40 protein-coding genes are annotated in these 40,634 nt (G+C 40.2%); 30 read left to right on the top strand and 10 right to left on the bottom strand.

Annotated features, from left to right (window positions below; genetic code table 11):
- Positions 1–422: 422 nt before the first annotated feature.
- The 13 genes from Q4519_RS22455 (at position 423) to Q4519_RS22450 (ending at position 12,077) form a co-directional block, all read left to right on the top strand.
- Positions 423–599: a GNVR domain-containing protein gene (locus Q4519_RS22455; RefSeq protein ID WP_369293060.1), complete on the top strand. Its 177-nt coding sequence runs from the start codon at positions 423–425 to the stop codon at positions 597–599.
- 1 nt (position 600) lies between these two features.
- Positions 601–1,320, top strand: a complete 720-nt coding sequence (locus Q4519_RS17350; RefSeq protein ID WP_303514442.1) for a hypothetical protein — start codon at positions 601–603, stop codon at positions 1,318–1,320.
- The gene (locus Q4519_RS17345) at positions 1,317–2,210 is read left to right on the top strand and encodes a hypothetical protein (RefSeq protein WP_303514439.1); all 894 of its coding nucleotides are present in this window, start codon (positions 1,317–1,319) and stop codon (positions 2,208–2,210) included. The genes Q4519_RS17350 and Q4519_RS17345 overlap by 4 nt, the downstream gene beginning before the upstream one ends.
- Entirely contained in the window at positions 2,207–2,875 is a 669-nt protein-coding gene (locus Q4519_RS17340; protein WP_303514436.1) for a hypothetical protein, read from the top strand. The genes Q4519_RS17345 and Q4519_RS17340 overlap by 4 nt, the downstream gene beginning before the upstream one ends.
- Entirely contained in the window at positions 2,868–4,091 is a 1,224-nt protein-coding gene (locus Q4519_RS17335) for a hypothetical protein (protein ID WP_303514433.1), read from the top strand. The genes Q4519_RS17340 and Q4519_RS17335 overlap by 8 nt, the downstream gene beginning before the upstream one ends.
- A 3-nt stretch (positions 4,092–4,094) precedes the next feature.
- Positions 4,095–4,883, top strand: a complete 789-nt coding sequence (locus Q4519_RS17330) for a glycosyltransferase family A protein (protein WP_303514430.1) — start codon at positions 4,095–4,097, stop codon at positions 4,881–4,883.
- Entirely contained in the window at positions 4,864–5,991 is a 1,128-nt protein-coding gene (locus Q4519_RS17325) for a glycosyltransferase family 4 protein (protein ID WP_303514427.1), read from the top strand. The genes Q4519_RS17330 and Q4519_RS17325 overlap by 20 nt, the downstream gene beginning before the upstream one ends.
- Positions 5,992–6,516: 525 nt before the next feature.
- Positions 6,517–7,062 (top strand): O-antigen ligase, encoded by a 546-nt coding sequence (locus Q4519_RS17320; RefSeq protein ID WP_303514423.1) that lies wholly within the window; start codon positions 6,517–6,519, stop codon positions 7,060–7,062.
- Positions 7,046–8,011: a glycosyltransferase family 4 protein gene (locus tag Q4519_RS17315; RefSeq protein ID WP_303514420.1), complete on the top strand. Its 966-nt coding sequence runs from the start codon at positions 7,046–7,048 to the stop codon at positions 8,009–8,011. The genes Q4519_RS17320 and Q4519_RS17315 overlap by 17 nt, the downstream gene beginning before the upstream one ends.
- Before the next feature lie 3 nt (positions 8,012–8,014).
- Positions 8,015–9,103 (top strand): glycosyltransferase family 1 protein, encoded by a 1,089-nt coding sequence (locus Q4519_RS17310; RefSeq protein WP_303514417.1) that lies wholly within the window; start codon positions 8,015–8,017, stop codon positions 9,101–9,103.
- Complete coding sequence (locus Q4519_RS17305) at positions 9,096–10,283, top strand: glycosyltransferase family 4 protein (RefSeq protein WP_303514415.1); 1,188 nt, start codon at positions 9,096–9,098, stop codon at positions 10,281–10,283. Before Q4519_RS17310 ends, Q4519_RS17305 begins: the two co-directional genes overlap by 8 nt.
- 1 nt (position 10,284) lies before the next feature.
- A complete protein-coding gene (locus Q4519_RS17300) occupies positions 10,285–11,730 on the top strand; it encodes a mannose-1-phosphate guanylyltransferase/mannose-6-phosphate isomerase (protein WP_303514414.1) in 1,446 nt (481 codons plus the stop codon).
- An 83-nt stretch (positions 11,731–11,813) separates the two neighbouring features.
- Positions 11,814–12,077 (top strand): DUF6444 domain-containing protein, encoded by a 264-nt coding sequence (locus tag Q4519_RS22450; RefSeq protein WP_369293059.1) that lies wholly within the window; start codon positions 11,814–11,816, stop codon positions 12,075–12,077.
- Positions 12,078–12,340: 263 nt separating this feature from the next.
- Here Q4519_RS22450 and Q4519_RS17290 read toward each other — a convergent pair whose 3' ends face one another.
- The 9 genes from Q4519_RS17290 to Q4519_RS17250 all read right to left on the bottom strand — a co-directional run bounded on the left by Q4519_RS17290 (position 12,341) and on the right by Q4519_RS17250 (position 23,063).
- A complete protein-coding gene (locus tag Q4519_RS17290) occupies positions 12,341–12,904 on the bottom strand; it encodes a sugar transferase (RefSeq protein ID WP_303514410.1) in 564 nt (187 codons plus the stop codon).
- Entirely contained in the window at positions 12,904–13,869 is a 966-nt protein-coding gene (locus tag Q4519_RS17285; RefSeq protein ID WP_303514407.1) for an NAD-dependent epimerase/dehydratase family protein, read from the bottom strand. The genes Q4519_RS17290 and Q4519_RS17285 overlap by 1 nt, the downstream gene beginning before the upstream one ends.
- On the bottom strand, positions 13,847–14,635 hold the full coding sequence (locus Q4519_RS17280; protein WP_303514404.1) for a glycosyltransferase family 2 protein: 789 nt from the start codon (positions 14,633–14,635) through the stop codon (positions 13,847–13,849). The genes Q4519_RS17285 and Q4519_RS17280 overlap by 23 nt, the downstream gene beginning before the upstream one ends.
- Positions 14,636–14,683: 48 nt before the next feature.
- Positions 14,684–15,775 carry a glycosyltransferase gene (locus tag Q4519_RS17275; protein ID WP_303514401.1) on the bottom strand — a complete coding sequence of 364 codons (1,092 nt, stop codon included), beginning with the start codon at positions 15,773–15,775 and terminating at the stop codon, positions 14,684–14,686.
- 217 nt (positions 15,776–15,992) lie between these two features.
- Entirely contained in the window at positions 15,993–18,152 is a 2,160-nt protein-coding gene (locus Q4519_RS17270; protein WP_303514398.1) for a glycosyltransferase, read from the bottom strand.
- A complete protein-coding gene (locus Q4519_RS17265) occupies positions 18,152–19,441 on the bottom strand; it encodes a sulfotransferase family protein (protein WP_303514395.1) in 1,290 nt (429 codons plus the stop codon). The genes Q4519_RS17270 and Q4519_RS17265 overlap by 1 nt, the downstream gene beginning before the upstream one ends.
- A gap of 8 nt (positions 19,442–19,449) precedes the next feature.
- The gene (locus Q4519_RS17260; RefSeq protein ID WP_303514392.1) at positions 19,450–20,193 is read right to left on the bottom strand and encodes a sulfotransferase; all 744 of its coding nucleotides are present in this window, start codon (positions 20,191–20,193) and stop codon (positions 19,450–19,452) included.
- Positions 20,183–21,487: an ABC transporter ATP-binding protein gene (locus Q4519_RS17255; protein WP_303514389.1), complete on the bottom strand. Its 1,305-nt coding sequence runs from the start codon at positions 21,485–21,487 to the stop codon at positions 20,183–20,185. Before Q4519_RS17255 ends, Q4519_RS17260 begins: the two co-directional genes overlap by 11 nt.
- A 103-nt stretch (positions 21,488–21,590) precedes the next feature.
- A complete protein-coding gene (locus Q4519_RS17250; protein ID WP_303514387.1) occupies positions 21,591–23,063 on the bottom strand; it encodes a hypothetical protein in 1,473 nt (490 codons plus the stop codon).
- Positions 23,064–23,886: 823 nt separating this feature from the next.
- Here Q4519_RS17250 and rfbA point away from each other — a divergent pair.
- The 16 genes from rfbA (at position 23,887) to Q4519_RS17170 (ending at position 38,467) form a co-directional block, all read left to right on the top strand.
- Positions 23,887–24,777 carry a glucose-1-phosphate thymidylyltransferase RfbA gene (gene rfbA / locus Q4519_RS17245; RefSeq protein ID WP_303514384.1) on the top strand — a complete coding sequence of 297 codons (891 nt, stop codon included), beginning with the start codon at positions 23,887–23,889 and terminating at the stop codon, positions 24,775–24,777.
- Positions 24,764–25,312, top strand: coding sequence for a dTDP-4-dehydrorhamnose 3,5-epimerase (gene rfbC, locus Q4519_RS17240; RefSeq protein ID WP_303514383.1), 549 nt, complete (start codon positions 24,764–24,766; stop codon positions 25,310–25,312). Before rfbA ends, rfbC begins: the two co-directional genes overlap by 14 nt.
- 72 nt (positions 25,313–25,384) lie before the next feature.
- Positions 25,385–26,473, top strand: coding sequence for a dTDP-glucose 4,6-dehydratase (gene rfbB / locus Q4519_RS17235; protein ID WP_303514382.1), 1,089 nt, complete (start codon positions 25,385–25,387; stop codon positions 26,471–26,473).
- Positions 26,474–27,274 carry an ABC transporter permease gene (locus tag Q4519_RS17230; RefSeq protein ID WP_232803350.1) on the top strand — a complete coding sequence of 267 codons (801 nt, stop codon included), beginning with the start codon at positions 26,474–26,476 and terminating at the stop codon, positions 27,272–27,274.
- Between the two features lie 84 nt (positions 27,275–27,358).
- Positions 27,359–29,029 carry a GspE/PulE family protein gene (locus Q4519_RS17225; RefSeq protein WP_232803349.1) on the top strand — a complete coding sequence of 557 codons (1,671 nt, stop codon included), beginning with the start codon at positions 27,359–27,361 and terminating at the stop codon, positions 29,027–29,029.
- Complete coding sequence (locus tag Q4519_RS17220; protein WP_232803348.1) at positions 29,030–30,208, top strand: type II secretion system F family protein; 1,179 nt, start codon at positions 29,030–29,032, stop codon at positions 30,206–30,208.
- Positions 30,209–30,222: 14 nt separating this feature from the next.
- Positions 30,223–30,630 (top strand): type II secretion system major pseudopilin GspG, encoded by a 408-nt coding sequence (gspG, locus tag Q4519_RS17215; protein WP_303514380.1) that lies wholly within the window; start codon positions 30,223–30,225, stop codon positions 30,628–30,630.
- A gap of 9 nt (positions 30,631–30,639) precedes the next feature.
- A complete protein-coding gene (locus Q4519_RS17210; protein WP_303514378.1) occupies positions 30,640–31,065 on the top strand; it encodes a prepilin-type N-terminal cleavage/methylation domain-containing protein in 426 nt (141 codons plus the stop codon).
- Positions 31,062–31,460 carry a prepilin-type N-terminal cleavage/methylation domain-containing protein gene (locus Q4519_RS17205; RefSeq protein WP_303514377.1) on the top strand — a complete coding sequence of 133 codons (399 nt, stop codon included), beginning with the start codon at positions 31,062–31,064 and terminating at the stop codon, positions 31,458–31,460. Before Q4519_RS17210 ends, Q4519_RS17205 begins: the two co-directional genes overlap by 4 nt.
- The gene (locus Q4519_RS17200) at positions 31,457–32,158 is read left to right on the top strand and encodes a type II secretion system protein J (protein WP_303514376.1); all 702 of its coding nucleotides are present in this window, start codon (positions 31,457–31,459) and stop codon (positions 32,156–32,158) included. Before Q4519_RS17205 ends, Q4519_RS17200 begins: the two co-directional genes overlap by 4 nt.
- Positions 32,155–33,027: a hypothetical protein gene (locus tag Q4519_RS17195; protein ID WP_232803343.1), complete on the top strand. Its 873-nt coding sequence runs from the start codon at positions 32,155–32,157 to the stop codon at positions 33,025–33,027. Before Q4519_RS17200 ends, Q4519_RS17195 begins: the two co-directional genes overlap by 4 nt.
- Positions 33,028–33,030: 3 nt before the next feature.
- Complete coding sequence (locus Q4519_RS17190) at positions 33,031–34,131, top strand: PilN domain-containing protein (RefSeq protein ID WP_303514374.1); 1,101 nt, start codon at positions 33,031–33,033, stop codon at positions 34,129–34,131.
- Complete coding sequence (locus Q4519_RS17185) at positions 34,121–34,753, top strand: hypothetical protein (RefSeq protein ID WP_232803341.1); 633 nt, start codon at positions 34,121–34,123, stop codon at positions 34,751–34,753. Before Q4519_RS17190 ends, Q4519_RS17185 begins: the two co-directional genes overlap by 11 nt.
- Positions 34,750–35,226, top strand: a complete 477-nt coding sequence (locus tag Q4519_RS17180; protein WP_232803340.1) for a hypothetical protein — start codon at positions 34,750–34,752, stop codon at positions 35,224–35,226. Before Q4519_RS17185 ends, Q4519_RS17180 begins: the two co-directional genes overlap by 4 nt.
- Before the next feature lie 18 nt (positions 35,227–35,244).
- Complete coding sequence (locus tag Q4519_RS17175; protein ID WP_232803339.1) at positions 35,245–37,335, top strand: secretin N-terminal domain-containing protein; 2,091 nt, start codon at positions 35,245–35,247, stop codon at positions 37,333–37,335.
- A gap of 70 nt (positions 37,336–37,405) precedes the next feature.
- Complete coding sequence (locus Q4519_RS17170; RefSeq protein ID WP_303514373.1) at positions 37,406–38,467, top strand: acyltransferase; 1,062 nt, start codon at positions 37,406–37,408, stop codon at positions 38,465–38,467.
- Positions 38,468–38,863: 396 nt separating this feature from the next.
- Here Q4519_RS17170 and rfbD read toward each other — a convergent pair whose 3' ends face one another.
- Positions 38,864–39,751 carry a dTDP-4-dehydrorhamnose reductase gene (gene rfbD / locus Q4519_RS17160; RefSeq protein WP_303514371.1) on the bottom strand — a complete coding sequence of 296 codons (888 nt, stop codon included), beginning with the start codon at positions 39,749–39,751 and terminating at the stop codon, positions 38,864–38,866.
- Between the two features lie 328 nt (positions 39,752–40,079).
- On the opposite strand from rfbD, the gene Q4519_RS17155 reads away from it, so the two are divergent.
- Complete coding sequence (locus tag Q4519_RS17155) at positions 40,080–40,541, top strand: cytochrome c5 family protein (RefSeq protein ID WP_232803690.1); 462 nt, start codon at positions 40,080–40,082, stop codon at positions 40,539–40,541.
- Positions 40,542–40,634: the final 93 nt, after the last annotated feature.

Below are 40,634 nucleotides of genomic sequence, written 5' to 3'. Positions count from 1 at the left end.
GGGATTGAAGTCGTTTTTTGTGAATGAAAGGGCATTGATTTTGTAGCTGTTGGTGTATGATATTAAGTTCACGCATCGCGTTGTAATCTGGTTTGTTTTTGGCGAAATTAATTAGATCACACAACGAGATTCGTTTCTATGTATTTGATAGCGAAAGATATTTTGTGGGGATTCGCTAGAGATAAGTATAAAATTAAGGTGCCCTTGTTCGCTGGTTTACAGTGGGAGCCGAGTAATGAAGCTTTATTATTAGACAGTTCCATATATGATGAAAAAAACAAACGCTTGGTTAAGGGAAGTACCAGAAGGGAAAGACCCTGAGCCCAGGGCGGGATTCCACTTTGAACAGAAAATAAGCAGCAACTAAAGGTGCAGATAAATGTGTAATCGAAGTACACATATATTGTTCAAGTGTTTTGTAGTTGGCAAGTTTTCAGCAAGAATTTGTATTTAAAATAGTTGATAAAGCAGTTGTTCCAGAAGAAAAAAGCAAACCTAATAGAGCTATTATTTCTATTTTAGGCCTGATACTAGGTGTGATTTTTTCGGTTTTATTTATATTTTTGAAACATTATTTTAAAGCGACGAAGGAGTCGTAGTTTGATTTCTTCAGTTCAAGAAATAGTAAGTATCGATGTAGAGTATGGAAATTCAGAAAGTTTTTATTCCGCATCTCGCAATAATCATAATGTCGATATTGCAAATTTACCAGTAACGGAAAAAAAGTGGAATGGAACGCTTGTTAAAACTTCAATCGAACTTTTTGATTCCTATATTGATATTCAAAGTGGTATAAAAAGGCGGCTAAACTTTACGGCAAAAGATGATTCGCTATTATTTGATATGGTAAGCCGGTTTGTTATTGAAACTGAATGTGATGAGCCTGCAATGATTGCGGGGCAGCTAATTAGCCATAAATCATCTAATATTTATTATCAATTTCCAGAAAATGAAGTTGTTGAAATACCGCTAACAAACAACCGAAAAGTGGTTATATCGACAGAGCCTACCTCCGTTCCTAATGGGTTTGATGCTGTTATTTATTTACGTGATGAAAAACGCATAGGGAACACTGTTCGCTGGATTGTTCATCACCGTCTTATCGCCAACAAAAATAAAGCTAACTTAATTATGCGGTGTTGCAATCCAAGAATGGAAGGCGTTATAAAAGGGCAAAAATTCATTCCGAAATTTATAAAAAGCCTATTTTATAGAATTAGAGAGGCTCACTTTCCTAATTTTCCAGTAATGAGTGTTGGTGAAGTTCTGCTTCCTAAGGGTGGAGCTGTCTCTTTGATTACAAAAGTAGTTATCAAATGACAAGAGCCAAAGAGTACAAAAAACATGGGATTGGGATTTTAAAGAGTTTAGAATCCCAACTTGATGCAAACAAAGGCTATCCTGAAGAGCCCACATGGGGCTATGCATTTTCTTTATTAGCAGCGTTAGAAAACAACAGCGACCTTTCGTCCAATGACTTTGCAAAAATTGCACTAAAGCATTATTGCGAACAGGAAAAAGATATTAAATCTTTTTCTTGGGAGTTTACTACTTATGCTTTGTTTAGGGCCGAAAAGCTTTCAGGCTCAACCGACTTAGCAAAGTTATCGAACCTTAATGAAAAAGGAACGAGAATGGTAAACTGGACATTGTTACGTCAACTAAATAGATTGAACGCTGAGAAAAAGCAGTTTCGGGCAAAATTTATTCTGCGATGTATTAGAAAAATATTTACCTCTGATGAAGGGCAGATATTTGATGAACTAAATACAAAGTCTTTACAGTATCATGCATTTTGCTTGTTTATTCTTGCTGAGTTGGATGCCATGGGTTATCAAACCTTAGTGAGAGATTGGCTTATTAGAGGGTGCCAATTTAGTAAAAAAATGATGTTAAAAAGTGGTATGTCGCTTTATATAGGTCGGGGACAAGAACAAATATTTGGTTACGCATCTTTGATTTATGCACTGGAGTATGCGGAAAAATATTGTGGCCTGGCTAGAACATCGCACTTAGAGACAATTTGGAATTATTTAGCAAAATTCCAGCGATCTGATGGCTCTTATCCGCTAGTGCTGAACTTAAATAGCCCTGAAAAACCTATGGCAAATTATGCTAGGGATAAACCTGCGGGTTGGCTTGGCTATAATACCTTATATGATTACCAGCCTTTTTTAGCATACTGTTTACTTAGGGCTAGTAAGCTATGAAAAAAATAAATTGTATACATGCTCATATTATCGATGAAGCTTATTACTTTTGGGCCACCCCGACAGGTGGCTTTGGTCATATAGCTGATGAACAGCCACTCCCATTTATTTTTGATTCTGAGTGTCAATATACAAGTCGGTATGGTGGTGAGGAAAGTAACGAACAGTCTGGTATAAAAAGTTTACCTCTACCATGGGGGAGATTAAAGCAATCCTTATCCCTTCAGCAATGGTTAAATAATTTTTTAAAAAGAAAGGTGAATATATATTGGCGAAATCTATTCAGTAGTTTTTCAAATAATAACGAGCATTTCTTTTTTTTAACTCAGTTAAACTATAAAACGCTAAATGATGGTTTTGTCGGTAGATCACCTATGGTCGACTTTAAGCGTTCGTTCACTGTTAATGCTGGAGTATTACAGGTTCAAGATGATATTTTTTTTAAATCTAATATGTGTTTTGAGTTTTTTAACTATGCAATCTTACCTCGCCCATTGAATAGCAATATTGAGCAGTTATGTGATGTTTCTCCAAATAAAGAAATGATTATATCATCAGCTTCCGGTTCAACCATGTTAGATTTTAAACAGCTTGCGAATGTCTCTTTTAGTAAAGGAGATAAGTTGTCAGTTAATTACTCTTATCGTGTGTGTCAACATGTTTAAAAAAGCATTAAGCTATAGTGCAATTGAATCTATCGGTTCAAGGGTATTCGATTTTGTTACTTTATGGATAGTGCTTAATGTATTGCCAGTGGAAGATGTTGCAAAGTTTGGTATAGCAACGTCTGCCATATTTGCTTTCAATCTGATTATGTTCGCCCCCGAAACTGCTTTGATGAAACACCAAAAGCAGTGGCAGCAACAAGGTGTGCTAGCTGATTATCTAGGTGCCTTTGTTTCCTTTTCAGTTTTTAAAATATCACTTCATTACTTACTCGCTTTCATTGTCTATATTATTTCCGGTGAATTAAATTGGTTTTTTTATGCTGTTGTTTTTTCCGCTGTCACACAGCAAATACAAGCAGCTGAGATAGCTAGAATTTTTAATAGAATGGAATTGCGACAAAAAAAGGTCGCTATTTTTGAGAATGCTAGTAAGATTTTACTGCTTACTTGCGTATTATGTCTTTATTTTTATCCCTCATTAGATGTGTATTTTAGTATATATTTTACTTGGAGTTTGCTAATAACCACTATATGGTTAGCAAACCTGAAGCATGTTTCAGGCTATGTATTTTCGTTTAGTAAGAGTATGTTAAGTAAAATATATACGGCTATGATGGGGTTTTCTTTGTGGTCTCACCTTTCTGGTGTGATGACCCTTTACATTTACAATGCTAGTTTACTTTATATGGGGCTGTTAGGGGCAGACTTAAACACTGTCGCTGTTTATACAGTCGTAAACAAAGTAGCAAACTTGTTCTTTGTTGTACCTATGTTTTTCCAGTCTTTTATTCCTGTGGTATTAGCAAATGCAGGGCTAGATGCAGAATTGAAGTTTAAAAAAATTCTAGCCATATCAGGTTCTCTTTCCATTGGTCAGTTTTTGTTCTTTTTAGTGTTAGGCAGTTATATAGGCACTTTTTTTGGATTAGATCCTGAATTTTCAGAGATGTTTTACTTATTAGGCCTGACCGTTTCATTTGGTATTTTAGCCTTAAACGTTAGTCGGCCATTAAGCACTTATTTAATGATAAAAAGGTCCCCCTTTATTATCATGAAGTGGGTGTTTATTCCTGCCACTATTGCTGCCACCATTGCTTTCCCTACCGGTATCTATTTTTATAGTTCCTATGGTGCTGCATTTTCCAGTGCATTGATATATTCATTGATGGCTGTCTTACTTTATACTCAGTATAGATTCACTCTAAGGATGTAAACTATGATATCTGTGGTGATCCCTACTTATAAAAGGCCTGATTTATTAAAGCGCCTACTCACTTCTATTTCTCAGCAATCTGTTCAGCCTGAAGAGGTGATTATAGTTGACGACTGCTCGGGTATGACCCTAGAGTATAGTGAGGTAATTAATGAGTTTTCGACTATTTTAGCTAATTTAAAATATTTTAGTTTAGAGTCAAATTCAGGTGCTTCGACTGCTAGAAATAAAGGTATTTACGAGTCTACTCAGCCTTGGATTGCATTGGTTGATGATGATGATGAATGGCTACCTGAAAAATTAGCCGAACAGAAGAAACTTATTACTCAGTCAACAGATGAAAAGTTAGGTTTAGTATACACTTGGACCGAAGCACAGGGAGTCGGTGAGCAAGCCTCTTACACAAGTTGTATTAGTGTCAAAGGGGATGCAAGAAAAGCCTTACTAACCACTAACTTTATTATGTCTGCTTCTGTCATGGTAAAAAGGGAGGCGATTATTGAAGTAAACTGCTTTGATGTGGCGTTACCTAGCTGCCAAGACTGGGATATGTGGATACGTATTTGTTTGGCTGGTTATCATATTGATGTAGTAGAGAAAATATTAACTATTCACCATCGACATGGCGGCGAGTCGATAGGTTTATCACCAAAGGCCAAGTTAGGTTACAAGTTATTGTTAGAATCACACTGGCGTGAAATATATAAACACACAAATATTAAAAATATAGTAAAAAAAGTTATTCTATACATTGAGGTTAAAGTAAAAACAAATGGACTTAGAATTAAGTAATTGCCGAGTAGCTATTCTAACAAACATGGCAACCCCCTATCGAGTACCTTTTTTTATAGAATTAGCAAAGGTAGAAGGTGTGAAGTCATTAGATGTTTTGACTTGTGTTGAAAAAGAAGTTGATCGTGAGTGGGATATTAAAAATGATTCTTCATATAGATTGCTTAAGCTTTTTGGGATTACAGTTAACTTAAATCGAGGCACAGATGAAAAAAGAATTATTCATTTTCGCTTTGGTGTTATTTGGTATTTAATTTTTAGTCGTCCAGATAAGTTGATTATCGGGGATGCTTCTTTTACATCTTACTTAGCAAGTTTTTTCTGTTTGATATTGAATATTGATTACTATGTTTGGAGTGAGATAACTACTGCCTCGCCCGTTTCAAAAGGTTTTGCAGCTACGTTAAGAAAATACATGTATAAGTATTCTAATAAAATTGTTGCCTCATGTGAGTCCGCTAAGCAATTTATTAACTCTAATGGGCCTTTTGATGAGAAGATAGCTATTGTTCATAACTCTGTTGATGATGCTTTTTTTGTTAAAAAAAGGCTGGAGTATGAACCATTAAGGTTAAGTATTCGTGAGGAAATGGGTATTGATGAAAATACATTTTGCTTTATTTTTGTAGGTAGGTTGATAAAGATAAAAAATGTATTAGAAACCATCAGAGTTGTGTCATCTGTTTCGAAAAAGAAGAAGGTACACTTGATTGTTGCTGGGAGTGGCCCTTTAGAATCAGAGGCCAAGCAACTAGCTTCGGAATTAGGTTTTTTCAATATACATTTTTCGGGCTTTACGACAGCAGAGCAGTTAACTAAATTATATACTGCTGCTGACAGTCTTATCCTTTTGTCTGAATACGATGCTTGGGGTATGGTTATAAACGAAGCTTTACATATGGGGATACCATTTTTTGCCTCAGACACGGTTTCTGCAGCTGTTGAACTAAGCAAATTTAGAGATTACTGTAAGGTCCTAGACAGCAAAGATTCAGAAATTATAATAGAGGAGCTATTGAATTTTGTAAGTGCTACTAGACCTAATGTTCAATTTTCCTACACCGCCAAAGATATGGCTATGGGCTTTGCTTCATGTCTTCGAACTTAAAGCTTTGTTATAGTTTACTTGGTGTTTTTTTTATCTGTGGTTCTATAGTAAACGATGCATTTCTTCACCCTAGCTATCCATCATTAACTTATGCAAAGTTGATGTTTTTTGTCGGTGCTACATTCTTGGTTTTAAGAGGGGTTAAAAGAACCGCTCTACGTGTCGAAGAGCTAGCTTTATGCATGTATTCTTTCCTATTGGTAAGCTTTAGTCTTTTATTTTCAGTTAATGGTGTTGATTCTCGAACTATAAGTTTGTCTTTTTCGTTAATGATAGGTTTAACATCATACTACATCGTTGTAAGGAGCAGTATAAATTATAAGTATTATTTGTATTGTTTTATTTTTTGGGTCTTACTTAGTGTTTTTATAGGAGTGTTTCAAACCTTTTTTGGTGCGCCCTTTTTTACTGATAGGTTTTTTTCCTCTGCAATAATTCATTCGATATATAGAGCGTCTGGCTTTATGAGTGATCCCAACTATTTTTCTTTGATTTGTCTCTTAGCTTTGTGCTTTTCATTTTATATTGATTTTATTACTTGGAAGTGTTGCGTTTTTTCTAAAAGAGTTCCTTCCTTCAAGCGTAGCTATGATTTTTAACCCTGAATCGTATGGGAGTGATGCAGAGCGAAATTCCCTTGGGGATAGAATGCTTGCGATTAATGCAGAGCGAAATTCCCTTGGGGATAGAATGCTTGCGATTAATGCAGGTATTGTAGCTTTCCTTGATAGGCCTGTGTTTGGATACGGCCTCGAGTCTTTGGTAAACCACCCTTTAAATCTTCATAATCAAATGTCGCACAATACATTTATAGAGATTTTAGCTGAAACCGGTGTAGTTGGTCTTGTCTTGTATGGAGGTGCATTTATATCTGTTCTTCGTTTATCGTACTTATATCTTAAAAATGTCGATGTGTATTTTTTTGACAAAATTGTAGTTGCTTTTTTTGCATTTAATATCATGTCTCTTACATTAGCTCTCTACTATAGCCGAATTCTATTTTTTGTTTTTGCCTTGATGATTGTTATTTCCAAAGGTATTGAAAGTGAGAGAAATGATGTTAGTTGTTAATCTTGCAACTGTCTTCGGTGGCCAAGAGAGATATGCTGATGATCTATTAACCACTCTAGCTAGTTTGGGACACGATGTCTATTTTATCGGTGGACCTGAAAAATTAACGCGTTACAGTGAGCCGCAGGTAGATGCTGATGTACGTGTTTTAAATGGCAATAGTGCTTTGTACAAGTACGCCCTGAAGCCTTTTAACGGCGAGCTTACTGTATATGTACAACACAGTAATATAAATGATGGCCAGCAAGCTTGTTGGCGTCGTTGGGTTCGAAAATGTTTACTTAAATTACTTTTATATAAAGTGGATTTGGTTGTTCGTGTTTGCGATAACGCCCTGCCTGAATATTATGCACCGGGTAAAGTAGTGACTATTTATAATGGTGTTAGTTTACCTGACTTACCAACAATATGCTCTATTACTCCCTCGGTTCGCTTACTAATGGTCGGTGCTGTTAATGCAAACAAGAATCAGCGACTAGCAATTGATGTGTTAACCTTGTTGCCACAAGCGCACTTGACTCTGTTAGGTGATGGCCCTGAAATGGCTAGCTTGCAAACTTATGCCAAGACATTAGGTGTTGAATCGCGTATAGAGTGGGTGGGTTTTGTTGAAGACCCAAGCCCTTATTATCAGCAAGCAGATCTCCTTTTAATGCTCTCGCATTTTGAAGCATTTCCGTATTCAGTTTTAGAGTCAATGGCCTACGCTACTCCTGTTATTGCTGTTGGGGTGGGGGGGGTTCCTGAAATAATTCAGAACAATAAAAATGGTTGGTTATTGCCTGACTATTGCGTTGAAACCCTTAGTGAGCAGATAATTAGAATCGTTAATAAGCCGAATGAATACGCTCAAGTTGCGAGTGCCGCGAGAGCAACAATTGCGCAAGGGTTCACTAAAGAGAAAATGGTCAACTCGCTGTTAACTGAAATTAAGAATAGGAAAAAATAGACCATGCATGTTGGAGTAGATGTTCGCTGGATGCTGGGAAAGGTGAGAGGCATGGGGCGTTACGCGACACAACTTATTGCGCCTGTTAGAGCGTCATGTACTGGGCTTGCCCCCACTGGTTCAGAGGTTAAAAATATGGCCTCTGTTTGCAAGGGGAATAGTTTTTTTCCTTGGTGGGAACAAGTGGTTTTACCTAAGCTCGCTAAGTCACACTCATTTGATTTTTTGATTTGCCCTTATAACACGGCGCCATTGATTAAGCCTGCTAATACTAAGTTGATTTTGGTGGTGCATGATTTAATTTTTTTGCGCTCCTTTAAAGAGTTACCACTCTCTGTTTCTGTTTATCAGACCTTGGGGCGTCTGTACCGGCGTGCAATTGTCCCGAGAGTGGTAAAAAATGCTGATGTATTGCTAACCGTTTCAGAGTTTACGAAACAAGAACTTGTTGAGCGCTTTAAACTTGACGCACATAAGGTTCAGGTTATTCCCAATGCTATTTCGGATGACTGGCTGAGGTTAGCGCCTTTACCGACTGTTTTGCGCAAACCTTATTTATTTACCGTTACCGGTGAAGCACCGAGCAAAAATGTGATTCGCTTAATTGAAGCTTTCGCATTAGCCAAGCAGTCATTTTCAGATAATTATTCTTTGAAAATTGCGGGAATTAAAAAAGAGCATCACAGCCAGTTTATTGCAAGAGCTGTCAGCTTAAGGGTGGCTAATGATGTTGAGTTTTTAGGCTTTATTTCAAACGAAGAATTACAATGTTTGTACCGTGAAGCCACGGGATTTATTTTTGCTTCTTTATTTGAGGGGTTTGGTATCCCACTTATTGAAGCGATGGCAGCAGGTACACCTGTTTGCTGTAGTAATACTACCTCGTTGCCAGAGGTTGTTGGTAATGCAGCATTATTATTTGATCCTAAAAGCGTAGAAGAGATGGCTATGTCAATTAATACCTTACTTGCATACGAAGAAGGTGAAAGGTTAGAGAACATTCAGCAAGGTCGATTACGCGTGCAATCTTTTGTTGAAAGTTCGGTGAATAAGCAAATGACAGATTTTTGGAGGCGTTTAGGTGTTGAATAAGAAAAAAATAATTGTTTTAACACCTCGATTCCCTTATCCCGTAATTGGTGGTGATCGGTTACGCATTTATTTCCTTTGTAAAGAGCTTGCTAAGCATTACGACTTAACCTTGTTAAGCTTGTGCGAATCGAATGAAGAGATGGAAATGACGGTTCCATCAGATGGTGTATTTAAGCAAGTTGAGCGAGTGTTGTTACCCAAGTGGCGCTCATTCTTAAATTGTTTGTTATCACTACCCACTCAGACGCCTTTACAGGTGGCCTATTATCGTAGTGGCGAATTTAAGAATAAGTTAGCGAGTTTGCTCCCTGATCATGACGGTGCTTTTGCCCATTTAGTTCGTACAGGGGATTATTTACTTAACCTTGACGTTACTAGGGTGCTAGAGATGACCGATGCTATTTCAATGAATTATGAGCGAGTTGGTAGTCTAGCTAAAGCCACCAGTTTGAAAACATTGGTTTATAGTGTTGAACAACAACGTCTTAAAAAGTATGAACAGCGATCTGCTAGCGCTTTTGATGCTTCAATTCTTGTATCACAATATGATAAGGACTATTTGTTTGCTAAAGGCTCGCCTGAGTACGATAAGGTATTAGTTTGCTCAAACGGTGTTGATCTGAGCAATCTTGAATATCGCCCTTGCTTTACGTCTAAGCAAATAGTGTTTATTGGCAATCTGTACTCTGTTCAAAATGTGGATGCTGCTTTCTGGTTTGCTAAAAATGTAATGCCTCTTCTGCGTCAACATGGTGATTATACATTTAAAGTTATTGGCCGTATAAAAGACAATGATCGTTTAAAGTTTGATGATTTCAAAGGTGTTGAGCTTACAGGCCCTGTTGATTCAGTTTCGGATTCTGCTAAAGGCTCTTTAGCTGGTGTATGTAGCGTCCGATTAGGGGCTGGTGTTCAAAATAAAATTCTTGAGTACATGGCCTTGGGGTTACCTACAATAACTTCTTCAACAGGTCTTGAAGGCATTGAGGCGATTCCTGATAAAGAGATTTTGGTGGCAGATGAGCCAAGTGAATATGTAGAAGCTATTTTAAAGCTTGTAAATAATGAGCGTGCTCACCAACAATATGCTGAAGCGGGACTGTTGTACGTAAAGCAATCTCATTCTTGGGAGTCTCGTTTGAGCCCTGTCATTTCTGAATTTAAAAAATTGGTTAATTAATATGTCTAATATACTGCCAGTAATCATGGCTGGCGGCTCAGGCTCGCGTTTATGGCCGCTTTCACGCCAACAGTTTCCTAAGCAATTTTTAACCTTACTTGGTAATGATTCCATGCTGCAAACCACAGCGCAGCGCTTGAAAGGGATTGAGCATGCACCTGCCTTGGTTATTTGTAATGAAGAGCATCGTTTTTCGGTTGCTGAGCAATTTCGTGCTAACGCGATTAAAACCAGCGGTATTATTTTAGAGCCAGTTGGCCGTAATACTGCACCAGCTATTGCTCTGGCTGCTATGCAGGCGTTAAAGAATGGTGATGACCCACTGCTTTTAGTATTGGCAGCTGACCATGTGATTAAAGATGAAGCGGCATTTTGTGCCTCGGTTGAGCAAGCTGTGCCGTTTGCACAGGCTGATAAGCTAGTGACCTTTGGTATCGTGCCAACCGCCCCTGAAACCGGCTATGGCTATATCAAGCGTGGCGAGGTGCAAGGTGACAACGCAGGCTTTAGCGTGGCGCAGTTTGTTGAAAAAACCAATCTATCAACGGCACAAGATTACTTAGCGTCAGGTGAATACTACTGGAACAGTGGTATGTTTTTATTTAAAGCCAGCACTTACTTAGCTGAGCTTAAGGCCCATCATCCCGATATGTTCAGTGCCTGTGAGCAAGCGATGGCAGCGACGCAAGCCGATTTGGACTTTATTCGTGTTGATAAAGCTGCTTTCGAAGCTTGCCCGGACGATTCTGTGGATTACGCGGTGATGGAAAAAACCACCCAAGCCGTAGTGGTGCCAATGGACTGCGGCTGGAGCGATGTAGGTAGTTGGTCTGCTTTATGGGAGGTGTCTGATAAAGACGAACATGGCAACGCTTGCCGCGGCGACGTGATTACTGTTGATACCCGTAATACCTATGTGCATGCTTCTGAAAAACTTGTTACCACCATTGGCTTAGACGATGTGGTTGTCGTTGAAACCAAAGATGCGATTTTGGTAGCGAAACAGTCTGAAGTACAGCAAGTGAAAAAAATCGTCGAGCACCTAAAAGCAGAAGCGCGTAACGAGTGGCAGCATCACCGCGAAGTCTATCGTCCTTGGGGTAAATATGACTCTATTGATAACGGAGACCGCTTCCAAGTGAAGCGCATTACGGTGAAACCAGGTGAGAAGCTATCTATCCAAATACATCATCATCGCGCAGAGCATTGGATTGTGGTAACGGGTACGGCAAAAATCACTAATGGTGATAAAGACATTCTACTAACCGAAAACCAATCGACTTATATTCCTGTTGGTGTGGTGCATGCGTTGGAAAACCCAGGCAAGGTGCCATTAGAGCTAATTGAAGTGCAATCAGGCTCATACTTGGGCGAAGATGACATCGTGCGCTTTGAAGACAGATACGGCAGGTTAGATAAGTGTAACTATTCACCAGGAGCAGCTTGACACCCCAAAATTTTTTTCGTGACCACTGTCACTCGATCTTAAATATCCCTTGAGCGATCCTTTTCTGGTGTCATTCTTATCCTATGCCGATTAAATTTGACCTCACTAACCCACCTGTTGCGACGAATCTTGAGCAAGCAAATGCCTTACTCCAAGAGGCTTGGGCGCACATGGCTGATTTAGAAGGGCGATTGGCTGCCTCATCCAGTAACTCCTCAAACCCCCATCATCTGATGAGCCCGATAAAAAACGTAAAGACAAGTCTTCTCGCAATAAGCCTAACTCAAATAAACAGACAAAAATGCGCGGTGCGCAACCTGGCCATGCGGGCAGTAAACGCACCTTAGAAACATTGCGTGAGGATGACACACAAGTGATTGTCGCGCCTGATGTTTGCTGTCCATGTTGCGCTGGCTTAGTCACCCATTGTTGTTGCCACTGGGGGATAAACACGTTGCAAAAGTCATCGACATCGCAAAACAATTCGACTAATTTATTCATTGCCTGTTCCTTTTTGGTCTGTATGTTTCTTGGTCGAAAGATCAGATCGTGGAACAGGCATTTAGTTCATTTTCTTAAGCAAGATTCAGGTTAATATAAAATAATTCTATTAAGGCCTAGCGGCATCACCTCTTCCAGCGCCAAAAATGGTCACAAAAATATATTTGAAATACTGTTTAATAGAAAAACCCGCTAACATTTTCTTATCCATTTCCGCAAGGTGTATTGGAGTGGACATATCAATATTATTGACCTGAGCCAAACCTGTAATGCCAGGTAAAACTGAATAAATTTCGTATTCTTCGCGGGCTTTAATTACGTCGATCTGATTAAATAAATTAGGTCTTGGTCCGACCAAACTCATATCTCGTTTCAATACATTAATCAACTGAGGCAATTCATCTAACTTAGTCCTTCGTAATACCCGCCCAATGGGTGTAATGGATGAGGTTGCAACGAGGTGGCTTGCGACAGACTCCGTATCTGGTTTCATCGTTCTAAATTTTATTAAAGAAAATGGTTTTTTATTTTTCCCCATTCTAACCTGAATGAAAATAGGCGAGCCATGATCGAAAAAAATAATGATATAAATACAAAAAAGTATCGGAGAAAGCATTACTAAAGAAGTAATAGCAATAAAACAGTCAAAAAGGGTAATTATATTATTTCGCATTAAAATTTCTTTATTTTATTAGCCACACGTTTCAAGATGAAGTCGTCAACAGTATGCTGTACGCCCGATTCAAAAGAGCCAGGAGGTAACCAGCCCAAACGCTTCTTTGCTTTACTTATATTAACTTGTAACGAATCGGTAACTCGTGTAACTACATGTTCTTTTTTCAGTATTCTTGATATAGATAAAATAACACGCTTAGGGACAGGGTAGTTAAGCGAGTACACTTTAAAGCAACTCGCAATTACATCGAACAATCTTTTTGTAGAGACATCATCATCATCAGAGACTAGAAATACTTGGTTTCCCGCCTGCGGGTGGTTTGCGCAAAGCGATATAAAGCTCACAAGGTTGCCGACTGAAATAAAACTTCGTCTATTACCATCAAGACTATAGAATGGTAAAGGCACCCTTTTATAAACACAGTTCAAGATGGAAGAAAAATTGCCTCTTCCTCTAGGGCCATAAACCAAAGGAGGCCTTACAATGACATATTCCATACCGGTTTGGGCGGATATTACTTTTAAGCCTTCTTCAGCATCATATTTACTTTTCGCGTAACTACCTTGAGGGTTTGGTTTATCAGTCTCACAAAAAGCTTCCCTATTCTCGGTGGTTTCACCGTTAACCTTAGCCGTACTGATAAAAATAAACCGCTTGATACCCGCCTTGGCCGCTTGGGTGGCTAAATTCAACGTTCCTTCGACATTGACTTGTCTAAGAAGGTCTAACTTTTCCTCTTCAACATCATGATTAATCGCGGCACAGTGAATGACCACATCAAATTGAAATTTATCTAATTGAAACAGAGTATTGCCATCAAAAGTTGGAACATATATGGCATCAACACATTGCGTGTCAGTTAAACAACGATTGAGTACGGTCAACTTCACATCTAGCTCCATAAGGGCTTGCTTGAGATGGCTACCAACAAAACCAGAACTACCCGTTAATAGTACTTGCATTTCGTCTCCCGATAAAACTTTTTAACATAAAACGAATCATGCTCGACAAATACCAACGAAAATGTGGAGAGAAAAAATTCCTGTTTTGATAGCCCCCTCGGTGTACAACCTTAATGTCTTTCATATAGACAACTTTTTCATTGAATTTTTTTTGTGCTCGGAAGCAAAGATCTACATCCTCGAAATACATAAAGTATCGCTCATCAAACCCTCCTAATTGGCGATATAAGTCAGCATGAATAATCAAGAACGATCCCGCTGCCCAATCGACCTCGGCACCATCAACTAGTTCAGACTTAATGTAAGGAGTGGTTAAGCTTTTCCCGAAAAACAAATTAAAAAAAGAAAATATATTAGGAAATTTTCTTAAAGATTTTTCTTCCATAGAAAGTTTTTCATCTGAGTATAGGTTTGCGGAATAAATACCAGAAGATTTAGATTCAATTTTCTTTATAAGACTACGAAACATCGCTACAGAAACAGTAATATCAGGGTTCAGCAGCAGAAACCAATCTGACGACAACATACCAGCCTCACATGCCTGCTCATAATTTATATTATTATTAGCACCAAAACCGAGTATTTCCGCCGAGGCTGAATAAATAAAACCATTATCTAAACAATAGTCTCGGAGTTTTGAACTATCAACATTATCTCTAACAATCACTATTACATCATTTAGTTTTGATATCTCTCGTAAATCAGCATTAAAAATCAGATCATCATCATTAGCGTGAGACACGATAGATATATATATTTTAGCCATTGTAATGCTCTCAATATGTAAAACTAAATTATTATTTAGTATTGGATGTCATTTTACCATAGCTGAGACTAACGACGGCCATGAGTCGATCACATCAAGACTAGATTGAAACTTAACGCTATGGAATATATTCTTCTCGTGAAATAAGTCAACGATTGCATTTGCCAAGGTAATATAGTCATCAGGGTCGACAAATAACGCAGAATGATAATCTCCCAAAGTTTCATGTGCATAAGGCAGATCAGATAAAATTATTGGTTTTGCAGCGAGTTTAGCTTCCGAAATTGGCAACCCCCACGTTTCTAACTTTGATGGAAACACTACTATGTCACAATTTTCATACCTCTGATTCACTTCTTCAAAGTTAAGTCTACCTAAAAATTTTACATTTTCTAATTCTCGATAACGATTTACCAGTGTACTAGCAAACTTATTTTCATTTTCATCAATAGTTAACTGTAATTCAAAAGAATTATAAACATTGCGGTACTCTTTTTTTAAGTATGCAAAACAATTTAGCAGTAATTCAAAATTTTTGAACGTTCTCGCAAGGGCTGGGTAAAATAGTACAATGGTTTCTCTTCGAGGACTAGAGTCCAACTTTTTAATGCTCCGCGGAGAAAAAGAAACAGGCCTAGCAATAATCGCTTGCTTCGCTCCTAAAACATCAGTTAGATAATGGCCAAACCATTCTTGTTGTGCAATTACTGCAATATTTTTTTTTATATTAATTCGATAAAGCCACTTATAAAAAATAGAAAATAAAAAAACCTTCGGCTCATACCAAAATAGCTTAAATGAAACAGGAAGGAATGGTGATGGGTTATGGCAATAAACATACTGAGGGCACGTCCCTACATTTGGAGTCATATCATGCATAGCCAACCATAAGTCAGGCTTTATACTTTCCGCAATTTTTTTACAACTAACATACTCAAACCAGCACCTTTTCACCCAGCTATTTTTAATGCCAGGAAAAGAGATGAAATGTACACCTTTAATATTAGAGAACAAAGATTTGTCATTAACCAAGCAGGTAACTTCAATTTTTTTGTCTATAGAAAAAGCCGAAATAACATCTTTAAATACTGTTAATGTACCACCTTCAACCAAGTTGACACCAGAAATAACAATCTTCATATTTATCACCCACAATAAAATATTTATCCACTATTTATATAACATATATTCAACATAGTTAAAAAAACAAGCGGACAAAGGTCAAACGTTCGTAATGTTTAAACCATTAAAAGCCGAGAAATAAACATTCAAAACTATTAATGGCTTAATTGTGGTGTCTATCAGACTAATAAAAATAATTAAAACTTTTACCGACGCCTTTATTGTCAAGTAGTCGTTATGATTTAGTCTTTTTTAGTATTCTTTCTTTCACTTTACGTTGAACCGATAGAGGGATCCTTCGAGCTAACCAGGCCAATTTTTTCGATGCTTTTAGCCTAGCTAAACGATGAAGTATTTTCGCTTCTTTTGTTATCTCTGGTATTTTTTGATTTTCAATAAAAATATTAATGTCAAACGACATATCAATTATTGAGTCTCTTTCTCTTAATGGGAAGCTCAAATACTCTTGGCTGTAAAAGTTTGGACTCGAAAGGTTAGAAAACTGCATCACTTCACTATCAGCAGTATAACTTCCCTCGAGGTAAGCCTCCCAAAAATTAGACCATTGTTGCTCGTTGTAGTCCCAAGGCAAAATAATTGAAGATGAACGTTTAGCTAGCCGTTCTTTAAACGCCCCCAAATCAGAAGCGATGATCACTGCATGACTACGCAGTGCCGCACTCAAAGTATAACTATACGTTTCAGGCCATAAGGCTGGGAACCAAATTACATCAGGTTGTAACTCTCGTATCAGTTCATCTAATTTTTCACTATTATACTGACCGTAAGTAGTAACCGACTTTAAAGGCTTAAATGCGTAGCCCAAAAGGTGGAACTCAATTGGTCTATTAGCCAATGCCATTGCCGCTTGCTCTAATACCTCAGCCCCTTTTTCACGACTTAACGCACCAAGGACTAGTACTTTTAACTTAGAATCTTTTCGCGGTACTGGTTTAATATCATCAATAAATAGATTAGCTTCATTATCCGAATGATAAACAACCCGACCTTGGGGCAAGCTAAAGTAGTTATTAAAACGCTGCTGCACATCAAATGAAGGAAAGATAATGCGTTCAGCAGGAGCCAAAAGTACTTTAGCATTCTCTCGCCAGATTTCGCTGCTAACTGGAATCGGATAATGCTGATGACACAGCTCATCCATATTGTCTTTATCACCACAATAGCGACCGTTAATATCGGTTAAGCTCGGGTTGCCATTAATATGGTAATAATCATGAATCGTTACATCATGTTTAATACCTAAATCGGAAGCTATCCCCCAAATGCGCGTAGGTAGCCCCATTGTGTGATGAAAGTGCACGCGACTGATGTTCAAATACTGTAATAGCTTTATCAAGCTGGCATAATCTAAATCCACATCAATAAAAATATTATCTTGTAATAGTGCACCTGAGATGAAAAAAGATAATTTTACATCAGAGCCTGATGTCGGTTGCAACAACACATAGTTTGCTTTACCTCTTGTAAAACTCGCTAATTGATGAATATGGTCAAGCACTCCGCCTCCCAATCCGTGGGAAACAGCGAGAATATTGGCGGTGCTAGAAAGTGCTAAAAGCTTCATCGTGACTGCTAATCGTGCTCTTTTGGCTGGATCTTGAGCAATAAAATCCATCACATCTGGCTGATAATTTGGGTGTAACTCATTCAAAATCTCAAGTGCTTTTTCTTTACGAGGATCTTGCTCATCTGCAAAGCTCACACCACCTTTGTGGTAAGCAAATACGTTAAGAGCATGTACATTACGCCAACCCGATTTAATCGCGCGTTGACACCAATCGTTTTCCTCTCCATAACCCTTACCGAAGGTCTCTTCATCAAAATACCCCACTTTATCTAAGCAGTCTCGGCGTATATACATACAAAAACCAACGCCTGTTGGAACATCCACGAAATCTGTATTATTCAGAGTTTGAGAAAATAAATTATCGATTTCCACTACCGACAAGTCGGCAAATAAAGTGTTGTCTTCACAAAAATTTGGGAAACTGCAAATCGTTGCATTATTTGAGAAGGGCGTAACTGAGCCTATATTTTCAGCTTGATAAGCTACGGCTTGAATCCGTTCCAACCAATCATTTGCAACTTCAACATCACTGTTAAGTAACAACACGTCATGATTAGTATTTAACTTCATGCCCCGATTTACGGTGGCAACAAAACCTAAATTAACATCATTCTCTAAAAGCTGTATTTTACCTTCAGCACTGAGATTTCTTAAATACTCGGTTAATGCAGGCTCTGGAGAACAATCATTAATAACTATTAAATTTGCCAGATTCATATCTAAGGTAGCTAGCGCTGAAATAATACACTCTGACGTTTCTTCTAAACCTCGGTATACCGGGATAATTACATCAATTTTTGTTTTCATTATGCATCCAATTTACGTTTCATTTTTCGCCAAGTAAAATCGACAGCGCTTAAACTATCTAAATCATCATATTTCTGTTGCAGGGCAGCCAACTCCTGTATAACTTTTGTTAATTGTGCATCCCTTTCTTCTATCACACTGATTGCATGGCCATGAGCAGCCCCTTCTTGCTTAAGCTGGGAGTATAAATTTGCTAACTGTTGATCTCGCTCTTTTACCACAGCAACCGCATGAGCTAACTCTTTTGCTAAATCATTTAACTGCTGATCGCGTTCTTCAACCACAGTTACTGCATAAGAGAGCTCTTCACGTTGTTTATTCAAACATAAATTAAACTCATCAAGCTGTTTGTCTCGTTCATCGATCGTCGCTAACGCAAGGGAATGAGACTGTCCAAGTCGAGTAAGCTTTGCTTCACTATGCTGATGAGCAATTATTTCTCTATTCATAGCAATAAAAGCCTCAGTCAGTGCAACAAGATAAGGCATGTTTTGCTGGCTATGTTGCTGGCATTTCTGTTGATACTCTTGTAACACTCGATCCAAGTCAAAATCGGCAGTGTTCAAAGCATTATATAAGTCATTAGCTAAATTTTTCTGTTGTTCATGGCAATGTTGCCGGCGTAAGTTTGGCTCAACAAAGCCAGATGCAGCGTCAATATTAATAGGTATCGCAAGAGAAAACTGTTGCAATACTTTAGTTAGAAAACGACTGGGATCATTAAGAAAGTCTTCAAACGAAATGATCGTCACAACATCAAACTGCAGCTGACATACCCGTAAACAGCCAAGGGTATGCTCCAGCCAGAGTTGCTGAGCAATCAACACTGGGAGCTTATCTCTTTTATATAAAGAAGCTGCCACCTCGTCAGGCATACGGTTCAAAACGATAACCTTAGTTTCAATTTCAAGGGACTGAAATACATCCAACCAAAATTCTGCCAACACGCACATTCGAGGATCTTTCAAAGCAAAAATAGGCGCACCAGAGAACTCTGTTTCAATGAACGTTATGGCTTGCTGTTTGAACTTAGCTAATTCAAAGAGACCGACATTGCTTAACTCAGCTGCGACATCTAACGAAAACCAACTTTTGCCTAGGTGAGCAAGAATCGCTTCATTAATTTCAACTAAACGCTTGTGTTCCCAGAACCCTTTTTTATTAACATCGGCAACGTCATCAATAAACTCCGTTCCTAAAGGGATCCCCGCTTTTCCGAGCATTCCTGTTAAAGCACTGGTACCACTACGATGCATACCGAGAATCAAAATCGCTATTTGATTTGCCATTGGACCCCTTAAGAAGTAGAAAATCTATATTTATTGCTTATCTGAATATCCTTTCGCAGTATAAATCGAGCCAACAACAGCGCTAATTTATCTGTGAACCCCATTTTTTTATCTTGCCCGGCAAAAATTTCTTGATGAGCAATATCATGCTCAGCAATGTCTAAAAATTCAAATACCCGCTGCAGTGTTGCTTGGTGATGGTGGCGTAGGTCATCGTTATGCAGAATCAGCACTTGTTCAGAATCAAAGCTTTGATAAATAGAATATAATTGCTGCGTATAGCGTCCCCTGTCTAAATAAGAGTGAATTCGCCAAGGGGAATGATCGGCTAACTTATCCTCGCATTCCTTTAAACGTGCAGATTCAATTAAAAAAGCCCTCAACATAGAGCGGTGCTCTAAACCTCTGCGAGACTCCATTTTATAATGTGACACGGCACGATCAACGGGGTCTCTCAGTAACATAATGACTTTTGCATTGTTAGAGTAACTGGCTAAACGCGACATAATGCCTGGTAAATAACAATATATTGGCGTCGCATCGCAGACATAACGTTGCTGTGAATAATGCTGAAGCTTTGCCTGATAAGCCTCATTAATGATATTTTTTTCAACATTTTGCAGTCGCGGGGAGTCAAAAACATGGGCTTCTTTGCCCTCAACTAAGCAAATATCAGGGTGTTGCTGTAGAAAACTAGCTAACGCAGTGGTACCACATTTTTGCCCACCGACAATAAAAAGATTAGGCTTCATCTATTACCTCTGCATGTAATTCAATGCCAAAATCAATCACCCCGGTAGCGTCAGGGTTTTCCTCTACCACCGCAAACATCGCAGCATCCACGCCGCGATGTAAAAACCGCCTCTCACCTTGCACTAAGGCAGAACAGCCACAATTTAAAAAATAGGTACCATTACGCAACAAACAGGGGAACCGAAATCGCACTTCAATCACTTGCCCTTTCGCTACAAATGGTAATCTCTTTTCATGATTTCGCGTGGTAGTAGCCCCTGTAAGCTCTGCACCAGCAACCGTCTTAATCAGCATGCCAAAGCCAACTTCAAAGGCGTCATCAGTGAACTCAACGTGAAAGCAATAATCATACTGATGGCCGGATTGTAGCAAGTTTACCTGTTGCCCAGCCGTATTACGTAATAAAGGTTGTGAAATAAACGCGCCATTTGGCTGGTACCACACTGTTGATGTTGGCACTAAATTATCGTCTAGTTGACCACTGTTATCTTGCTCATCATTGATAATAGCAGCGGGCTCATTACTGATATTTCCGGTTAAAATCTGCTGACGAAATTCATCTCTTTCTGCGCCTTGCATATGCAGTAGCTTGTGATAATTGTGCACCACAGATTTAGGGCTCCCCTCCATCAACATTTCGCCTTTGTCGAGCAGGATCGCCCTATCACATAAATCAATGACTTGGCCTGCGGAGTGAGAAACAAAAAGTAAGGTAACACCTTGTGACTGCAGTTGTTTAATACGAGCGTGACATTTACGCTGAAAGGCATCATCACCAACCGCTAATGCCTCATCAACTATCAACACATCCGGATCAGTATTAATTACCACCGAAAAGGCCAAGCGTAACATCATACCGCTGGAATAGGTCTTAACGGGTCGATCAATAAATTCACCGATAGCTGAAAAAGCTAATATATCATCAAGCTTAGCGTTAATTTCAGCTTCAGTTAAACCTAACAGAGAAGCACTGAAAAATACATTTTCACGACCGGTAAACTCAGGGTTAAAGCCTGAACCTAATTCCAGTAAGGCAGCAACACGTCCTTGCACCTCAACGAGCCCTTCATCAGCGCGCATTACCCCAGTAATAATTTGTAATAGGGTTGATTTACCTGAGCCATTATGTCCAACAATGCCTAGGGTTTCACCTTGATTAGCACTAAAGCTAATGTTCTTTAAGGCATGAAAACGCGCAACTTTTTCTTGACCAAACAACTTATCTTTAATTACTTGAACCGGATTATCAAACATTAAAAAAGATTTAGAAATATGACGAACGCGAATAACCACGATGATTCCAAACTAACAAACAGGGCGGGTATTATGACAAAAGCCAAGAAAAAAAAAAGAGGCGCTAAGCGCCTCTTTCTAATGCAGTATGTTTCGCTCTTAATTAAAGAGTGAAATCTACAACTACACCAGCAACACCTTTAGTACCGTTTTGGATGTCAACACCCACGCCAGATACTTGTTTCTTAATCGCAACTTCACCTTGATTAGTCTCAACTTCGAATAGGAAGCGAGCTTGACGACCAGCGGTAACTGTTACACCTAGGTCTTCTTGGATTAGTTTAGGATCAAGTGTTACTGCACCACCGCTTGGTAGCATAGTAGATAGCGCTTTACGTACTACTAAGTCAGTACCTTCGCCGTTACCGTTTACGTCGTGTGGAGCGTATTCAGTTACTGTTACGAAAATCTTACCACCTGCAGCTGGTAACTTCTTAGAGATGTCACGGATGTAAACTAGGTTAGAAGATGTTGTACCAGTAGTGATAGTGTCAAAACGCATACCGTCACGGTTAACGATGAAGATATCAGCTAATTCAGCAGTAAAATCTTCAAACGTTGCGTTGTCGCTACCTAGAATTGTTGCAGTCGCTTTGTACTTAGACGCTTCAATTGCATCAGTACCGTTAAACGCTAGCATGAAGCCAGTTACGTCTGCAGTAGGGATACCAGCTTGACCTTCTAGAGTACCTGAAGTATCAAGAACCTTAGTTGCCTTACCGTTCGCTAGCTGCCAGCCTAGACCAGCACCAGTGTTATCTTGTAGCTCACCAGTTGCACTTACTTTAGCGCCAGTAAAGTCACCTTCAATAGTAACCTTAACTTTATTCTTTTGAATAAGCTGGTTAGTAGTTAAGTTTTCAACTTTTAGTGCATCGTAAGTGATCTTGTTGTCAGCATCATTTTTAAGCTTTAAGAAGCCTTCTGCAACTTGTGCAATATCTTCTGGAGTAGAAGCTTTTGTTAGCTTGAACAATTTAACAGGGCTAAAGATAGCAGAAGTTGTTACTGGGTCAGATGTGTAAGAAGCATTCTTAAGTGCACCAACCATCAGTTTAATATCGCTTGAGAAGCCATATGCAACGTTGAAGATTTGGTTAGCTTCAGCAAACTTGAAACCAAAGCTTACAGCAGTGTTATCTTGTTTAGAATATAGACGTAAACGCTTACCATCTTGGTCAATTGTGTATTTTAACCAAGTAGCAGTACCATCTGTGTCTGTGTCAAATTGTGCTTCAACATCAGCTTGAGCGTAGCTTAGTGCACCAACTGCACCAAGACCAACAGCATAGTTACCACCGGTTAGAGTAAGGAATTTACGCACGTCACCATCGTTAAACGTTGCTTCACCTTTAATTTCAACAGTTAAAGCACCGTCTAGTAGTAGTTCATTGGCAGGGATACCAACAACAAGAAGTTGTTGAGCAGTTGTCAATGCTAGTACTGGAGCTTTAGTTACTGTCGCAAGTAAAGTAGATGTAGCTGGTGTCATAGATTCAACGCTAACGTCAGCCATTGCTGGTGCAGCGCTAAAGCCTGCAAGGATTGCTGCAGCAATCAGTTTCTTTTGAAACATTGTTTATTTCCTTTTAAAAAAAATTTTTTTTTGGATCCTAGCAATAAAGCTTTGCTCTAATTGCTTTATTTTACCTTGATGCAAATTGCATCAAAATCTAGCTAATGATAAAAAAATATCATCAAACTGAATTCGCACCAAAGCGCGCCACGTTATTTTTATGCTAAATAGCCTGACTGTCAAACGAAGAATACAAAAATTCGGTTAAACTTCAATAAAACACAACGCAGATCGCTTAAATCTCGGTGTCAAGGCTTAATTTATCGACAACTTACTCATAAATAGATTATTTTTTAATCAGTCAGTCACTTTCTGGTTTTCAAGGAGCATCAGAGCCCCCATCTGACAACTTTACAAAAACCATATTAAAACAAAATCTTAGAATAAACCGTAAATAAACAGCAAAAGCAAACATGATCATAATAAGTTAATTAATTTATCAAATAGTTACACAAGTACAATGCCCTTCATTTGACAAATAAGTTCTTACTTACTTGGAACGAGGTCAGTAACACTAAGTGATTCAATCGATTACAATTAGCGCTATGCACTTAAAAGCAAGCTATATCACTGTCCAGAGCGTGGGCTAATACAGCGACCTGATGATAATAATGAAGCTCAGTTGTGCCAAGTAAATGATGATAAACAACGCCTGCCCTTTTAATCACAGTAATGACACGCTAAAATCGCCCTTCTTAATTTAACTCGCTCCTCTCTGGACAAATTTAGCACACTATTTACATTCGCTTAGTGACTGCTTTGGGTGTTTATTTGGGTGTCTAATTTTTTAGCCACTTATTTTGTAACTATGTAGTAGGTAACTATGAAAGGTATTATCTTAGCTGGCGGCAGTGGCACACGCCTTCACCCCGTCACCCTTGCATCGAACAAGCAGCTGCTCCCCGTTTACGACAAACCCATGATTTATTATCCACTCACTACCCTAATGCTATCTGGAATTAGGGATGTGTTGATTATTTCTACACCTCATGATCGCCCGTTATATCAGGCATTATTTGGCACGGGGAAACAGTGGGGACTAAATCTATCATTTGCTGAGCAACCCAGCCCAGATGGCTTAGCTCAGGCTTTTATCATTGGTGAACAATTTATTGGTGATGACAGTGTTTGTTTAGTGTTAGGAGATAATATTTTCTATGGTCATGGACTGGCCGACACCTTACAGCGAGCCGCTAAACGCGAGCATGGTGCAACTGTCTTTGGCTATTATGTGCAAGACCCTGAACGCTACGGTGTGGTTGACTTTGACGCCAATGGTAAAGCCTTGAGTATAGAAGAAAAGCCCGCCCAGCCTAAATCTAAGTATGCTGTCACCGGGTTATACTTTTATGACAATAAAGTTGTTGAGTATGCTAAACAAATCACACCATCACATCGTGGTGAGTTAGAAATTACCGATATAAACAACCTTTATTTACAAGCGGGGACTTTAAATGTCGAACAACTCGGCCGCGGTACCGCTTGGCTTGACACTGGTACCCATGACTCGCTACTCGATGCCGCCAATTTTATTCGCGTAATTGAAAAGCGCCAAGGGCTCAAGGTAGCCTGCCCTGAAGAAGCAGCCTACCGCATGGGCTATATTAATGCAGCCCAGCTAACCGAATTAGCGCAACCGCTCATTAAAAGTGGTTATGGCCAATATTTACTTTCAATAATAGAAGGGCAAGGTTTTCGCGATGCAGATTATTAATACCGCAATTAATGATGTAAAAATTCTGGCGCCTACAGTTTACGGCGATGAACGCGGTTTTTTTATGGAAACATTTCAATTAGAGCGATTTCAGAGAGAAGTAGCACCAGTCAACTTCGTGCAAGACAATCATAGTAAGTCCAAACAAGGTATTTTACGGGGCTTGCATTATCAAACCAAGCACACCCAAGGCAAGTTGGTGCGCGCAGTAGCTGGACAGGTGTTCGACGTAGCGGTGGATATGCGTCAAGACTCAGCCACTTTTGGTGCTTCAGTGGGTGTAATTTTGTCGGCAGAAAACAAACATCAACTTTGGGTTCCACCAGGTTTTGCCCATGGTTTTTATGTATTGTCGGACAGCGCCGAGTTTGTATATAAATGCACTGACTATTATCATCCAGAAAGTGAAGTCTCATTGCTTTGGAATGATCCAACCATTGCGATTGATTGGCCACTACTGTCAGGCGAAGAGCCTGAGCTGTCCCCTAAAGATAAAGCTGGTCTGTTATTCTCTGACGCACCAAAGTTTAATTAATAGCAAATTCGTGGGTGGGGTGTGCTTAGCATTCCAGCGTAATACCAATTATATAAATGCAGTGAGTAAACAATGAACCGAATTTTAATTACAGGTGGAGCCGGTTTTATCGGCGCCAACTTTGCCCATTATTGGCTTTCTAAATATGACAAAGATCATGTTGTAGTACTAGACTCTCTCACTTATGCAGGCAACCCACAAAACCTGAATTCACTGAACAATAATCCAAGGTTTCGCTTTGTTAAAGGCAGCATCAACAGCCAAGAGTTGGTCGAGTATCTATTGCGTGAAGAGAACATTGATACGCTAGTACACTTTGCCGCTGAATCCCATGTTGACAGATCAATCAGCGGACCGGACGCATTTTTAGAAACCAATATAAATGGTACTCATGCACTACTAAAGGCTGCGAAAAATGTCTGGCTAGCTGACCCTGCAAACCCACTGCCTCACCGCTTTCATCACGTAAGTACCGATGAAGTCTATGGTACCTTAGCGCCGAACGATCCACCATTTACGGAAACAACACCCTATGCACCTAACTCACCTTATTCAGCTAGTAAGGCGGCATCGGATCACTTTGTGCGTGCTTATTACGAAACCTACGGTTTGCAAGTGAGCACGAGTAATTGCTCGAATAACTACGGTTTCTATCACTTCCCTGAAAAGCTGATCCCATTATGTTTAACCAATATATTAGATAACAAAGCCTTACCCATTTACGGCGACGGACAACAAATCCGCGACTGGCTATATGTTGAAGACCATTGCCGTGGCATTGATTTAGTTATCAAGCAGGGCAAGGTCGGTGAAACCTATAACATCGGCGGAGTCAATGAGTGGGCAAATATTGATATTGTCAATTTATTATGTGAATTGGTTGACCAGCGTTTTGCACAAAACTCTGCTCTAAAACAACAATTCCCACTTGCTCCTGCAGCTAATGGCCGCTCAAGTAAGTCATTAATTACCTATGTGACCGATCGCGCAGGCCACGACCGCCGCTATGCCGTAGCAACAGATAAAATAAACGCCGAGCTAGGCTATCAACCCGTTGAAACCTTTGCCACGGGAATTGAAAAAACCATTGACTGGTATTTAAATAATGAATCTTGGTGGCGGGCAGTGCAAGATGGTAGTTATCAGCAATGGGGTAAATAAATGCTCAATATTGTAGCCGCACCAATTAAACACCGAACCTTAATTTGGGCAATGGCAAAAAGAGAAATCGCCACAAAATATAAAGGCTCAATTTTGGGCGTGTTTTGGAGCTTTTTAAACCCTCTATTAATGTTAGCGATATACACTTTTGTCTTTAAGTATATTTTTAAATCTAAATGGGGCGTGCCAGAAGGTGCGGTAGAAGTAGACTTTGCCACCTTACTATTTGCTGGCCTACTGTTACACGGCTGGCTAGCGGAAGTGTTTTCTCGCTCTGTTTCTCTTATTATGAATAATGTTAATTTGGTTAAAAAGGTAAAGTTTCCTTTGGAGATTTTACCTTGGGTAACCTTGGTTGCATCGGGTATCCAGCTGGCAATCGGTTTTGTCGTATTGTTTACGTTTATGCTCTACCACAATATTGCAATGCAATGGCAGTTGCTATTGGTACCTTTGTTATTACTACCATTGGCATTCTTTTTACTTGGAGCCTCTTGGCTAACTGCAGCGCTTGGCGTATTTATTCGTGACATAGAGCAATTTATGATTTCTTTCATAACAGTATTACTCTTCACTAGTACGATCTTTTTTTCACTCGATAACGCCCCCGCTCTCATACAACCAATATTGCAATTTAACCCGTTAACAATTCCGGTTGAAGCGTTGCGCAACGCTGCAATTTTTGGTCTTTTTGACAGCTGGGGCAGTTGGACTATTTATTCTGTCGTATCGCTACTATTTATGATATTTGGTTACTACGTATTCAAACGGCTTAAGCCTCTATTTTCCGATGTTTTGTAGCTAATTTACCTATCTAAACTCTATCAAGCCACTCCTACTGGAGTGGTTTTCTGTTAAGATGCGCGTTCAAATAAGGATTCTTTAATGGGCAGCATGAAGTATATTGGTGAGATTCTGATTCAGTTGAATGTGATCACAGAAGCTGAGCTCGACGACACATTGCAGACTCAAAAAAATGAAGGTTTTAAAAGGTTAACGGGTGAAATTTTAATTGCGTCAGGTATTTGCTCTGAGGCTGAAGTATTGCAAGCTTTATCTCAGCAACTCACTTTACCTCTGCTAGATACCGTACTTGCACAGATGGGTGAAGATGATATTGACTTGGTTAGGCCTGTTAGCACTGACCTACCTTTTACTTGGTGGTTAAAAAACGAAGCTTTTCCTTTATTCCTAAAAAAGAACACCCTATTTGTTGCAAAAGAAAACCTGTTTGATGAGTTTGTTGCGGAATCGGTACGCCAGGAACTTGGCTTTGAGTATCAAGTAGTGCTGACTTCCCATTATGAATTCCGCAAACTAGCACAAACCTTAGAAAACCCCGACCATGAAAAGCAGGATATAAGTTCGGGTGAAGAATCCAGCTCAGCCCCCATCATTAAACTAGTCAATAGCGTTATTCAACAAGCCGTTGATGCAAAAGCGTCCGATATTCACTTTGAGGTTTTTCGTGGTGTCTTTCGAGTTCGCATCAGGATCGATGGTGTGTTACAGGAAGTAGACAGACCTAGTTTAGCATTACATGCCGCTGTCATTTCACGGGTGAAGCTAATGGCTGGTTTAGATATTTCAGAAAAACGCCTACCACTAGATGGCCGTATTAGGGTTAAACTTTCCGGTAAAAATATTGATATACGTGTCGCTACGACCCCCACGGTTTATGGTGAAAACGTGGTAATGCGTTTGTTAGTAAACGAGCAGCAAAGTGCTAATCAGCACAAAGAGTTAGCAATGTTTCCTGATCACATGACTGCCATGTACAAGTTAACCGAGAAAAAAGAAGGTATTTTTCTGGTCACTGGTCCAACGGGCAGTGGTAAAACCACTTCTCTTTACACCCTGCTGAGTAAACTAAACGATATAGACACTAAGATCATTACGGTGGAAGATCCGGTCGAATATCAAATGCCTGGTTTAACCCAGATTCAAGTAAATAGTGATATTGGTCTACATTTTTCAACGGTACTGCGTTCGGCTTTGCGTCAAGATCCTGACATTATTTTAATTGGTGAAATGCGTGATAAAGAAACCGCACAAATAGCAGTGCAATCAGCTCTTACTGGTCATTTTGTATTGTCTACCTTACACACCAATAACGCGCCGAGCAGCTTTATTCGCCTAAAAGACATGGGCATTCCAGACTATTTAATTAAGTCCACTGTGGTTGGGATAATGGCGCAACGCTTAGTGCGTCGGTTGTGCTCACATTGTAGTGAAAGCTGTGAAGCTGAAACCCAAAGAGCGAATGATATTGGCTGGCAGAGCGTTAAGTCGCAATGGCCACAATTGTGCGCCGAACAAGATTTATTCAAACGAGCCGTAGGCTGCGATCATTGTAATCATACTGGATATCAAGGCCGATTAGCTATTTTTGAGCTTTTAGTTATTGATAGTCGCCACGGCGATTTTGAGATTGAAAGTAGCAGCTTAACTGCATACGCTAAGCAGCAAAATATGCGAACCCTACGACAAGATGCATTATTACGAGCCGCACTGGGTGAAACCAGCCTTGATGAGATTATGCGAGTGGTGGGCTAAATGTACTTTGAATATGTGGCGAGACAAAAGGACACCAGCTTAATTGATGGCTGGGTGCAAGCTAAATCAAAAGCGCATGCACAGCAGGTGCTTGATGATAGAGGCCTCAATGTTTTAGTTATCAAACGTGGCCTCTCGCGCATCCCACTAACGGTATCACGTGAAGCATTGCTGACCGCATTACGCGAGTTAGCAAGTTTAAGATCCAGCGGCATGCCTTTAGACAAAGCAGTATCTTCACTATCAAAAGTTGCCGAAAGCAAAGTACTAAGGAAAGCATGGACAATGGTACTTGCCAGTTTAGAAAATGGCCTTTCACTATCGGATGCAATGGAAACCTTACCTCATGTATTTCCGCAGTATGTCCCGCCCATGCTGCGATTAGGCGAGGCCAATGGTGATTTACCCAACGCCTTGTATAGCGTTGCTGAGCGCGTTGAGCGAGAAGAGAATTTATTGAGTGAAATGCGCAGCGCATTAACTTATCCCGCTTTTTTACTTTTTATCAGCTTTGCTATTATGTTGTTCCTTTTTTCTTATGTACTCCCTAATTTTAAAAGCATGGTTGAAGGTGGCGGTGGCGATACCGCTTTGGCCAGTTTAATTGCAGTTTCTGATTGGGTTAACAACAATTTCGATTTTATAATTCTGTCTTTATTTATTAGTATTGCACTACTTTGGTACGCACACCATCGAGGGGCATTGCAAGCCAAACTATTTTCGTTGTTAGCCGTATTGCCCATCACCAAACGTTTACTACTAGCATGGGATATTGTGCAATTTTCCAGTAGTATGCAAAGGTTGCTTGATTCTGGCGTTGAGCTAGTTCGCGGGGTTGAGCTTTCGGCCGAAAGCCTCGCCAGTGCTTCGTTAAAAAAACGCTTAGATGATGCCGTGGTAATGGTGAAACAAGGTAGTTCATTGTCAACGGCAATGGCACAATTAAAAGTATTTCCAGACATGGTGCTACAGATGATCAACACAGGTGAATCTGGCGCTAATTTAGGTCAAAGTTTCGGTGAAATAAATACCCTTTACGAGCGCCGCCTGAAATTAGGCTTACACCGTGTGATTACCTTATTAGAGCCTGCGGTTATCGTGATAATGGGTGGTTTAATTGGCTCCATTATGGTGGTTATTATTTCCGGTATTATTTCTGTTAATGAAATTTCTTTTTAAAGGTTAAGTAATATATGAAACGCAATATAAAAGGTTTTACCCTGATCGAAATGTTAGTGGTTTTAGTTTTGATCTCTTTACTGGCTGGCTTAGTTGGGCCGCGCTTATTTCAACAAGTAGGTGGCTCAAAAACAAAAGTAGCGGTAGCGCAAGTAGAACTACTGACCTCAGCTTTGAATACTTACCGCCTTGATGTCGGCGAAGCGCCAACAACCGAGCAAGGCTTGGCTGCATTGATGGTATCCCCAAACGGTACTCGCGGTTGGAACGGTCCTTACCTTACTAAAGAAGTACCAGTAGACCCTTGGAATAAGCCCTATATTTATGAGCTTAAAACAAATGGTGATTTCGCTCTTTATTCACTCGGTCGTGATGGCACGAAAGGTGGCGAAGGCGAAGACCAAGACGTAGGGCTGTTTTAAATAGATATGATGCCTAGTAGCACTATTAAGCTTCAATCCAAGCAAAGCTGTAAGCGAGGCTTCACCTTAATAGAGCTGCTAGTGGTCATGGCATTACTTGGCCTTATTGCCAGTATCGCCGTGCCGAGATTATGGAACCAGCTTGAACAAATGCAACAGCGTCAAGCGATAGAAAAAGTGTGGCTAAATAGTTTTAAAGCGGTAAAAAAAGAGCTGAAAGATGGCCATGCTATTGCGGTGAATGAGGCATTTATGACTGCTCAGCTTAAAGAGGTCAATCAAACTAACTGGCAAGTAAGTGTTCCTACAGACATAGTGTATCGCCCTCACCATGTGACAACGGGGGGGAATATTATATTTAAAATTGACCAAAAAACGCATTGGCAACTTTCAATTTCTCGTCTTGATGGCCAGATAGAACTTTCCAAATTATGAAGCAGAAGGGTTTTACATTAATCGAGGTACTCGTTGCAAGCGTAGTACTGGTTGCACTTTTGTCAGCATTGTTGCCCTTGTTTAATCAATCAGATTTAGCCACCAAACGGGCCATCCAGAGTAATCAGCGAGTATCGATTGAAAGAAACATTTACAACAGCCTTAAGTTTGTTAATCCATATTCCACCCAACAAGGCAATGGTGAGTTAGGCGATGTCACTTATAGTTGGCGTGCTCAAGCCATCACGCCAGAAATTCCTACTCGACTAGACATGCTTGCACTTGATCGTAACCGCCCCGTCCGACTGTACAATATCAGTGTAGAGATTAGCCCTAATGATACTAAAGTTGCAGCTTGGTCTTTTCAGTTTGAATTACTCGGGTGGGAAGTATGAAGCAGCATAAAGGTTTTACCTTAATTGAAATGCTCGTTGCTTTATCTATCTTTTCTGCCGTGATGGGACTAGCATTACTCGCCTTTGAGCAAGGCAGGTTAAACTGGACGCGAAGCTTGCATAGTGGCGAATCTGAATCGAGGGTACTTTATCGAGAACAGTGGCTAAGACTTGCGTTTGAACAGTCTGTCGCGGCTCGGTTTCGCTCGGGCTCTTCACAATCATCACCCTTTTTCTATGGCGACAACGAAAACATGCGTTTTTTATCCTCTGCTCCGATTTTTCAAGGTCCAGGAAAAGTCGCTGCAATAGAGCTACAGATTAAGCGAGTTGATGAACAATGGCAGCTCAGATACCGTGAAAAGCTTGGCGCAGATCCACAGCGGGGGCTTTACATGGCAGAGGTAGACTGGTTTCCTTTACTCACTAATTTGAAATCCATTGAGTTCAGCTACGAAGGCGATATTCACGCCCCATTTAATGACTCAATATCGAGCATTCCTCAAGGCAAACAAGCCTATTACCGTGATCAGCCTGCTTGGTTGAGCAAATTTGAAAGTGAATACGAAGAAAGTATACCTCGGCGGGTAAAAATACGATTCATTGACCAAAACAGTCAGATTTTTGAATGGGTTTTCACACTAAACCATCACTCGAATGTATTGGAACCAGCTTACACTCCAGGGACTTCGTCATGAATAAGATGTCAGGCGCGGTGTTACCTCTAACCTTAGTTATTTTAGCCATTTTAACCATAATGGCGCTAACGCTAACTCAAAAATCAAATGGATATTTAGACCAAGCTATTGAATATAAAAAACAATGGCAAGCAGAAATACAAATCCATAATGCAGAACAACGGGTACTATTAACGTTAATATCAGGCCATTTTTCGCCGGGTTCAATAACGTTAGGTAATACTAACCTTCCTATTTATAGCGAACCCTATGTGTTAAGTAATGATGTTGAAGTTAAAGTACAAGATGAAGCAGGACTAATTAATATTTTACACGCATCATCTAAAACCGTGGTGCGCTTACTTAATAACCTAGGTTATAGTGAGCAAGCTACTGATATTACAAACGAAGCCTTTGCATGGCAGTCTCCGCTGCGAACCATACCAGTGCAATTACCTCTGTCTGCTAGAAATCTACCATTTCGTAGCGAAGACGAGTTATTAGAGTTGCCCAGTATGAAACCAGATTATTTTAATGGTAAACAAGATGGCACTCTGCCAATCAAAGATTACTTACTAGTATCCGGCCCCGGCTGGATGAACTATGCAGCCATGCCTGAACAGGTACTGACCGCAACCTTAAGTTTAAATTTAAATGAATTGGATCGTATAAAAGAACTAAGGGCACGTAATAAATGGGACGAGCTAAAACCTATTTTTAGGGGTTACGGCATGTACGGTGAAGGGTTAGAATTTTCACCTAGTCCAAATTTTATTGTCAATTTCAGCTATAAGGGCTATCGCGCCAAAGGCAGCTATAAAATGCTCTCTGCAAGCCATTATTTATATGAAAAACGAATCTGGAATTTCCCTAAGCAGGATAGATTTTAACTAATGAAATTTTCACTTCAATCTACATACATATGTCGCCTAGGGGAGCATGGGCAAATAGACAACCTCCCGACACTATTAAAACCATTAGATCGTGTAATAGTGCTCATTCCTCAGTCTAAAGCGCTCTATAGAGAGCTGTCATACGATAGAGAGTATGTATCAAAAGCTGAACTTGAAGAATGTGTTGATAATGATTTACGGCAAGTTTCGCCTTGGCCTGTTTACGGGAAGTATTTCTTAACCCACAAAGGGGAGCAAAAATGGTCTGTTAAGGTTTGGATTTGGTCTCATTTTGAGCTTGAATCGGCTACCCACATGATTCCAGAAATGGCCTTCAAGTTAGGGTGCCTAAAACCGGGCACACTATTGTGTTGGAAAGATAGCGAGACCTTGTTTGCCGCCCTGCGCCAAAATGATGGCCCAGCGGCGAATATATGGAATCTAAGCCAACATCATCAACAGCGCCGCTTTTTAAGCTGGCTAAGCCAAAGCAATGGGATAGATAGTGTTTATTATGATGAAATTTCAGCCCTTGATTACATTGATCTTCCGCTGTCTGATTCCAAGAAAACAACACCCGATTTCAATTGGTTAAAAGCGGCCCAAAAAGAAAATGCCATTGATATATCCTCTCCTTGGGGGCTCCGCACCTTGTGGTCAGGATTAGCTACCTTAATGATGGTATGGATACTGGCAACATTCGGTTTAATTTTTTGGCAGACAACCAGTTTAGACCAAGGAGTTGAATCCGATGCTTTACAATTGCAACAGCTACAACGCCAGCGCAGTGAACTAGCCATCTACCAAAAGCGCGTTGACGCACTCATTACCGAGTTTTCTTCACAACAAAAGTTAACCCATGTTCTCGATTCACTATCAAAAGAGTTACCACAAAACGTGGTATTATCTCGCATCGCTTTTAAAGATAATAAAATGGAGCTAGATGGCGTAGCGCAAAGTACCAACGGTTTGCTTGAAGCACTCGAAAAGATGGACAGTGTTAGCTCGGCAAAATTTATCAGCGATATCGTCAAAACAAAAGAAGACAAACAACGCTTTTCTCTTGAGCTTATTTTGAAGCGAGGATCCCATGGCATTTGAAGCGCTAAAACAAACGCTCGCGACCAATGAACTACAAGCCGAATTAGACAAACCTATTGTACAATGGGGGCTGTTCTTATCACTTTGCATTGTCCTATGGGCTTTATTTTTTCAACCCATATTGGATTGGCGTTCAGCTAGCATAGACGAAATATCTCAGGCGCAATTGCAACGTTCAAAAGAAAAAAGTCTCCTTAATTCTCAGTTGCAACTGCAAAAGTCCTTAGGCGAATATAAAAACTGGCTTACCTTGAGCGATAAAGCTTACTTACAAGGGCGTTCAGAGGGTTCAGCCACCTCTAATTTAGTGGTGATTTTAGAAAAAAAATTCAAACCTCTTGCAATAACCTTCTCATCTCGCCGGTTTGTTCCCGCAAAGGTGATACCTTGGGTTGGCGAAAAAATAGAAACACGCTGGGTCCTAAAAGGCAATGCGGATAACCTGATCGATTTTATGCATCAAGTCGCTGGACACAGCCCCGAGTTATTAGTGATAGATCAAGCTGAATTTAGACGAGTGACTAGTGAACAGTTTGAATTATCTGTTAATATCTACGCTTTTAAAGCTATGTCAGAAAAAAACCTGCTAAGTGAAAGTAACAGGCTAGAGGCTTTACAGTGAGCAGTAAATTAATTTCCAGCATTCTTTACTCAGTCGGTATTACACTGATTTTGTTTGTCGTTTATAGTGATTACCAGACCTTGAGCAACACCAACCAAGCAAACTCAAGGCAGTATGATTTACCGCCCAAATACACTAATAGTCAGTACACCAAGCCAACCGCTAACTTATTTGTAAGTAACCGAGAATGGCGCCAAAGTGGTCAAAGAGAAGACCTTCAGAACAACAATATTACTGAGCCAGTTGAGCAAAAAAATGCTGGTGAATGGTTTTTAAGGGCCATAGTGTTGCAGCAAGGTAGATACATGGCTTGGATTGAACGGCCTGGACTCACCCCACTTCACCAAGGCTATGGTGAGGGGGATAAGCTGCCTAATGATATGCAAATAAAAACCATCGATAAAAATTCGATAACAGTTACAGAAACCGGGTCGGATGAGCCAACACTCACTCGACTATTCCCAATTAAGTAGAAATAAGTGCCTGAATAAATGAAGTTTAAAACAACGTGTAATATTCTATTACCCATGACTCTACTATGGGGTTGCGTGACGACAACACCAACAATCAATAAAACGATTGAATTGGAACGCGATATTTCAACTGAAAGTACGGTACTTGAAGCTCAGGAAGCTGCTGCACAACAAGCAACAACAAGCCCAGCCACTCAAAGTAAGATCATTAAGCCAGCGCCTTTACTGCGGGCTTCGCAACAGTTGTCGAATACCGCCAGCTTAGTTTTACCCACTGGTGAATTAACAATCAATGCCGAGCAAATGTCTTTACCTGCATTTGTTAATTTGGCATTAGGGGAAGTATTAAACCTTAACTACGGTGTTGACCCAGACGTTTCCGAAAGCAAGGCAAAAGTGACATTGCGGGTGAATGAGCCTGTTGCGTCAGACCGTTTATTAGGACTTGTAGAAGAAGTTTTGCAGCTGAATGGCGTATCGCTACTTGATAACAACGGTTTTATTAATGTGGTTCCTAATTCAAAATCGGAAAGTAGAGCCGCTGAATTTGTTAATGACACCCTCGCCCCTAAACTCCGTTATGGTAAAGTTGTGGAAATAGTCCCGGTCTACTATTTAGCCCTAACGGAGGCCAGTCAGGTTGCGCAAAAACTATTAGCGCCCAGCGGGGGTACCGTTTTGATGCAACTAAACCTCAACTCATTAGTGGTAATAGCCAAACGCAGTGAGATTGAGAAGTTATATGAAATGCTCGATCGGTTAGATATGCCTGCGGCCTCAGGCGCTTTTTTAACCACCATTCGCCCGGCATATGTTCCGGTGGAAGATATTATTCCAGATTTGGTTCAAGCACTTAAAGCGGCCAGTATTCCTGTTACCATTAATGAAGGTAATCGTGGTGTCATTTTATATCCGTTGAGTAACAACTCTTTTATCATCGCCTCGGCAACCAAGCCATGGCTCAACTATGCCCAATCTTGGGTTCGCCAGTTAGACAAGCCCTTGCCAACTCAAAGTGGCAGCGACGGTATTTACACTTACTTTATGAAAAACACTAGTGCGGGGGATGTATATCCCGTTATTTCTCAAGTATTTGGCGACAACAACAGCTCATCTTCTAACGATACTAGTGAGCAAGCTCCCACCGGTCAGCGCTCTGCAACAGGCGCAGCACGTGAGGCTAGTCTTAGCATATCGAGCATTAACGCTGATTACAAAGAGCCAAGCAAAGGCAAATCAGCCACTGGTGCCATTGTTAGTGAAAATTATCGCATAGTGGTAGATGATACGCGTAACTCACTTATTTTTGTTGGTAAATACCAAGATTACAAACGCGTATTAGACCTACTTGAAGTGATTGACCGCCGTCCCCGTCAGGTGTTACTTGAAGCATTAATCCTTTCGGTAGAGGTAACTGACGATTTCGAATTTGGTACCAGCTTTAAAGTGGGCACTAACATCACGCGGGGCGACCGCTCTATTCAATTTAATGGTGATGAACTGAGATTGGCTGGCGTATTTAACAATGTGGATGCGAGCCTAACCGCAAAATTAGCCAAAGGTAATAGCAAAGTAATATCTAACCCAAGGCTGATAGCGATGGATCAAGAAAGCGCTAAGATCAACGCTGGTACACAAATATCAGTTCAGACCGGTGAAGTTGATAGCTCCAATGGTGGTGACAGCGTATCTAAGTCTTATACTTATATTGATGTTGGGGTGACCCTAGAAATAACACCATCCATCAATGAATCCGGTGTTGTTGAGCTAGATATAGCCCAAGAAGTAAGTGAGCAAGGCGCAGCTGTTGGTCCCAATCCCTCAATAAACCGAAACTCGATTCAAACCAAAGTGGCAGTGGAGAGCGGACAAACTATTTATATGGGCGGGTTAATCAGAAAATCTGAAATAAAAGAGACCAAAAAGGTACCACTTTTAGGTGATATCCCGGGTATTGGCTTACTATTTCAAAATATGACAGAAGGCCAAAAGATGAGTGAAATGGTAATGCTAATTACACCTCATATTCTTTATAACCGAGAAGATGCTGACTTTTATACCAATCAATTCAAAGCGATTTCAGGTTGGGAGCCGGTGGTGAGTGAATAGGTGATGGCTTAATTGTATTTTAAACACCTTAATTGGCCATCACACTCAATCACAAGGCGCTAAACAACGAATGAATAGAATTGATAACCTCGATGCTTTGAGGGCTTTAGCGGCCTTGTCGGTATTTTTTTACCATATTGCAGAAGTTGCAGGAAACCCCTTCCATAACTTTTTTAACATGGGGGGGATAGGAGTTGACCTTTTCTTTGTTCTCAGCGGTTTTTGTATCGGCATGTCTGTCATTCGAAGCCAAGAATGGTGCTGGAAAAATTTCGCCAGAAAAAGGTTTTTACGACTGGCTCCTGCCTATTATTTTTCCATATTAATAATTGTGTTGTTAGTAATGCCAGAGTTGCTATTCAATAGAACTGGTTATCTGGATATATTCACGCATTTAACATTTATTCACACCTATAGTTACCAAACTCATGGCAGCATTAACGGCGTTTATTGGAGCTTAGGTGTCGAAGCTTCTTTCTATGTTTTAATGGCATTATCGGCCGTTTTTTTAAGGGACAGCCGAAAAATATGGCCGACGTTAGCACTTTGGATCATCATATCTTGGACATGGCGTTACATCATCGCCACCGAGATAGAAGCCATCCCCATTTACAAATTTATTTTATCAACACAACTTATCGGCACCTTAGATGCTTTTGCATTTGGTGTAATAGTTGCCAAATTAACGACTATTGAGCGAATTTCAAGCAAACTGTTCCAGCCGAATCCAGCACTGGCTTTATTGATTGGTTCCCTTATTTTACTCTATCAATATCAAAACTTTGCCGGCTCTCCGATCTATTGGGACAGTGCAAAGCACACGGTTTTATTCCGATCGATGCTAGCGTTTACTTTCTCCCTGTTGATCATTGCGTTTATTGGCTGCTCGCAAATTAAGTTCCTGACCCAAACGATGCATTATTCAGGGTTACTTTACTTAGGTAAAATTAGTTTCGGGATCTATCTTTTTCACTTACCCTTGATGCGAATAATGACAGACAAGGGCCTTTTTAACTCCGATAGTAACTACTATGCGGGTTTTGTTTGCTTGCTATTTACCATTATTTTCGGCTCACTTTCTTATCACTTAGTCGAAAAACGATTTTACCCCAGATTGACAAAGATAGCGTAATTGAACAGTTTCAAAGCCTGTCAGTGTGGCACTCTGCCACACTAGGGTCTGTTGATCTTTGCTGGTTGATTTTTGCTCGAGAGGGGGCACCTTGTCTAAAAGCGTTTTGAGCAAGGCGAGCAGTGTGTAGCTTAGCATTCTAAGTAAATACTGCTCAACGATGGGCAAAACGCTTTTAGCCGAATCCGTAGGACAACGTTTGTTGGTCATTTCTACTGCGTTAGCGCCTTTTCGCGTAGTTCACTATGCCACAAAGGAGCTGGCCACAACGAACGTTTTGTATAAATACCCAACAATTCGCTGTAAAAACAATCACGAAAGATCAACAGACCCGAGTTACTCATCGCACGAACTGCGCACTACCACACCAAAAAGTAGCTATAAAATCTAATAATTTTATTTAAACATAATTTCAGATAGCATCCGTTCAACTCCGATAGCCCAGTCGGGCAACTCTAAATCAAATGTTTGCTTAAACTTGCTGGTGTCTAACCGGGAGTTATGTGGACGTTTTGCTGGGGTGGGGAACGCACTGGTAGGTACGCCCTTTATTTCAGTAACAGCGAGTGTGATTCCTGCTTCACGGGCTTTACTAAATACCAATTTCGCGTAGTCATACCAAGTAGTGCTACCCGCAGCAACTAAATGATAAAGTCCAGCGACTTCCGGCTTACTCTTAGCAATACGGATCGCATGAGCGGAACAGTCAGCCAATAACTCCGCACCCGTTGGTGCACCAAACTGGTCATTAATTATTGACATATCACTGCGCTCCTGGCCAAGACGTAACATCGTTTTGGCAAAATTAGCCCCTCGTGCAGCATAAACCCAGCTAGTACGAAAAACGAGATGACGCGAACAAAGTGCTGCCGCATGCTCCCCTGCTAATTTAGTCTCACCATAAGTGTTAAGTGGCGACGTTTGATCCGTTTCAACCCAAGGTTGCTCACCACTACCGTCAAAAACGTAGTCCGTTGAATAATGCACTAACCAAGCACCTAATTTATTTGCTTCTAATGCAATACTCTTAACACTGGTGGCGTTGAGTAATTCAGCGAATGATTTTTCACTTTCAGCCTTATCAACTGCTGTGTGGGCTGCGGCATTAACGATAACATCCGGCTTAACTAAACGAACAGTCTCTGCCACACCGGCAGGATTACTGAAGTCACCACAATAGTCTGTTGAGTCAAAATCAACGGCCGTAAGGTGCCCTAATGGAGCTAATGAACGTTGCAACTCCCATCCTAATTGACCATTTTTACCAAATAATAGAATCTTCATTACATACACTCTCCATCATTTTGCTCAACCTCAAGTTGGTCAGCATTACTGTTAAAATTGTTACTCATACCACTTAACAAGAAGTTAGTTTTCGGGGGGAGTTACCCTGTGAGCATTGATTACATGGCATCGATCATAACTCGGATGCGCTACGACATGAATGATTAGTTGATTTTACAGCGTATTTTATAGTAGTGACATACTTTAAAGGAAGGGTGAACATATGCTCAAACCATTCTTAATCTGGGCGCAATTGTTTATCCCATGCAACATAGCGGTTATAATCGGCTAATATTCTAGGAAGATATAACAACAAGCCTGTAAAGGCATGACAACATTGGAGCAAATTGTGAGTAAATTTCAACACTTATTAACACTTCGTCAGCTAGCTATTGCCACCTTAGCCGTGTTCTCAACACTCAGCTTTGCTACCAGCGCAGACATGTCAGATGAAGCCATTGCAGATCGCATAAAACCTGTTGGTGATGTTTACCTTGATGGCGAGTTACCAGACGTAGCCCCCGCAACTGAAGCAGTAGCAGATGCAGGCCCACGTGATGGCGCCACGGTTTACAATACAAAATGTATGGCTTGTCATGCTACTGGCGCAGCTGGTGCACCAATTAAAGGTGATGCAGGCTTGTGGGCCCCACGCATTGCTCAAGGCAAAGAGACACTTTACACTCATGCGATCAATGGCTTTAATGCCATGCCTGCCAAAGGTACTTGTATGGATTGTTCTGATGATGAAATCAAAGCCGCTGTTGATTTTATGATTAGCGGTCTATAACAACCCCATATTCGGTGTAGGAGATGTATGGACTCCTCCCCACGCGGGAGATACGGTATAAATAAATCGACGAAAAATTACTTTACCAAGGGA

The organism is Motilimonas sp. 1_MG-2023, from assembly GCF_030547455.1.
Classification (GTDB): Bacteria; Pseudomonadota; Gammaproteobacteria; order Enterobacterales; family CBDFNC01; genus Motilimonas.
The sequence above is the reverse complement of the archived record's forward strand: the minus strand, read 5'-3'. Positions and strand labels throughout refer to the sequence as shown.

Bases quoted from the DNA above. Each gene is read 5' to 3' on its own strand.
- Q4519_RS17275 (WP_303514401.1), bottom strand. From the start codon at position 15,775: ATGAAGATTGTTATTTCTGGTGTCAACTTGGTTGAAGGTGGTACATTA.
- rfbC (WP_303514383.1), top strand. From the start codon at position 24,764: ATGCAGATTATTAATACCGCAATTAATGATGTAAAAATTCTGGCGCCT.
- Q4519_RS17205 (WP_303514377.1), top strand. From the start codon at position 31,062: ATGAAGCAGAAGGGTTTTACATTAATCGAGGTACTCGTTGCAAGCGTA.
- Q4519_RS17250 (WP_303514387.1), bottom strand. From the start codon at position 23,063: ATGTTTCAAAAGAAACTGATTGCTGCAGCAATCCTTGCAGGCTTTAGC.
- Q4519_RS17345 (WP_303514439.1), top strand. From the start codon at position 1,317: ATGACAAGAGCCAAAGAGTACAAAAAACATGGGATTGGGATTTTAAAG.
- rfbA (WP_303514384.1), top strand. From the start codon at position 23,887: ATGAAAGGTATTATCTTAGCTGGCGGCAGTGGCACACGCCTTCACCCC.
- Q4519_RS17170 (WP_303514373.1), top strand. From the start codon at position 37,406: ATGAATAGAATTGATAACCTCGATGCTTTGAGGGCTTTAGCGGCCTTG.
- Q4519_RS17315 (WP_303514420.1), top strand. From the start codon at position 7,046: ATGATGTTAGTTGTTAATCTTGCAACTGTCTTCGGTGGCCAAGAGAGA.
- Q4519_RS17155 (WP_232803690.1), top strand. From the start codon at position 40,080: ATGACAACATTGGAGCAAATTGTGAGTAAATTTCAACACTTATTAACA.
- Q4519_RS22450 (WP_369293059.1), top strand. From the start codon at position 11,814: ATGCCGATTAAATTTGACCTCACTAACCCACCTGTTGCGACGAATCTT.
- Q4519_RS17330 (WP_303514430.1), top strand. From the start codon at position 4,095: ATGATATCTGTGGTGATCCCTACTTATAAAAGGCCTGATTTATTAAAG.
- Q4519_RS17220 (WP_232803348.1), top strand. From the start codon at position 29,030: ATGTACTTTGAATATGTGGCGAGACAAAAGGACACCAGCTTAATTGAT.
- Q4519_RS17310 (WP_303514417.1), top strand. From the start codon at position 8,015: ATGCATGTTGGAGTAGATGTTCGCTGGATGCTGGGAAAGGTGAGAGGC.
- Q4519_RS17195 (WP_232803343.1), top strand. From the start codon at position 32,155: ATGAATAAGATGTCAGGCGCGGTGTTACCTCTAACCTTAGTTATTTTA.
- Q4519_RS17325 (WP_303514427.1), top strand. From the start codon at position 4,864: ATGGACTTAGAATTAAGTAATTGCCGAGTAGCTATTCTAACAAACATG.
- gspG (WP_303514380.1), top strand. From the start codon at position 30,223: ATGAAACGCAATATAAAAGGTTTTACCCTGATCGAAATGTTAGTGGTT.
- Q4519_RS17210 (WP_303514378.1), top strand. From the start codon at position 30,640: ATGCCTAGTAGCACTATTAAGCTTCAATCCAAGCAAAGCTGTAAGCGA.
- Q4519_RS17230 (WP_232803350.1), top strand. From the start codon at position 26,474: ATGCTCAATATTGTAGCCGCACCAATTAAACACCGAACCTTAATTTGG.
- rfbD (WP_303514371.1), bottom strand. From the start codon at position 39,751: ATGAAGATTCTATTATTTGGTAAAAATGGTCAATTAGGATGGGAGTTG.
- Q4519_RS17290 (WP_303514410.1), bottom strand. From the start codon at position 12,904: ATGCGAAATAATATAATTACCCTTTTTGACTGTTTTATTGCTATTACT.
- Q4519_RS17185 (WP_232803341.1), top strand. From the start codon at position 34,121: ATGGCATTTGAAGCGCTAAAACAAACGCTCGCGACCAATGAACTACAA.
- Q4519_RS17335 (WP_303514433.1), top strand. From the start codon at position 2,868: ATGTTTAAAAAAGCATTAAGCTATAGTGCAATTGAATCTATCGGTTCA.
- Q4519_RS17200 (WP_303514376.1), top strand. From the start codon at position 31,457: ATGAAGCAGCATAAAGGTTTTACCTTAATTGAAATGCTCGTTGCTTTA.
- Q4519_RS17190 (WP_303514374.1), top strand. From the start codon at position 33,031: ATGAAATTTTCACTTCAATCTACATACATATGTCGCCTAGGGGAGCAT.
- Q4519_RS17300 (WP_303514414.1), top strand. From the start codon at position 10,285: ATGTCTAATATACTGCCAGTAATCATGGCTGGCGGCTCAGGCTCGCGT.
- rfbB (WP_303514382.1), top strand. From the start codon at position 25,385: ATGAACCGAATTTTAATTACAGGTGGAGCCGGTTTTATCGGCGCCAAC.
- Q4519_RS17265 (WP_303514395.1), bottom strand. From the start codon at position 19,441: ATGGCAAATCAAATAGCGATTTTGATTCTCGGTATGCATCGTAGTGGT.
- Q4519_RS17280 (WP_303514404.1), bottom strand. From the start codon at position 14,635: ATGGCTAAAATATATATATCTATCGTGTCTCACGCTAATGATGATGAT.
- Q4519_RS17175 (WP_232803339.1), top strand. From the start codon at position 35,245: ATGAAGTTTAAAACAACGTGTAATATTCTATTACCCATGACTCTACTA.
- Q4519_RS17285 (WP_303514407.1), bottom strand. From the start codon at position 13,869: ATGCAAGTACTATTAACGGGTAGTTCTGGTTTTGTTGGTAGCCATCTC.
- Q4519_RS17225 (WP_232803349.1), top strand. From the start codon at position 27,359: ATGGGCAGCATGAAGTATATTGGTGAGATTCTGATTCAGTTGAATGTG.
- Q4519_RS17340 (WP_303514436.1), top strand. From the start codon at position 2,207: ATGAAAAAAATAAATTGTATACATGCTCATATTATCGATGAAGCTTAT.
- Q4519_RS17270 (WP_303514398.1), bottom strand. From the start codon at position 18,152: ATGAAAACAAAAATTGATGTAATTATCCCGGTATACCGAGGTTTAGAA.
- Q4519_RS17260 (WP_303514392.1), bottom strand. From the start codon at position 20,193: ATGAAGCCTAATCTTTTTATTGTCGGTGGGCAAAAATGTGGTACCACT.